Origin of the sequence: Bradyrhizobium sp. CCBAU 51745 (genome assembly GCF_028128715.1) — a bacterium.
In the GTDB taxonomy this organism is placed as follows: domain Bacteria; phylum Pseudomonadota; class Alphaproteobacteria; order Rhizobiales; family Xanthobacteraceae; genus Bradyrhizobium; species Bradyrhizobium manausense.
Window position 1 is genome coordinate 684068 of the sequence record NZ_LBJP01000007.1, and the last position, 57276, is coordinate 741343.

52 protein-coding genes (2 of these 52 only partly in view) are annotated in these 57276 nt (G+C 64.6%); 31 read left to right on the plus strand and 21 right to left on the minus strand.

The annotated features are described in order from the left end of the window. On the minus strand, positions 1-400 hold the 5' portion of the coding sequence (locus XH98_RS10385; protein ID WP_271618527.1) for a DNA-3-methyladenine glycosylase I. The gene continues 290 nt to the left of window position 1, outside the view; 400 of the gene's 690 nt are visible here — the first part of the coding sequence; its start codon is at positions 398-400; the stop codon falls past the left edge of the window. 202 nt (positions 401-602) lie between these two features. Here XH98_RS10385 and XH98_RS10390 point away from each other — a divergent pair, with 202 nt between their 5' ends. Then, positions 603-1430, plus strand: a complete 828-nt coding sequence (locus tag XH98_RS10390) for a metallophosphoesterase family protein (RefSeq protein ID WP_271598347.1) — start codon at positions 603-605, stop codon at positions 1428-1430. On the opposite strand, the gene XH98_RS10395 is transcribed toward XH98_RS10390, so the two are convergent. The 4 genes from XH98_RS10395 to XH98_RS10410 all read right to left on the minus strand — a co-directional run bounded on the left by XH98_RS10395 (position 1369) and on the right by XH98_RS10410 (position 3710). Then, a complete protein-coding gene (locus tag XH98_RS10395; RefSeq protein ID WP_271598348.1) occupies positions 1369-1854 on the minus strand; it encodes a Crp/Fnr family transcriptional regulator in 486 nt (161 codons plus the stop codon). The two genes, XH98_RS10390 and XH98_RS10395, sit on opposite strands and share 62 nt — an antisense overlap. A 106-nt stretch (positions 1855-1960) precedes the next feature. Then, entirely contained in the window at positions 1961-2701 is a 741-nt protein-coding gene (locus tag XH98_RS10400; RefSeq protein WP_271598349.1) for a di-trans,poly-cis-decaprenylcistransferase, read from the minus strand. Positions 2702-2731: 30 nt separating this feature from the next. Next, complete coding sequence (locus XH98_RS10405; protein WP_057754138.1) at positions 2732-3106, minus strand: transcriptional regulator; 375 nt, start codon at positions 3104-3106, stop codon at positions 2732-2734. After that, the gene (locus tag XH98_RS10410; protein ID WP_057753989.1) at positions 3093-3710 is read right to left on the minus strand and encodes a hypothetical protein; all 618 of its coding nucleotides are present in this window, start codon (positions 3708-3710) and stop codon (positions 3093-3095) included. The genes XH98_RS10405 and XH98_RS10410 overlap by 14 nt, the downstream gene beginning before the upstream one ends. A gap of 201 nt (positions 3711-3911) precedes the next feature. On the opposite strand from XH98_RS10410, the gene XH98_RS10415 reads away from it, so the two are divergent. Further along, a complete protein-coding gene (locus XH98_RS10415) occupies positions 3912-5162 on the plus strand; it encodes a S1C family serine protease (protein ID WP_271598350.1) in 1251 nt (416 codons plus the stop codon). Between the two features lie 188 nt (positions 5163-5350). On the opposite strand, the gene XH98_RS10420 is transcribed toward XH98_RS10415, so the two are convergent. The 4 genes from XH98_RS10420 to XH98_RS10435 all read right to left on the minus strand — a co-directional run bounded on the left by XH98_RS10420 (position 5351) and on the right by XH98_RS10435 (position 7981). Further along, positions 5351-6085 carry a DUF899 domain-containing protein gene (locus tag XH98_RS10420; protein WP_271618528.1) on the minus strand — a complete coding sequence of 245 codons (735 nt, stop codon included), beginning with the start codon at positions 6083-6085 and terminating at the stop codon, positions 5351-5353. A gap of 21 nt (positions 6086-6106) precedes the next feature. After that, on the minus strand, positions 6107-6451 hold the full coding sequence (locus XH98_RS10425; RefSeq protein WP_245317233.1) for an SRPBCC family protein: 345 nt from the start codon (positions 6449-6451) through the stop codon (positions 6107-6109). Next, the gene (locus XH98_RS10430) at positions 6451-6903 is read right to left on the minus strand and encodes an ArsR/SmtB family transcription factor (RefSeq protein WP_271598352.1); all 453 of its coding nucleotides are present in this window, start codon (positions 6901-6903) and stop codon (positions 6451-6453) included. The genes XH98_RS10425 and XH98_RS10430 overlap by 1 nt, the downstream gene beginning before the upstream one ends. A gap of 103 nt (positions 6904-7006) precedes the next feature. After that, complete coding sequence (locus XH98_RS10435) at positions 7007-7981, minus strand: Bug family tripartite tricarboxylate transporter substrate binding protein (protein ID WP_271618529.1); 975 nt, start codon at positions 7979-7981, stop codon at positions 7007-7009. Positions 7982-8186: 205 nt separating this feature from the next. Between XH98_RS10435 and XH98_RS10440 the strand changes: the two genes are divergently transcribed. Continuing rightward, positions 8187-9767, plus strand: coding sequence for an ATP-dependent acyl-CoA ligase (locus XH98_RS10440; RefSeq protein ID WP_271618530.1), 1581 nt, complete (start codon positions 8187-8189; stop codon positions 9765-9767). Positions 9768-9907: 140 nt separating this feature from the next. On the opposite strand, the gene XH98_RS10445 is transcribed toward XH98_RS10440, so the two are convergent. The 3 genes from XH98_RS10445 to XH98_RS10455 form a co-directional block, all read right to left on the minus strand. Next, positions 9908-11002 carry an HD-GYP domain-containing protein gene (locus tag XH98_RS10445; RefSeq protein WP_271600374.1) on the minus strand — a complete coding sequence of 365 codons (1095 nt, stop codon included), beginning with the start codon at positions 11000-11002 and terminating at the stop codon, positions 9908-9910. Positions 11003-11393: 391 nt separating this feature from the next. After that, the gene (locus XH98_RS10450; RefSeq protein ID WP_271618531.1) at positions 11394-13679 is read right to left on the minus strand and encodes a xanthine dehydrogenase family protein molybdopterin-binding subunit; all 2286 of its coding nucleotides are present in this window, start codon (positions 13677-13679) and stop codon (positions 11394-11396) included. After that, entirely contained in the window at positions 13676-14167 is a 492-nt protein-coding gene (locus XH98_RS10455; RefSeq protein WP_057754010.1) for a (2Fe-2S)-binding protein, read from the minus strand. Before XH98_RS10455 ends, XH98_RS10450 begins: the two co-directional genes overlap by 4 nt. A gap of 422 nt (positions 14168-14589) precedes the next feature. Between XH98_RS10455 and XH98_RS10460 the strand changes: the two genes are divergently transcribed. The 3 genes from XH98_RS10460 to XH98_RS10470 all read left to right on the plus strand — a co-directional run bounded on the left by XH98_RS10460 (position 14590) and on the right by XH98_RS10470 (position 16699). After that, entirely contained in the window at positions 14590-15354 is a 765-nt protein-coding gene (locus tag XH98_RS10460; RefSeq protein ID WP_271618532.1) for an alpha/beta fold hydrolase, read from the plus strand. Positions 15355-15377: 23 nt separating this feature from the next. Beyond that, positions 15378-15719: a hypothetical protein gene (locus XH98_RS10465; protein WP_271600371.1), complete on the plus strand. Its 342-nt coding sequence runs from the start codon at positions 15378-15380 to the stop codon at positions 15717-15719. A gap of 305 nt (positions 15720-16024) precedes the next feature. Then, on the plus strand, positions 16025-16699 hold the full coding sequence (locus XH98_RS10470; protein WP_271600370.1) for a dienelactone hydrolase family protein: 675 nt from the start codon (positions 16025-16027) through the stop codon (positions 16697-16699). 130 nt (positions 16700-16829) lie between these two features. Here the strand turns inward: XH98_RS10470 and XH98_RS10475 are convergent, their stop codons facing one another. The 3 genes from XH98_RS10475 to XH98_RS10485 all read right to left on the minus strand — a co-directional run bounded on the left by XH98_RS10475 (position 16830) and on the right by XH98_RS10485 (position 18990). Further along, complete coding sequence (locus tag XH98_RS10475; RefSeq protein ID WP_271618533.1) at positions 16830-17582, minus strand: polysaccharide biosynthesis/export family protein; 753 nt, start codon at positions 17580-17582, stop codon at positions 16830-16832. Positions 17583-17815: 233 nt separating this feature from the next. Next, on the minus strand, positions 17816-18472 hold the full coding sequence (msrA, locus tag XH98_RS10480; RefSeq protein WP_271618534.1) for a peptide-methionine (S)-S-oxide reductase MsrA: 657 nt from the start codon (positions 18470-18472) through the stop codon (positions 17816-17818). Between the two features lie 200 nt (positions 18473-18672). Then, complete coding sequence (locus XH98_RS10485) at positions 18673-18990, minus strand: hypothetical protein (RefSeq protein WP_057754029.1); 318 nt, start codon at positions 18988-18990, stop codon at positions 18673-18675. 388 nt (positions 18991-19378) lie between these two features. On the opposite strand from XH98_RS10485, the gene rpsT reads away from it, so the two are divergent. The 11 genes from rpsT (at position 19379) to XH98_RS10540 (ending at position 35609) form a co-directional block, all read left to right on the plus strand. Further along, positions 19379-19645: a 30S ribosomal protein S20 gene (gene rpsT / locus XH98_RS10490; protein ID WP_057754033.1), complete on the plus strand. Its 267-nt coding sequence runs from the start codon at positions 19379-19381 to the stop codon at positions 19643-19645. 1322 nt (positions 19646-20967) lie between these two features. Beyond that, entirely contained in the window at positions 20968-22380 is a 1413-nt protein-coding gene (gene dnaA, locus XH98_RS10495) for a chromosomal replication initiator protein DnaA (RefSeq protein WP_271600381.1), read from the plus strand. A gap of 249 nt (positions 22381-22629) precedes the next feature. After that, positions 22630-23748, plus strand: coding sequence for a DNA polymerase III subunit beta (dnaN, locus tag XH98_RS10500; RefSeq protein ID WP_271618535.1), 1119 nt, complete (start codon positions 22630-22632; stop codon positions 23746-23748). A 222-nt stretch (positions 23749-23970) separates the two neighbouring features. After that, on the plus strand, positions 23971-25107 hold the full coding sequence (gene recF / locus XH98_RS10505) for a DNA replication/repair protein RecF (RefSeq protein WP_271600366.1): 1137 nt from the start codon (positions 23971-23973) through the stop codon (positions 25105-25107). 313 nt (positions 25108-25420) lie between these two features. Next, positions 25421-27586, plus strand: a complete 2166-nt coding sequence (locus tag XH98_RS10510; RefSeq protein WP_271618536.1) for a hypothetical protein — start codon at positions 25421-25423, stop codon at positions 27584-27586. Positions 27587-27712: 126 nt separating this feature from the next. After that, on the plus strand, positions 27713-28396 hold the full coding sequence (locus XH98_RS10515) for a hypothetical protein (protein ID WP_271618537.1): 684 nt from the start codon (positions 27713-27715) through the stop codon (positions 28394-28396). Positions 28397-28810: 414 nt separating this feature from the next. Next, positions 28811-31246, plus strand: a complete 2436-nt coding sequence (gyrB, locus tag XH98_RS10520; RefSeq protein ID WP_271618538.1) for a DNA topoisomerase (ATP-hydrolyzing) subunit B — start codon at positions 28811-28813, stop codon at positions 31244-31246. Positions 31247-31475: 229 nt separating this feature from the next. Further along, positions 31476-32093, plus strand: coding sequence for a phospholipid scramblase-related protein (locus XH98_RS10525; protein WP_271618539.1), 618 nt, complete (start codon positions 31476-31478; stop codon positions 32091-32093). A 156-nt stretch (positions 32094-32249) separates the two neighbouring features. Further along, a complete protein-coding gene (gene murA / locus XH98_RS10530) occupies positions 32250-33545 on the plus strand; it encodes a UDP-N-acetylglucosamine 1-carboxyvinyltransferase (RefSeq protein WP_057754129.1) in 1296 nt (431 codons plus the stop codon). Between the two features lie 187 nt (positions 33546-33732). Continuing rightward, positions 33733-35124 carry an MATE family efflux transporter gene (locus tag XH98_RS10535; RefSeq protein ID WP_271618540.1) on the plus strand — a complete coding sequence of 464 codons (1392 nt, stop codon included), beginning with the start codon at positions 33733-33735 and terminating at the stop codon, positions 35122-35124. Continuing rightward, entirely contained in the window at positions 35121-35609 is a 489-nt protein-coding gene (locus XH98_RS10540) for a DUF2867 domain-containing protein (RefSeq protein WP_271600360.1), read from the plus strand. The genes XH98_RS10535 and XH98_RS10540 overlap by 4 nt, the downstream gene beginning before the upstream one ends. A gap of 24 nt (positions 35610-35633) precedes the next feature. Here the strand turns inward: XH98_RS10540 and XH98_RS10545 are convergent, their stop codons facing one another. Beyond that, entirely contained in the window at positions 35634-36749 is a 1116-nt protein-coding gene (locus XH98_RS10545; RefSeq protein WP_271600359.1) for an FUSC family protein, read from the minus strand. A 123-nt stretch (positions 36750-36872) separates the two neighbouring features. Between XH98_RS10545 and XH98_RS10550 the strand changes: the two genes are divergently transcribed. After that, complete coding sequence (locus XH98_RS10550) at positions 36873-38243, plus strand: MmgE/PrpD family protein (protein WP_271618541.1); 1371 nt, start codon at positions 36873-36875, stop codon at positions 38241-38243. 4 nt (positions 38244-38247) lie between these two features. Here the strand turns inward: XH98_RS10550 and XH98_RS10555 are convergent, their stop codons facing one another. Both XH98_RS10555 and XH98_RS10560 read right to left on the minus strand, forming a co-directional pair. Then, complete coding sequence (locus XH98_RS10555; protein WP_271618542.1) at positions 38248-39675, minus strand: serine hydrolase domain-containing protein; 1428 nt, start codon at positions 39673-39675, stop codon at positions 38248-38250. Between the two features lie 145 nt (positions 39676-39820). After that, entirely contained in the window at positions 39821-40882 is a 1062-nt protein-coding gene (locus XH98_RS10560) for an AraC family transcriptional regulator (protein WP_271618543.1), read from the minus strand. Positions 40883-41208: 326 nt separating this feature from the next. Between XH98_RS10560 and XH98_RS10565 the strand changes: the two genes are divergently transcribed. Together XH98_RS10565 and XH98_RS10570 are read left to right on the plus strand one after the other, a co-directional pair. Beyond that, positions 41209-42126, plus strand: coding sequence for a pirin family protein (locus XH98_RS10565; RefSeq protein ID WP_057746920.1), 918 nt, complete (start codon positions 41209-41211; stop codon positions 42124-42126). A 63-nt stretch (positions 42127-42189) separates the two neighbouring features. Beyond that, positions 42190-43104 carry a phosphoribosylaminoimidazolesuccinocarboxamide synthase gene (locus XH98_RS10570; protein WP_271618544.1) on the plus strand — a complete coding sequence of 305 codons (915 nt, stop codon included), beginning with the start codon at positions 42190-42192 and terminating at the stop codon, positions 43102-43104. Between the two features lie 152 nt (positions 43105-43256). On the opposite strand, the gene XH98_RS10575 is transcribed toward XH98_RS10570, so the two are convergent. Both XH98_RS10575 and XH98_RS10580 read right to left on the minus strand, forming a co-directional pair. Continuing rightward, positions 43257-44750, minus strand: a complete 1494-nt coding sequence (locus XH98_RS10575; protein WP_271618545.1) for an NAD-dependent succinate-semialdehyde dehydrogenase — start codon at positions 44748-44750, stop codon at positions 43257-43259. Positions 44751-44910: 160 nt separating this feature from the next. After that, positions 44911-45231 (minus strand): hypothetical protein, encoded by a 321-nt coding sequence (locus XH98_RS10580; protein ID WP_057746926.1) that lies wholly within the window; start codon positions 45229-45231, stop codon positions 44911-44913. Positions 45232-45568: 337 nt separating this feature from the next. Here XH98_RS10580 and XH98_RS10585 point away from each other — a divergent pair, with 337 nt between their 5' ends. Continuing rightward, positions 45569-46762: a serine hydrolase domain-containing protein gene (locus XH98_RS10585; RefSeq protein WP_271600352.1), complete on the plus strand. Its 1194-nt coding sequence runs from the start codon at positions 45569-45571 to the stop codon at positions 46760-46762. A gap of 190 nt (positions 46763-46952) precedes the next feature. On the opposite strand, the gene XH98_RS10590 is transcribed toward XH98_RS10585, so the two are convergent. After that, positions 46953-47954 (minus strand): adenosine kinase, encoded by a 1002-nt coding sequence (locus tag XH98_RS10590; RefSeq protein WP_271618546.1) that lies wholly within the window; start codon positions 47952-47954, stop codon positions 46953-46955. 126 nt (positions 47955-48080) lie between these two features. Here XH98_RS10590 and murJ point away from each other — a divergent pair, with 126 nt between their 5' ends. From murJ to ybeY, 10 genes are all read left to right on the plus strand, one after another. Next, positions 48081-49613, plus strand: coding sequence for a murein biosynthesis integral membrane protein MurJ (murJ, locus tag XH98_RS10595; RefSeq protein ID WP_271618547.1), 1533 nt, complete (start codon positions 48081-48083; stop codon positions 49611-49613). A 67-nt stretch (positions 49614-49680) separates the two neighbouring features. After that, positions 49681-50733: a tryptophan--tRNA ligase gene (gene trpS / locus XH98_RS10600; RefSeq protein WP_271600349.1), complete on the plus strand. Its 1053-nt coding sequence runs from the start codon at positions 49681-49683 to the stop codon at positions 50731-50733. Positions 50734-50971: 238 nt separating this feature from the next. Continuing rightward, the gene (locus tag XH98_RS10605; protein WP_220004224.1) at positions 50972-51541 is read left to right on the plus strand and encodes a NifU family protein; all 570 of its coding nucleotides are present in this window, start codon (positions 50972-50974) and stop codon (positions 51539-51541) included. A gap of 201 nt (positions 51542-51742) precedes the next feature. Next, entirely contained in the window at positions 51743-52435 is a 693-nt protein-coding gene (gene tsaB / locus XH98_RS10610; RefSeq protein WP_271618548.1) for a tRNA (adenosine(37)-N6)-threonylcarbamoyltransferase complex dimerization subunit type 1 TsaB, read from the plus strand. Next, positions 52432-52917, plus strand: a complete 486-nt coding sequence (gene rimI, locus XH98_RS10615) for a ribosomal protein S18-alanine N-acetyltransferase (protein ID WP_271600347.1) — start codon at positions 52432-52434, stop codon at positions 52915-52917. The genes tsaB and rimI overlap by 4 nt, the downstream gene beginning before the upstream one ends. 38 nt (positions 52918-52955) lie before the next feature. Then, the gene (locus tag XH98_RS10620) at positions 52956-53411 is read left to right on the plus strand and encodes a Fur family transcriptional regulator (protein ID WP_057746941.1); all 456 of its coding nucleotides are present in this window, start codon (positions 52956-52958) and stop codon (positions 53409-53411) included. A gap of 5 nt (positions 53412-53416) precedes the next feature. Beyond that, the gene (locus tag XH98_RS10625) at positions 53417-54097 is read left to right on the plus strand and encodes an HAD family hydrolase (protein ID WP_271618549.1); all 681 of its coding nucleotides are present in this window, start codon (positions 53417-53419) and stop codon (positions 54095-54097) included. Positions 54098-54287: 190 nt separating this feature from the next. Then, a complete protein-coding gene (gene miaB, locus XH98_RS10630; RefSeq protein WP_271618550.1) occupies positions 54288-55685 on the plus strand; it encodes a tRNA (N6-isopentenyl adenosine(37)-C2)-methylthiotransferase MiaB in 1398 nt (465 codons plus the stop codon). A gap of 64 nt (positions 55686-55749) precedes the next feature. After that, positions 55750-56748, plus strand: a complete 999-nt coding sequence (locus tag XH98_RS10635; RefSeq protein ID WP_271600343.1) for a PhoH family protein — start codon at positions 55750-55752, stop codon at positions 56746-56748. A gap of 60 nt (positions 56749-56808) precedes the next feature. Further along, on the plus strand, positions 56809-57276 hold the 5' portion of the coding sequence (ybeY, locus tag XH98_RS10640) for an rRNA maturation RNase YbeY (protein ID WP_271618551.1). 42 nt of this gene lie beyond the right edge of the window; 468 of the gene's 510 nt are visible here — the first part of the coding sequence; its start codon is at positions 56809-56811; its stop codon lies beyond the right edge, outside the window.

Consider the following 57276-nt stretch of genomic DNA (forward strand, 5'->3'; position numbering starts at 1 on the left):
TGGACGGCGGCCATTTCGCCAGAAACTTGCCGAAGCTGCCGTGCTCCCTCGCGATCTCCTGCACGAACACGGCGTTGTCGCGTACCGACATGATCTTGGCGCCATTGCGCACGATCCGCGCGTCGCGCAGCAGGCCGTCCCAATAATCTTCCGGCTGGAAGCTGAGCTTGGCTGGCTTGAAGCGCAGGAAGGCGTCTTCGAAACCGTCCCACTTCGCCTCGATCACGCTCCAGGCAAACCCGGCGCAAAACACGCGCTTCGTCATCTCCGCGAGGATGCGGTCGTCGCCGAGCTTTGCCAGACGCTTCAAGTCCGGCTTGTCAGGCATCAGCTTGTCGAGCGCCTTGGGTCCCCCCTTGCGCTTCTCGGCGCGGGCACGAATGGTCTTGAAGGACGTCATGCGATCACCGGCATTGAAACCGCCACGTCAGCAGAATTCGGTGATACGGTCCAGCCCTGCGACACGATCGGCACTTGTGCGCCGCCGGCCGCCGCAGCATGCTGCGCTTTGCCGGATTGGCGGCAGCGATGCTGGTCTGCTTCTTGCTTTATAAGATTTTGGAATTCCCAGATATTTTCATTCTCTCGCGGACGGATTCTCTATGCGCTGCCTGGTCGTGGCCGATCTGCACTACTCGCTGCCGCAGCTCGACTGGCTGGTCAGCGCCGCGCCGCAATTCGACCTGGTGATCTTCGCCGGCGATGCGCTGGACATCGGCTCGATGGTGGATTTCCGCGCACAGATCGTGGTGGTGAAAAAGTACCTCGCGCTGATCGCGGCGCAGACCAAGGTCATTCTCTGCTCCGGCAATCACGACCTCGACGAGCGCAATGCGGAAGGCGAGAAGATCTCGCGCTGGATCTCGGAGGTGCGGGCAACAGGCATCGCCTGCGACGGGGACAATCTGATCATCGGCAACACTCTGTTCACGGTGTGCCCATGGTGGGACGGACCGCTGGTCAAGCAGCGCATCGCCAATCAGCTGCGTGATGCCTCGCTCGACCATCCGCAGCGATGGATCTGGGCGCATCATGCGCCGCCGGCTAATTCGCCGACGAGCTGGGGCGGCAAGCGCTTCTTTGGCGATGTCGAGCTGGTGCAGTGGATCATGCAGTATCAGCCGTCGATGGTCATCTCCGGCCATGTGCATCAATCGCCGTTCATCAAGGACGGCTCGTGGTACGACCGGCTTGGCCAGACCTGGGTGTTCAACGCCGGCCTGCAGCCGGGACGCCCGCCGACGCACATCGTGCTGGATCTCGATGCGAACAAGGCGTTCTGGCTGGCAGCGGGCGAAGCGCAGTGGATCGATCTCGGCGCACCACTGAAGCGGCCCGCGTCTTATATCGACGAACCGCCGGACTGGCTCACGTCCTTGGATCGGATTGCCGATCCGAGCCTGGCGAGACCTCGAGCGGCGGCAGGTTGATCATGCTCTGGAGCACCTCACCGACCATCGCGAGATGCGTGCCGTGGCCGGCATATTGCCGCTTGAGATCGGCGAGATAGGTGTTGGCGACATTGAGCCGCTGCGCCAGCATGCGCGCGAGCAGCAGCGCGATTTCCGGCTCCTGCTTGAGCAGCGAGGCGGCATCCTCGAACTCGTAAACCACCGTGTCGGCACAGGCCCGCACCGTCGCCGTATGCGGCACTCCCAGCAACACCGACATCTCGCCGAGCACCGCACCGGGCTCGGCAATGGAGGCGACCACCATCTCGCCCTTGAGCACCTCGAGCTTGCCCTGTATCAGCACGTAGAGATGTCCGGAGGCGCCGCCTTCCGTCAAAAGGTGCGTGCCGGCCGCAACCTGCCGCTCCGTTCCGCCGGTGCAATAGTCCAGAACCGCGCGCATCGCCGAAAGCTCCCGTCAGGAGAAATAGTAGAGCACGATCCGTGGCACCCCGCAAATCAACCACCTGTTCGTGCGGCTGAAAAAAACAGGCAGCTCCGTAGCCCTGTCACGCCCGCGAGAGTGAGGGCACCTCCTCCGGCATGATGGCCTGGAGACCGCCGAATCGGCGTTCGCGGCCGTGGAAGGAAGCCAGCGCCGCGGCGAGATCGCCTGCGTCGAATTCGGGCCACATCCGCTCGGTGAAATGCAGCTCGGCATAGGCGCCCTCCCAGAGCAGGAAGTCGGACAACCGCTTTTCGCCTGAGGTGCGGATGATGAGATCGACGTCGCGCAAGCCGGCCTCGCCGGTGACGAGTTGCGAGAAGGCTTCGCGGGTCAGGCTGGTCAGCGCGGCCGCCTTGGCCGCAGCATTGAGGATGGCGTCGCGTGCGGAATAGTCGACGGCAATGCGCAAGTGAAGCGTGCTGCCGTTTGCGGTGGCCTCCTCCGCGCGCGCGATGGCGGCTGCGATCCCGTCCGGCAGGCGATCGCGACGGCCGATGACGTTGAGCCGCACGCCATTTTTGACCAGGCTCTGCACTTCATTGGCCAGATAGAAGCGCAGCAAGGTCATCAACGCGGCAACCTCGGCCTTGGGCCTGCGCCAATTGTCGGTCGAGAACGCATAGAGCGTCAGCGTGCCGATGCCCTGCTTGGGCGCGGCCTCGACGATGCGGCGGATGGTCTCGACGCCGGCCTCGTGACCGCGGACACGCGACAGGCCGCGCCCGGTCGCCCATCGCCCGTTGCCGTCCATGATGATGCCGACATGGAGCTTTTCGTTGTGGGACGTGACGTCACTTTGCATTGCAAAGTCTCCGGTCAAAAAGGGGGGCGATCAGATCGGAAGGATCCCGAGACGGCCAAGCGGCGGCGCCTCGCGGCCGGCGGCCTTGGCGGCGTCGCGCACGAGACGTTCGAGCACGGCGAGATAGTCGAGGAAGCGCCGGCGGCCGCTCCTGGTCAGGCGGCAGGTCGTGTGCGGGCGATTGCCTTCGTAACCTTTGGTCACCTCGACAAGGCCGGCCTCTTGGAGGACGGCAAGGTGCCGGCTGAGATTGCCGTCGGTGAGGCCGCAGAGCTGCTTGAGATCAGCGAAAGCAAGTCCCTTCGGATGCGCCATCAGCGACGTCAGCAGTCCGAGCCTTGCCTTCTCGTGGATTACACGGTCGAGCCCTTCATAGGAAAAAGGTGCGCTGTCAGTCTTCGACATCATTGTCTCCGGACGCGAAATACAGAATGGCCGCCATCACCGACTGGCCGATCACGAAAGGCAGCCCCATCGTCCATGGCGACAGCATGTGGGTCCGGCTCGCCAGCACCACCACGGCGAAGCCGGAGATGAAGTACCAGGCCCCGGCGAACGCCACGCTGCGCGGCAGCGAGCGGACGGACGCGAAAATGCCGAGCGACACCAGAATCTGCCACAGTCCCGGCAGCAGCCACAGCGCCTCGGAAGCGAACCTCCACATCACCACTGCAAGCAGGACGCCGGCGACGCCCGCGGGCAGGAACTGCTCGATCGCCTGATGAATCATCGCGTCGGCGAGGCCGGAATGATGGCGACGCGAACGCGCACGCATCTCGATCCAGATGATCAGGCCCGACAGGGTCGCCGCGACGAACCAACCGAGAAAGAAGCCGAGCGGCTCGCCGGTGGGGTCGCCGAGCAGCCAGAATTGCAGGATGGCGGTGACAAGCGCGACCGCGCCGGTCGCGGCCATCGTTGCCGGGCCGTAACCGCGGAACGCCGTGCCGACCGCAATCTGGCTGCGGATCGCCACGATGTCGGCCAGCGCCCTGTCGAGATCGCGCATCGGCAATGCCAAAGCTCCGCTCCACCCACGCCCACGGACCGGCTTGTCCGGTCACTTTGTACTGCAAAGTATACCGCGCTACAAAGTAAACGCAAGCCGGGAAATCGCCTGCCAGGGACGAGCGCCGCGCGGACAACTACCGGTTGCACACCGGCCACCAGCCCGACTAAGATGCGGCCAAGGTTGCCCTTGGGGGAAGTCATGCGGTCAAGGTCGTTCGTCGCTGCAGCTCTGCTGCAGGTGTGTCTTGTTGGGACAGCGCATGCGAAAGGACCATTCGGCACCGTCAATGTCGGCGGCTGGGTCGGCGGCGCCTTCAGCAACGACGAGACGGGCGCCTTCTCCCATTGCGCGGCGACGGCGCCTTATGCGAACGGCGTCATCCTCGTCGTGAGCCAGAATGCCGCCGGCATATGGTCGCTCGCCTTTGCGAGTCCCAACTATCACTTCAACAAGAGCGAAAACGCCGCAATCGACGTGACCTTTGACGGGCAGGAGCAAGCCAGGCTGTACGCCACGGCGTACCGGCCCGACATGCTCACGGCCGTCATGCCGCTCAATGTCGTGCGTACGTTTCAGAAGGCAAGCCTGATGGTCGCGACGGCCGGCCCCGCTGTCCTGAACTTCGACCTGAGATCGACCGGACCAGTGATCGCCGCGTTGGCCAATTGCGTGACCAAAGTGAAGGCCGACGGGCTCGACAAGGCCGGCGATTTCACCAAGGGCGCGGCGAAGCCGGCCGCCACGGCAGACAAGCAAGGCGCGCCGCCGGCAAGCAAGCCCGGCAAAGGTGCCAAGAGTGGCTTCGGCACCGGTTTTGTGGTCAGCGCTGCCGGACACATCGTCACCAACAACCACGTGATCGAGGGCTGCAGCGAGCTCAAGGGCAATCTCACTGGCGAAGCCGCGATGGTGCTGCGTGTCGTGTCTGCTGATGCGAACAACGATCTGGCCCTTTTGCAGACACCGTCGACGGCGTCGTTCAAGGAGTTTGCCCGGATCCGTGACCGCCCGATCCGGTCAGGCGATTCCGTCGTCGCGATCGGCTTTCCATTTCACGGATTGCTGACCTCGGACTTCACCGTGACGACCGGCATTGTGAGTTCGCTCAGCGGCATGCGCAACGATTCGCGTTTCCTGCAAATCAGTGCGCCCGTGCAGCCCGGCAACAGCGGAGGTCCACTGTTCGACACGACCGGTCAGCTTGTCGGCGTCGTCACCGGGAAGCTCGATGGATTGCGAGTCGCCGCAGCCACCGGCAGCATTCCCGAAAACATCAACTTCGCGATCAAGACCGGCGCGCTGCGCGACTTCCTCGACAATTCGGTGGTGCCGTATCAGACCGCCGAACCGAAGGGCGAGCTCAAGACCCCCGAGATCGCCGGCAACGCGCGGGCCTACACGATGTTGATCTCGTGCAAGGGCACGGAGCAGGCCGACGCGAAGAAATAGCAAATCGACGCAGCTCGATCCCGTCATCCTGAGGTGCGAGCCGCGCGGCGCAACGCGCCATGCGGGGAGCCTCGAAGGATGAACGGCCGAGATGCAGCCGGGGCCGTCGCCCTTCGAGACTCGCCGAAGGCGAGCACCTCAGGGTGACGGGGATAACTCATGGCAAACGAGCGCGAAGCGCCGCCCCCTCACCCGTGGCAGCACGCGCCCTTCGCCTCCGGCTCGTACTGGTCGCGCAAACGGACCCAGTCCATCGGATAGGGCAGGCCCTCCTCGTGACGGCCAAGCGGGGTGATGTCGAGATATTGATAGGCCGCGTTCATCATGTCGAGGCCGCGGGCGAAACAGGAATAGGTATGAAAGATCTCGCCGGCCTCGTTGCGGAAGAACACGCTGATGCCAGGTAGCTCCGGGCCATAGAACGGCGTGGTGCCGAAATTGTACTTTGGCACGCCTCTGTCGATCTCTTCACGCGTGAACGAGACTTCGTAATCGTGGTTGAAGTCGCTATTGCCAGACGATACCCAGTCGAATGTCCAGCCCATGCGCTTCTTGAACGCTTCGAGCTTTGCGCTGGGTGCCAGTGAGATCGCGACCATCGTGGTGTCGCGCGCCGCCAGATGCGGCACCATGCGCTCGAAGCCGTCGGCCCAGAACGAACAACTCTTGCAGGCAGCCTCCCAATCCGGCGCGAACATCACGTGCTGGACCACGAGCTGCGGGCGCCCCTTGAACAGATCGCCAAGCGTTACCTTGCCGTTCGGCCCGTCGAATATGTAGGTCTTGTCGACCTTCACCCAGGGCAAGGCCCGACGCTCCTCGGCCAGACGCTCGCGCGCCCTCGACAATTCCTTTTCATGCGCCAGATGCGCTTTACGGGCTGCGACCCATTGCTCGCGGGAGACGATCTGATGTTGCTGCATGGTATCCTCCTTTGACAGAGATCAGGCGACGAAGCTGTCGAGCTTGTCGAAGAACGAATTCCAGCCACGCTGATGGTTATCGCGCGCGGTCTCGTCGAAGAACTGGGCATGATGGAAGATCATCAGCGTGCCGGCGCTGTCAGGCTTCAACGTGATCGTCACCAGCGATTCGCGCTCCGGCGTCGAGTGCCAGGCCCAGGTGAAAACCAGCCGCTCGTTCGGCACCACCTCCCGGTAGATGCCGCCGGCCTCGAAATATTCGCCGTCGTCGCGGGTGAATGAGATGCGGTAGCGCCCACCGGTGCGCACGTCGAGTTCCGCATTCAAGGTCGCGGGCTTCATGTTCGGCGGCCCGAACCATTGCACTAGCTGCGGTGCTTGCGTCCAGGCGGCGAAGACCTTTTCCGGCCGCGCGCGGAGCCGGCGCGTGAGCGTGAGGCTTGGACCTTCGTTTGCGCGTTCGGCGGCGCCGGCGACTGCGTTGACCATGGTTTGTCCTCCACAAAGGCGGCAAGGCGGTCGAAGCTCTCGGACCAGAATTGTGCGTAGCGATTGAGCCAGTTCATCGCCTGCTCCATCGGCTGCGCGGTGAGCCGGCAGGACACCGTACGCCCGGTCTTCTCGCGCACGATCAGGCCCGCATCGTCAAGCACGTCGAGATGCTTCATGATTGCCGGCAGCGAGATCGGGAACGGTGCGGCGAGCTCGCTCACCGATAGGCCATCCTTTTCGCCGAGACGCGCCAGCAGCGCGCGCCGTGTCGGATCGGACAGTGCCGCAAAGGTGCGATCGAGCGTCTCGTCCAGATACTTAACCATAAGGTTTAGTATAGGCGCAAACGGCGGCTCGTCAAGCTGGAACCACGCAAGAAAAAAGCCCCGCGTTTCGGCGGGGCTTCATGCGCACGCAATTACGCGATCACTATTCGACCTTGAGGCCGGCGAACTCGACGACCTTCTTCCACTTGGCGGTCTCGGCCTCGATCTCCTTGCCGAACGCCTCCGGCGTCTCCACCAGCGGATCGCCGCCGAGTTCGACCAGGCGCTTGGTCATCTCGGGCTCCTTCATGATCGTGTTGATCTCGTTGTTGAGCCTGGCGATCAGGTCCTTGGGCATGTTCTTCGGCGCACCCATGCCGAACAGTGCGCTCGCCTCGTAATCCTTCACGGTCTCGCCGATCGCGGGCACTTCAGGCAGTTGCGGCGAGCGCTGCGCCGTGGTGACGCCGAGCGCACGCAAGCTTCCGGAACGGATGTGCTGGATGATCGAGGGCATGTTGTCGAAGATCACCTGCACCTGGCCGCCGAGCATGTCGGTGATCGCGGGCGCGGCGCCGCGATAGGGCACGTGCTGCATCTTGCAGCCGGTCATGGCCATGAACATCTCGCCGGACAGATGCACCGAGGTGCCGTTGCCGGAGGAAGCCATGTTCACCTTGCCGGGATTGGCCTTCACATAGTCGATGAACTCGGCGACAGTTTTGGCCGGCACGTCCTTGTTGACGGTCATCACGTTCGGCACGCGCTGGAACGCGGCGATCGGCGCGATGTCACGAATGAAGTTGAACTTGAGATTGGCGTAGAGCGTCGCGTTGATGTAGTTCGCCGGATTGACCAGCAGCACGGTGTAGCCGTCGGGCTCGGCATTCACGACGGATTCGGTCCCGATATTGTTGCCGGCGCCCGGCTTGTTCTCGACCACGAATTGCTGGCCGAGCCGTTCCGACAGCCGCTGGCCGATCAGCCGCGCCAGAATGTCGGTGGCGCCTCCGGGCGGATAACCCACCACGAACTTCACCGGCCGGGACGGATAATCCGCCGCAAGAGCCTTCGACAGCGGGCTGGCTGCAAGCGGAGTCGCGGCGAGCAGGCCCAGCGCGGTACGGCGAGTGATCATTTCGAGGGTTCTCCCAGTGTTGTTCTTGAAGGCCTGACGTCTTGAAGACGGCGGCGGCGGCGTTGTAACAAAGCTCATCTGCTGCGGAAAGTACGCAAGGTCCTCGGCGACGAAAGGATAAGGCATGCCGGTGCTGTCCGATGGCAGGAAGACGCAATCATAAAGAGGCAGCCGCCATCAAGATGCAGGCTGCACGGGAGGATTCATGGCTATCCAACAAACCGCGGCCGGTATCGTGACCCCATTCGACGGGCTGGATGTGCCCTGGCTTCTGAGGATGCGCGCCGAGGTGCGCCGGGATCATCCGTTCCTGATCTGGGCGCCGTTCGATGCGCCGGCACGGCATTGGAGCTATGGCGAGTTTCACGAGCGGGTCGGCGCGCTCGCGGCGGGGCTTGCCAAGCGCGGCGTGAAGCCGGGCGAGTATGTGCTCATTCACCTGGACAATTGCATCGAGGCGCTGCTGGCCTGGTTTGCCTGCGTCGAACTCGGGGCCATTGCGGTCACCACCAACACCCGCTCGGCGCCGGCGGAGATGGAATATTTCGCCGATCATTGCGGCGCGGTCGCTGCGATCACGCAACCGGCTTATGCGGAGATGGTCGCGCAGAATTGCCGCAACGTCAGCTGGATGGCGGTGACGTCGCACGATGCGGGCGCGGCGCCTGCACAGGCCGTTTCACGCAGCGACGGTTTTGAGGCGCTGTTTTCCGACAGCGCCGATCGGCCGAAGCGCGCGACCGATCCGCTGGCGCCGTGCAGTGTGCAGTACACCTCGGGCACGACATCGCGGCCGAAGGCCGTGCTGTGGACCCACGCCAATGCGCTGTGGGGTGCCAAGATCAATGCGGCGCATGAGGACCTTCACGCCAGCGACGTGCACCAGACCTATCTGCCGCTGTTCCACACCAATGCGCTGGCCTATTCCATGCTGGCGACGTTGTGGGTCGGGGCGACCTGCGTGATCCAACCGCGCTTCTCCGCGAGCCGGTTCTGGAACGTTGCGCGCGAGCATGGTTCGACCTGGACCTCGACCATTCCCTTCTGCATGAAGGCGCTGCTCGAGCAGGAGATTCCGCGCGACCATAGATTCCGCCTATGGGGCACGGCGGTGAACGAGCCACCGGCCTTTGCCGCGTTCGGCGTCAAGATCATCGGCTGGTGGGGCATGACCGAGACCATCACCCACGGCATCATCGGCGAGGTCGACCAGCCCAACATTCCGATGTCGATCGGCCGCGCCGCGCCCGAATATCAGATCCGCATCACCGACGACGACGGACGGCCGACCGAAGTCGGCGACACCGGTAACCTCGCAATCAAGGGCATCCCCGGCCTGTCGCTGTTCGCCGAATATCTGGACAACGAGAAGGCGACGCGCGAGAGCTTTGACAAGCACGGCTTCTTCCTCACCGGCGATCGCGTCACGCGGCTGGAGAACGGCTTCATCAGGTTCGGCGACCGCGCCAAGGACATGCTGAAGGTCGGCGGCGAGAACGTCGCGGCCTCCGAGATCGAGCAGGTCATCGCAATTGTATCAGGCGTGCGCGAGGCCGCGGTGGTGGCGAAGAAGCATCCGATGCTGGACGAGGTGCCAGTCGTCTTCATCATCCCGCATGGCGGCGTCGCGGCTGCGCCGCCGGATCTGCAGGACCGCGTGATGGCCGCCTGCCGCAACAGTCTTGCCGACTTCAAGGTGCCGCGCGAGATCAGGCTCGTCGACGACATGCCGCGCTCGACCCTGGAGAAGGTGGCGAAGGCGGAGCTGAGGAAGCTGGTGGAGTGAGGTCGTAGGGTGGGTTAGTCCAGCGGATTGCGCGAAGCGCAGACCGCTCGGCGTAACCCACCATGCTTCCGCGAATGCCGAACAAAGTTGGTGGATTACGCCTGCGGCTAATCCACCCTACGGCTGCTGAGAATGCAGCCTCAGAACGATCCCAGCGCCACCGGGCGGAACGCCTGCAAGAGCTGCTGATCCAGCTTGCCGCCCATGCCTTCCATCATCGTGAAGGCGCGTGCATGCGTGAACGGCATCCGGTAGGCGCGCTTCTCGACGAGCGCCGCGTAGATGTCGACGATCGTCGTCACGCGCACGATATCGCTGATCTGGTTCGACGACAGGCCGTTGGGATAGCCGCTGCCGTCGAGGAATTCGTGGTGATGCAGCACGACGTCAAGCATCTCCGGCGGGAAGCCGCCTTGGGCTGCGAGCGCGTCATAGCCGCGGCGGGGATGCTGGCGGACTTCGGCCATCTCCTCATCGGTGAGCTTGCCGGGCTTGTCGAGCAGGTGGGAGGGAACGAAGGCCTTGCCGACATCGTGCAGCAGCGCGGCGCGGGTCAGGCGACGCTGGTCGTCCTCGCGCATGCCCAGATGCTGGGCGAAGGACACCGCAAAGCCGGTGACGAACAGGCAGTGCCGGTAGCTGCCGACATGGTGGCAGCCGACAGTGGTGAGCCATTCGCGCAGCGAGGAGTGCTTGATCGCCTTCAGGATCTTGTTCTCGGCGGCGATGACGTCGTCGAAGGTCAGGGGCACGCCGAGCGGCAGCTTCTCGAACATCTTCTTCAGCACCGCATGCGCCGCCTCGACGCCGCGGTTGAGCGTCTTGCCGCGATCGGTCGCGTCATAGACGGCGGTGTCCGGGAAGGCGGCGCGGATGCGCTGCAGGATCGCCTCGGCCTGCAGCGGCCGCGAGATGGTGTCGGTGGCGCCCAGCGCCCAGGCCTGCATGGTGCCGTGATGCAGCGCATCGGCCAGCACAAACAGCCGCGGCATCGAACGATAGGCCTCGCCGCGCAGCTTGTTGCGCACGCGCTGCACGCTATCGGGCGAGCGGAGGTTGATATCGACGACGAGGCCGGAGAGGTCGCGGGAGGGCTTCTCGGGAATCTCCTGCGTGGTCACCGTCGAGACCTCGCCGACCGCCTTCAGGATGCTGGCGAGCTCGGTGCTCGCATCGCTGCGGTCGGAGGCGAGCAGAAGCCGGCGTTTGGCGGCGGGTTTGGCTGGCGCGTTCATGGCTTCCCCAAAAGCACGGGAGTGTCTTCAGCATCAGCCTAAGCCGGATCAGGTTCTCCGGCTCTTAAGAGGCGTGCTCAACGGGACCTGCCGGAATTGCACGCAATTTTATGGACCGGGCTTCCCCCAAACGCGAAAACAACCCCATGCACAGTAGGAGGGCCGTTGATGAATAAGAGGAATTTCGAACGCTCTCATCCACTAGCTGTCGTCGCCCGGCTTGTCCGGGCGACCCGGTACGCCGAGGCAGCGAGGCTGGAGCCGAGAAGCCGCGGCGTACTGGATGCCCCGCCTGCGCGGGGCACGACAGCGAGGGTGTGGAAACGGCTCCCAAAACAAATCCGCCGGAGGTGGGCCCTCCGGCGGATCATCTCGGCTCACGAGCAGCAGCTTACGCCTTCATCGCCCCCTTCACGGCTTCCGCCGTGATCGGCAGCGCACGGACGCGGGCACCGGAGGCGTTGAAGATGGCGTTGCCGATGGCGGGGGCCACCACCGTCACCGCGGGCTCGCCGACGCCGGTGGCGTTCTCGCCATTGGCGATCACGGCGACCGCGACTTCGGGCATCTGGCTCATGCGCAAGGGCGTGTAGCCATCGAAATTGGTCTGCTCGATGCCACCGTCCTTCAGCGTCGCCTTCTCGTACATCGCCAGCGACAGGCCCCACAGCGCCGCACCCTCGACCTGGGCGCGGATGTTGTCGGGATGCACCTGGGTGCCGACGTCGGTTGCGACCGTGAGCTTCTTCACGGTCACTTCGCCCGAGGGCACCACCGCAACATGCGCGACGCAGGCGGTCCAGCTTGCCGTCGCGCGCTCCTGCGACGACACGCAGGCGACGCCCATGCCTTCACCCTTCGGCAGCTTCTTGGTGCCGTAGCCGGCAAGGCCCATCGCGGCGAGCAGCGTGTTGCGCAGCCGCTGCGCGCCGCCGTCGTTCTTGCCGGCGCCGTCGAGCAGCGAGATGCGGAATTGCGCCGGATCCTTGCCGGTCGCAGCCGCGATCTCGTCGATCATGCTTTCGACCGCCCAGAAGGTCCAGCCCGGCGCCACGGAGCGGAGCTGGCCCGACGGGGTGGCGTTGTGTGCCATCTCGTTCTTGATTGCGCGCACATTGTGGTTCGGCACGGTGTAGAAGAAGTCCGAACCGTTCACCGTGAACGCGTCGAGCGGGCCCTTCTTGTCGACCGAGGGCGACAGGAAGTCGGGAATGCCCCAGCGCTGGGTCGGCCAGGCCGAGACCACGTCGTGGCTGAGCGCAATGAGCTTGCCGTCGCCGTCCACGCCGGCCTTTACTTTTTGATAGGTGAGCGGACGCGAGAAATCCATCGTCATGTCGTTCTCGCGCGTGTAGATCACCTTCACCGGCTTGCCCACGGCCTTCGCCGCCTGCACCGCCGGCACCATCATGTCGGCGTCCAGCCTGCGGCCGAAACCGCCGCCGAGCCACATCTGGTGCATCACCACGAACTTCGGATCGATCCCGGCAGCGCCCGCCGCGATCGCGCCGGAGCGCGTCGCGAACTGGTTGCCGGAATAGATGTGCAGGATGTCGCCCTTGAACTCCGCGGTGGCGTTCATCGGCTCCATCGGCGCGTGGATGTTGATGCTGGTGGTGTACTCCGCCTCCAGCACCTTGGCCGCCGAGCCGAGCGCGGCTGCGACGTCGCCGTCCTTGACGAAGAACTGGCCGGAATCGTCGAGCCCCTGAAGCCGCTTGGCTTCGTCAAGCAACGACTGGCTCGACAGCTTTGCATTCGGACCGCCGTCATAGCTGATCTTGAGCGCCGCCGCCGCTTTCTTGGCGTTGGCATAGGTGCTGGCGACCGCGACCACCCAGCCCGTCGTCGTCTGGGTCTTGTCGTCGAGGATGACGGCCTTGATGAAGCCCGGCACGGACTTCGCGGCGGAGTCGTCGACCGATTTCACCGTGGCGCCGTAGCGCACCGGCGGCGTGACGATCGCGCCATAGGCCATGCCCGGAATCATCACGTCGATGCCGTATTTGGCCGTGCCATTGGTCTTGGAGGGGATGTCGATCTGCGGCACCGACACGCCGATCATGGTGTATTGATCAGGTGTCTTCAGCTTGATCGCCTTCAGCTCGTCGGGCGTGAAGGTCTTCTTTGCCTTGCCGCTCTTGACGATGTCGGCGAAGCTCATCGACTTCTTGGACCTCGGATGCGTGACCATGGAGTCGCGCACCGTGAGCTCCGAAGCCGGCACGCCCATGGACGTGGCCGCGCCTTCCGTCAGCGCCATGCGCCCGGCGGCACCCGCCCGGCTCATCGCGTCGAAGTTCATCATGGTCGACCAGCTGCCGCCGGTGATCTGCGCACCGAGCACGGGATCGTTGAACTTCGGATCATTGGAGGCGAGGTTGACCCGCATGTCGCTCCACTTCGCACCTAACTCTTCGCAGACGATCTGCGCCATGGTGGAGGCGATGTGCTGACCCATGTCGGCCTTGCCGCAGGTCACGGTGACCAAGCCATCCGGCGAGATCGAATACCAGACGCTCGGCTCGAAATTGGCGGGCGCCGCGGCGAGTGCTTCACCGATACCGGGCACGCCGGCATAGCCGAGCACGAGACCGGTTGCGGCGGTGCCGACCAGGAAGGAGCGGCGGCTGAGATCCGATGTCTCTGGTGTGACGGTCTTCACGTGCTTATTCATGTGGGCCTCCGCTCGTTGCCGGCGGCGGATGCAGTGCGCATCTCGGTGGCGGCGCGCATGATGGCCTTCTGGATCCGCGAATAGGTCATGCAACGGCAGAGATTGCCGTCCATATGCGCCACGACCTCTTCCTTGGTCGGATTGGAATTCTTCGCCAGCAGCGAAGCCGCCTGCATGATCTGCCCCGACTGGCAGTAACCGCATTGCGGCACCTGCTCGGCGATCCATGCCTTCTGCAAGGGATGATCGCCCTTGGCGGACAGCCCCTCGATGGTGGTGATCTTCTTGCCGGCGACATCGCCGACCATGGTCTGGCACGACCGCACGGCTTCGCCGTTGACGTGCACGGTGCAGGCACCGCACAGGCCGGCACCGCAGCCGAATTTCGTGCCGGTCATCTGCAATTGTTCGCGGATGGCCCAAAGGAGCGGCGTGTCGTTTGCCGCATCCACGGACATACTCCGCCCGTTGATCGTGAGCGTTGGCATAGGCGTCTTCCCCTGCCGGTGCATGACGCCGCTTACGGCGGCAACTTGATTGACGGACGCCCACCGGGCTGGCCCCCGCCTTGCGCGCAAGAATGATCGCGTTCGTGGACGGAGGCAAATGCAATTTGGAATCGATCGAAACCAACCAGGCAGTCACGTGTTGTGCGTTGCGACAACGGCGCTGAAGTTAGCGGCTGGACGCAACAAGCGGCGCGCGAGGTGTACATGCATCGCGATCGCGACGGTTTCCGCGAAGTAACCTTGCGGGCTAGCGTGCAGAGAACGAGACAGTGTCGTAGGGTGGGCAAAGCGAAGCGTGCCCACCATCCGTTGCAATCGGAGACAGGTGGCGGGCACGGCGCAAGTGCGCCTTTGCCCTACGATTCCGGGCTCGCAGACAAGGACAACAAAGGGCGGAAACAATGCCAAGGATCGATCGGGACGGCGTCGGCATCTATTACGAAGTACATGGCGACGGGCCGCCGCTGCTGCTCACCCATGGCTATTCCTCGACCTCGGCGATGTGGCATGGCCAGATCGAGGCGCTGGCGAACTACCACAAGCTCGTGCTGTGGGACATGCGCGGTCACGGGCAGTCCGACTATCCTGACGATCCCAAAGCCTACAGCGAAGCGCTGACCGTCGGCGACATCGCGGCGATCCTCGACGTCGTCGGCGCCGAGCGCGCCATCATCGGCGGGTTGTCGCTCGGCGGCTACATGTCGCTTGCGTTCTATCGCGCCCATCCGACGCGCACGCGCGCGCTGTTGATCATCGACACCGGTCCGGGCTTTAAGAAGGACGACGCGCGCGAGGCCTGGAATGCGCGGGCGCTCGCCTCCGCCGACAAGCTCGACCAGGAAGGTCTCGCTGTGCTGAAAGCGGCAACCCGCGAACGCGCCACCGCCAGCCATCGCAATGCCAAGGGGCTGGCGCTGGCCGCGCGCGGCATGCTGACTCAGCGCGATGCCGCGGTGATGGAGCTGCTGCCCGACATCAAGGTGCCCTCACTGATCGTGGTCGGCGCCGATGACACGCCATTCCTGGCGGCGTCGGATTACATGGCGGCAAAAATCCCGGGCGCACAAAAGGTCGTGATCCCCGCGGCCGGACACGCCGTCAACATCGATCAGCCCAAGGCTTTTGTTGACGCCGTGCTGCCTTTCCTGAAGAACTTGCCGGCATAGACGGCGAGAGGAGAATACGGGCGATGAAGCGGGTCATCTTGGCGGCGGGCGCAGCGCTTCTCATCATGGCAGCATCCGTGCAGGCCGAGCCGCTCGGCACCGTGCCGCTGCGGCGTCCCTTCGTCGACACATTGTCGAACAACACGCCCCTGGCGTTCGGGATGGACGCAGATCAGACCGCGCATGCGCTCGGACAGCCCCTGCACTACGTCAAGGGACGGCCCGGCAACGAGATCTATCTGGCGCTTCGCGATCTCGGTGGCAGCGGACTGGTGCCGTCCCGTCATCGCCTGTTCCTGCAATTCCGTCATGGACGGCTGGCAGGATGGAAAGAGGATTATGGCGACAACTGGATGTGGGAGTGAGGCGTATCCCTCCCGTCTCGGAGGCGGTAGCGAAGTCGGCCAAGCAAACGGTGCTGTAGGGTGGGCAAAGCGAAGCGTGCCCACCGCAGTGCCAGCAAGCACAAGATCGTGGGCACGGCGCTGCGCGCCTTTGCCCACCCTACGGCACTGCCTCCCCTCATCCAGAGGGCATTCGCACCTGAGAATCCATTGTGCGGCTGTCTCTGAGGCCCGATGGATTGCGGGTTCGCGACTTCGTCGCGCGCCGGAATGACGAGAAACAGGAACGGAATTCAGATCAACACCAAACAAGAAGGACAACCCGCGTGGGACAAGACATCAAACTGACGGCGTCGGACAATTTTCAGCTTGGCGCCTATCGCGCCGATCCCGCTGGCAGCCCGAAGGGCGCGGTGGTGGTGATCCAGGAGATTTTTGGCGTCAATCATCACATCCGCTCGGTCTGCGACCGTCTCGCCGGCGAGGGCTATGTCGCGATCGCGCCGTCGATCTTCGACCGGACGTCGCCGGGCTTCCAGTCCGGCTATACGCCCGACGAGATCGCGGAAGCGCGAAAATTCGTCGCCAATCCGGATTGGGCGGCGATGCTGCGCGATACCCAAGCCGCGATCGACGCCGTGAAGGATGTCGGCCCGGTCGGCATCATCGGCTTTTGTCTTGGCGGCAGCATCGCCTTCGTGGCTGCGACGCGGCTCAACGGCCTGAAGGCCGCGATCGGCTATTACGGCGGCGCCGTCGTGCGCTTTGCCGATGAGACGCCGAAGGTGCCGACCCAGCTGCATTTCGGCGAGAAGGACGCCGGCATTCCGCTCACCGATGTCGAGACCGTCAAGGCCAAGCGGCCCGACGTCGAGGTCTTCATCTATCCCGGCGCCCAGCACGGCTTCCATTGCGACGAGCGGCCGAGCTACGACAAGGCCAGCTCCGAGATCGCCTGGCCGCGCAGCATGGCGTTCCTGGCGAAGCATTTGACGAAGTAGCGCGCGACTCTCTCCTCCGTCATTCCGGGATGCGCCGCGAAGCGGTGCAGACCCGGAATCCATCAGGCGACAGAGACGGTGGACGAATGGATTCCGGGTTCGCGCTACGCGCGCCCCGGAATGACAGGTGCTAGAACCAGCGCTCGCCGACGAACACGGTGTCGCCGGGGCTGACGGGGGTGCCGAGCGGCACGACGGCGCGCATGGCGCCGCCGGCTTCGGCGTGGGTCACGGTGACCATGTCGCGTTTGGCGCGCGGCGAGAAACCGCCGGCGATCGCGACGGCGCTCTCGACCGTCATGTTGGGCACGTAGGGATATTGGCCGGGCGCTGCGACTTCGCCGAGGATGAAGAACGGGCGGTAGGACTCGATCTCCACAGCAACCGAGGGCTCGCGAATATAGCCGTTGCGCAGGCGCGCGCCGATCTCGCCGGCAAGGCCTGCCGTGGTGCGGCCACGCGCCGGCACCGCACCGATCAGCGGCATGGTGATGGAGCCGCCGGCATCGATGGCGTAGCTGTTGGTGAGACCTTCCTGGCCGTAGACCACGACACGCAGCTTGTCGCCGGCATCGAGGTGATAGGAGGTGTCATAGCGGATGGGGGCAGCCATCACCGGTCCGCCATAAGCGACCGGCAGGGGTGCGGGCATCGAGGCAAAGGAATTCGTGAGCGCATCGATGGCGCCGCCGCCGCTGTTGGCAACGACGACCGGATGTGGCGCGCTGTAGGGCGAGCCATAGGCCATAGTGTCGAGATCGGGGCGAGGCTGCACATAAGCGACGGGACCTGTGGTCTGCATGCAGCCGCCCAGGGTCAGCGCGGCGGACGCTGCCAAGGACACTGTCATGATCGACCACCGAAACGCGCGCAGAACCCGCACCGGACCATCCCTGAAAACGAGACAGGGCCAGTGATGCACCCGGTATGGTTAACAAAGGGTTGAGGGGGTCGGCAGCGCGACCGTCGCAGGCATCGTGGGAAGCAACCAATCCCCGCAGACGTTGCCACGCCGTCATGCCCGGGCTTGTCCCGGGCATCCACGTTCTTGGTGCGGCTCGAAAGTGCGTGGATGGCCGGGACAAGCCCGGCCATGACGAGGGTTTGCGGCTAGCCCTACGCACTCACACCAACACCGATCGGACACGACACGCCGGTGCCGCCGAGGCCGCAATAGCCGGCGGGGTTCTTTGCCAGATATTGCTGATGATAATCCTCGGCAAAGTAGAACGGACCCGCAGGCGCGATCTCGGTGGTGATGGCTCCCAAGCCCTTTGCCTTGAGCGCCTTCTGATAGAGCGCCCTGGATTCGTCGGCGGCCTTCTTCTGCGCATCGGAATACGTATAGATCGCACTCCGATATTGTGTGCCGACATCGTTGCCCTGGCGCATGCCCTGCGTCGGGTTGTGGTTCTCCCAGAACGTCTTCAAGAGCTTCTCGTAAGAGATCTTCTTGGGATCGAACACGACCAGCACCACTTCGGTGTGGCCGGTGCGGCCCGAGCAGGTCTCTTCATAGGTCGGGTTCGGCGTGTGACCGCCGGCGTAGCCGACAGCGGTCGTATAGATGCCCTCGCCAAGCTCCCAGAATTTGCGTTCGGCGCCCCAGAAGCAGCCAAGCCCGAACACGGCCTGCTCGAGGCCATCAGGGGAGGGCGGCTTCAGTTTGCTGCCATTGACGAAATGGATGCTCGCCGTGGGAATGGGCTGCGCGCGGCCGGGCAGCGCCTCAGCTGCATCAGGCAATGCGGTGGACTTGCGCATGAACAGCATGATGGAATCTCCGAGAAACGAGCTGGCGCGCGCATCAGCCAGGTGCTCAGGCGGCGGGCTCGCGATTGCGTGGGAATATAGGTCTTTACGCAAGCAGCGGCAGTGTTGTTACGCCGCCCCTCGTTCCGAGCTCGATCCCGGCGGGAATTGAAAGATCAATCCCGGCGGGAATTGAAGATCAATCCGGCGGGAATTGAAGTTCAATCCCGGGAATAGCCGATCAGCGGCTTGCGCGGGCGGAACAGGATCATCAGGAGGATGCCGAGCAGGCCGAGCACGGCGAAAACCGGCTGGTCCAGTACCAGGCGGATCACCGAGGTCCAGAGCCAGGGCGCCTTGGCCTCGACCCAGGTCCGGAAGGCGGACTGGCTGGCCTGGTTGATGTCGTTCCAGAACTGGCCGAACCGGGTGAAGCGGAGGGTCTGGTCGGCCACCCAGCGGGCGCCGTCATAGACCATGAAGAAGAACCCGCCGGCCAGCAGCAGCAAGCCAATCAGTCGGAAAAAGCCGCGGATCATACCCCACCCAAATTGGTCGCCCGGTCGGACGACGGCGATAAACGCCGTCAGCCAATAGCCAAGAGACGGCAGAAATTCAACCTCATCAGGGCGTTACAGCCCCTTTGGCACGCCCGGAAGCCTGCTTTTCCAGCCCCTAAAGCGTTGACGGTGCCAAAGACCCCCTCTATAAGGGCGCCAACTGGCGGTGGGCGCAATCCTGCCGCCGCTGTTCTTTGAGCAGTTGCAGGCTCTTTTGGGGCCGCAGAGATGACCGCAAGGCTCATCGCTCATGTTCCGGGAACGGCCCAGCAACCGAACACCCTAAATCCGAGCGTCGATTCCGCGGTCAAGCTGCCGGCGCTACCCGACCAAGACGCGACCGGTACCCGCAAAGGACATTGAGACCATGGCCAACACTACCTCCGCCAAGAAAGCGACGCGCAAGATCGCCCGCCGCACCGCCGTCAACAAGTCGCGCCGCACCCAGATGCGCGGCGCCGTGCGTACCGTCGAAGAAGCCATCAAGAGCGGCGACCGCGCCGCCGCCGCGAAGGCGCTTGCCGCTGCCGAGCCCGCGCTGATGCGCGCCGCCCAGCGCAACATCATTCACAAGAACAACGCCAGCCGCAAAGTCTCGCGCCTCACCGCGCAGATCGCCAAGCTCGCCAAGTAAGCTCGCGAAGTAAGGTCGCGAAATAATCCTCGCGAAGTAGATTTGTTCGCGCCAGGCCAATCGCGTCATTTGATTGGTTGAAGCAGATATCGCAAGTCTCGATCAGCCCGGCTTTCACGCCGGGCTTTTTGCTGCCTGTTACAATTCACCCTTGCAGTCTTTGCGCGACCGATCTTGCGTTGGAAGAGTATCATCGGCTTCGCCATGCCGCGCCCGTAGTTTTACCTGCCATTGGTTTTACCTGCCATTGTTTTGCAACAGCTGAAACCTTTGATTGCGCTACGCTGCGGTGCGAAAAACCACTGCGGCGCGGGCCTAAATTGAATTCGCGCGAAGCAAAGTTCTGCACACCGTAGTTTCACCGGAACCTGTTTTCTGCTCGGGTTACCCTGTGAAACGAGACTCAAAAAACGGTGTCTCGCTAATCACTTATCGACATAGCGGCGACAAGCATTTGGAAAATTCGCTTGCACGTCGCGCGCGTGACGATTTTGTAAATTTTTTTTGGCGGCGGCGAAGTCGCTGTCACATGACACGCGCGATTTTCGAATCTGTGCACGAATCCAAAAACTTGGTCTCAAGGCTGTGAACAACTCGTGCGCGGCGTTAACGCTGGTCAAGTTTTTTGATGCCTCGAGTGTGAATCAATTTCGTTGCGAGTCTTTCCGCTTAGTGTATTCCTTAAGTCGTTCGCGGCGCCCACGATCTTCAGACCAGCGCGGTTTAAGAACGAGGCGAGCGTGCAAATCGGCGGCGGTGTGCACGTAGGCGACGCTCCAACAAGCGATAGTCGGATAAACCCGTAGCAATATGGGAACGGTAGCTCTTTGTCTTGACCTCTCCAAGCGGGATCTTTGCGATCCCGCGCATGTGCAAGATCATATGCGAGAGGCATCTTGAGACTACCCCGACGCGCATGATGGCGTGGCCGAACGGACGACACGAGCAGACGGGCTGGACATCCGCGAGTTGAGTACAGCGCGGAGGTTCTTTTACGCAGGACCTTGCCGTGAGCGATCACGGCAGGACGGGGAGGTATCATGGCCTACGGATTCAACGCGGTATTGACTTTCGCTTCATCGTCCAACGATGCCGTTTCCAATCCGTCCTGCGACCAGCCTCCCATTTGCGACGACGCGTCGAGTACGCGCTGACCTCGCGAACCCTCCATCTCCGACATCGCTGGCCTGACCCGCGGCGCTTCCGCCGAAGGGTCGAGCTATGCCCGAATGATGGACTCGCTCGAGGTCGCGCCCTGCATGGCAGGAACTCTGCATGGCGCTCACCACGCAACCTTATCTCTCAAGAAAAGTTTTCAAATGATGACGAACTCGGAACAGGATCGCTGGTCGCGCGTGAAGAATCGCCTGCGCTCGAACGTCGGCGAAGACGTCTATACGAGCTGGTTCGCGCGCATGGATCTGGAAGGCGTGCAGGACGAGAGCGTGCGACTGTCGGTGCCGACGCGGTTCCTGAAAAGCTGGATCCAGGCCCATTATGCCGAGCGCGTGCTGTCGTGCTGGCAGGCCGAGATGCCGGAAGTGCATCGCATCGATCTCACCGTCCGTTCCGCGGTGCGTCCCGTGATGCAGCCGAAGGAAGCGCCCGCGCCGGTCGAGGCGCGCCGCGCCCCCGCGCCGGAGCTGCGCTCGACCGCGACCGCGCCCGTTTCCGCCAATCATGACGCGCTCGGCGGCTCGCCGCTCGATCCGCGCCTGACCTTTGCAAGCTTCGTCGTCGGCCGCTCCAACACGCTGGCCCATGCGGCCGCGCGTCAGGTCGCCGAAGGCCGCCGCGGCGACGCCGTGATGTTCAACCCGCTCTACATCCATGCCGGCGTTGGGCTCGGCAAGACGCATCTGCTCCAGGCGGTGACCTGGGCCGGCAATTCCGGCAATGAGCGCAAGGTGCTTTATCTCACCGCGGAAAAATTCATGTACGGCTTCGTCGCCGCGCTGAAAACCCAGACGGCGCTCGCCTTCAAGGAAGCGCTGCGCGGCATCGACGTGCTCGTCATCGACGATCTCCAGTTCCTGCAGGGCAAGTCGACGCAGGCCGAATTCTGTCACACGCTGAATGCGCTGATCGATGCCGGCCGTCAGGTCGTGATCGCGGCCGACCGTCCGCCGTCGGATCTCGAGAGCCTCGACGATCGCGTCCGCTCGCGCCTCGCCGGCGGCCTCGTGGTCGAGATGGGCTCGCTCGGCGAGGAGTTGCGCCATGGCATCCTCAAGTCGCGCGTCGCAGCCGCCCGCACCCATCACGCGACCTTCGACGTGCCGGAGGAGGTGCTGCTTTATCTGGCCCGCGCCATCACCCATAACGGCCGCGACCTTGAAGGCGCGATCAACCGGCTTCTTGCTCACTCGAAACTCAACAACCAGCCGGTGACGCTGGAGATGGCGGAGCGCGAGGTGCGCGATCTGATCCGCCCCTCGGAGCCGAAGCGGATCAAGATCGAGGACATCCAGCGCGTGGTGGCGCGGCAGTACAATGTCAGCCGCTCCGACCTGTTGTCCTCGCGCCGCACCGCCAATGTGGTGCGTCCGCGCCAGGTGGCGATGTACCTCGCCAAGACGCTGACCCTGCGCTCCCTCCCCGAAATCGGCCGCAGATTCGGCGGCCGCGACCACACCACGGTGCTGCACGCCGTGCGCAAGATCGAGGCGCTGGTCTCCAAGGACAATGCGCTGTCCGAGGAGGTCGAGTCGCTGAAGCGCCAGCTGCAGGAATAAACGCCTAAGCCTCCTGACATGCTCCCGCCGCCCCGCCATACCTGGGCGGCGGTCGTTGTTTTGGCGGGTAAATCGTGGGGAACTGGCTCCCGATCCCTTGAATCCCGGGGCCATCCGCGCCACCTTGCGCGACCCTGACGGCTTTGGTCATATCGGCTCGATGACCCGGCCTTCCCAGGGTCTTCGGTGCCGCGGCGCGCTGTCCTTCGCCCGGCTTTTTCCATCTTTGGGGATCGGGCGAGTAGTGCAATGAAGGTTACGGTCGAACGCGCGCAACTCCTGAAATCACTGGGCCATGTCCATCGCGTGGTCGAGCGCCGCAACACGATTCCGATCCTGGGCAACGTGCTGGTGCGCGCCGAGAACGCGAAATTGTCGCTGAAGGCAACCGACCTCGACCTCGAGGTGACCGAGACGCTGCCGGCGGAAACCGCAACCGCCGGCTCGACCACCGTGCCGGCGCACATGTTCTACGACATCGTGCGCAAGCTGCCCGACGGTTCGCAGATCGTGCTGGAGGCCGACGGCGACCGCGCGGTGCTGGCGATCCGCGCCGGCCGCTCGCGCTTCACGCTGCAGACCCTGCCGGAGAACGATTTCCCGGACCTTGCCGCCGGCGACCTCTCGCATTCGTTCAATCTCGCCGCCAAGGACGTCAAGCGGCTGATCGACCGCACCCAGTTCGCGATCTCGACCGAAGAGACGCGCTATTACCTCAACGGCATCTATCTGCACGCCGCCGGCAGCGCGACCGCCGCGACCTTGCGCGGCGTCGCCACCGACGGCCACCGCCTCGCCCAGCTCGATCTCGTCCAGCCCAAGGGCGCCGAGGGCATGCCCGGCGTCATCGTGCCGCGCAAGACCGTCGGCGAGGTGCAGCGCCTGATCGAGGACACCGAAGCCGAGATGACGATCGAGCTGTCGCAGGCCAAGATCCGCTTCACCATCGGCAATGTCGTGCTGACCTCAAAGCTGATCGACGGCACCTTCCCCGACTACGGCCGCGTCATTCCGCAAGGCAATGACAAGGAGCTCGTGGTCGACAAGAAGGATTTTGAGAACGCGGTCGACCGCGTTTCGACGATTTCGAGCGAACGGGGCCGCGCGGTCAAACTGTCGCTGTCGGCGGGCAAGCTGGTGCTGTCGGTGACCAACCCGGACTCGGGCAGCGCAACCGAAGAGCTCGAGGTCGAATACGCCTCCGACGCGCTCGATATCGGCTTCAACTCCCGCTACCTCCTGGACATCGCCGCCCAGATCGAAGGCGACGTCGCGGTGCTGAGATTGGCCGACCCGGGCTCGCCGACCCTGGTGCAGGACAAGGACGACAAGAGCGCGCTGTACGTGCTGATGCCGATGCGGGTGTGAGGGTCTCCCCTCGTCATGGCCGGGCTTGACCCGGCCATCCATCAAACAAGGAACCGTAGGGTGGGCAAAGCTTGCGCCGTAGCTCGAAGAGCGAAGGTGAAAGCGTGCCCACCATCGAGCAGCACGAATCGCCGCGAGACGTGGGCACGGCGCGCAGAGCGCGCCTTTGCCCACCCTACGGCATGCTCTCAAAGGGAGCGCGCGCGCCCATAGCGAATGACCATGACCACCTCCCGCATCCATCGCCTGACGCTGACGCATTTTCGGAACTATCGGGCGGCGGGGCTCGAGACGGCGGCTGACATGGTGGCGCTGGTCGGGCCGAACGGGGCGGGCAAGACCAATTGCATCGAGGCGATCTCGTTCCTGTCGCCGGGCCGCGGCCTGCGCCGCGCCACGCTGGAGGATGTCGCCGATAACCAGGGCGACGGCTCCTGGGCCGTCTCCGCGCAGGTCGAGGGCGCGCTGGGCCTCGCCACGCTCGGCACCGGCATCGAGCCGCCGCGCGCAGATAGCCCGGTGATCAGGCGCTGCCGCATCGACCGCGAGCCGGTGAATTCGGCGGCCAGCTTCGGCGATCACATCCGCATGGTGTGGCTGACGCCGGCGATGGATGGGCTGTTCATGGGCGCCGCGTCCGAGCGCCGCCGCTTCTTCGACCGCCTGGTGCTGGCGATCGACAGCGAGCATTCCAGCCGCATCAACGCGCTGGAACGCTCGCTGCGTTCGCGCAACCGCCTGCTCGAGACGCGCAATTACGACGACCATTGGTGTGACGCGATCGAGCGCGAGACGGCCGAGCTTGCCGTCGCGGTCGCCGCAACACGCGGCCAGACCGCGGCGCGCCTGACCGGCATGCTCAACGCGCGCGCGCAAGCCTCGGCTTTTCCTTCCGCGCAAATCGCGCTCGACGGCTGGATGGAGAACGCGCTGCTGACGGAAACGGCGACCTCGGTCGAGGACCGCTATCGCCAGATCCTGCGCGACAACCGCCCGCGCGATGCCATCGCCGGCCGCACCACTGAAGGTCCGCATCTGACCGATCTGCAGGTTATCTACGCGCCGAAAAGCATGCCGGCGCGCGATGCGTCCACCGGCGAGCAGAAGGCGCTCTTGATCGGCCTCGTGCTGGCGCACGCGACGCTGGTCGCCGAGATGACGGGCATCGTGCCGCTTTTGCTGCTCGACGAGGTCGTCGCCCATCTCGATCCCAACAGGCGCGCCGCGCTGTTCGACGAGCTGCGCAAGCTCGGCGCGCAGGTGTGGCTGACCGGTGCGGACCCGGCCGCCTTTGCCGAGATCGGCGCGGGCGGCGAAGTCTTTGACGTCGAGAGCGGACGCGTTTCCGCCCGGCGATAGCCTGATGTGTTGAACCCGGCCTATTCGGATCGCGACTAGGACTGTGAGGCCGCAGCTAGCGGTGTCGCAGCCGTTGCAATCGCGCGATCGACAGGCGCGAGATCCCTGGAGAGAAAGACCATGACGACGGTAAGGCGCGGGATGAAAGTCCCGGCACGATGGCGGCTGTTCGTGTGCGGCCTCGCTCTGCTCGCAAGGCCGGGATACCGCTTTTGAACCTGCCCGGTTCCATCCACGACTAGCTGTCTGGGCCGCGCGATGACGTCGCAGCCCGCACATGACGCAAAGAGCGGGAAATCCTGGAGTGCTGCCGATGTCGATGATCAAGCGCGGGATGCAGGTCCCGGCACGTGGGCTGCTGCTCGCCTTTAGCCTGATGCTGATGGCGAGCACCGCACGCGCGGCGCAATTCGACGCCGGCTATGTTGATCCCCACACGCTGCCGAGGCTGCCAGGCGCGGTCGAGGACACCTCCGATCCCTCCCGGGTGCAATATGGCGTGCCGACCGTGGTCGCGGTGACATCGGCGGCCGTCAAGAAGATGCTCATCGCCGAGGGCTGGGTGCCCTATGTCCGCCCGCTCGACGAGGCCAACACCAGTCTCGCCTTCAAGAAGGGACGGCAGGGCCTGTCCGTCTCCTTCACGCAGGGCCTCGGCCGACCGGACCAATCCGCGGTCACCTACTCCCCGAACCGGATCTATTCGAACGTGCCGTTCCCCGAGGGCGCTGTTGACCTCGTGTTCGACGAGACCCGGCCCTATCTCGGCTGCATCGCGCCGGCCACCCTCGAGGCGGTACAGGATTTCTATGCGAAGGAAATGGCCGCGATCGGCTGGCGCAAGCTTACGCCCGAGACGGCCGCAAGCTGGCCGAACGCGGACCTCTCTGCGGTCATCCCGAGCGGCGTGCGCGCCTATTACGACCATCCCGAGGGCGATACGACGCAGTTCTACAAGCAGAAGCCGGTGATGCTGACACTGACCCGCCGCGACGACGGCCGCACCAATGTCGACATCAGGATCGCGCCGTTCGCGCTGCCCACCGATCTCGAGGCCGGCGATACGGCCGGCCTGCCGGAGCCGAAGCCATACAAATCGTCCTCGGGCCGAGGCAACGCCCGAACATCAACGCGCGAGCTGATCGTTGCGGCCCTCGCCGATCTGCCCACTGTGGAGGCCTTCTACCACCGCGAATTTGCAAGGCGGGGCTGGACGGAAGAGGGAAATGCACCCCTCGCGCAAGGCGACGAGGTCGCGCTGAAATTCTCCTCGCCGGAGGAGAACGGCGTGCTGCATCTCGGCCGCAAATACGATTTCACGATGGTCCATCTGACCGCGCAGGTGAAGGAGAGCGTGCTCGCCGCCCGCGCCAAGGCGAAGAAAGACGCCGACGACCAATTCATGAAGGACGCGGAGGCGATGACGAAGCGGGTCCTGGCCGACGACGCGGCACGTCGCAAGGCGCAGGCCGCAACGCTGTCCGATGCGCCGTTGCAGGCGCTCGCAGGCAGCAACGCGCCGCTGGCCGTCCCTGAGAACGCGCAGGAGGTGGAGTCCGGCGACGGCCGGCTCGAGTTCAACTCGACCTCGAGCGTGAAGGCGCTGGCCACCTTCTACCGCGCCTCGCTGAAGCCCGCCGGCTGGAAGGAGCAGCCCTCCGTCATCAACCAGCCCAACATGGCGGTGCTGGAATTTTCCAAGGCCGGCAAGTCGATCTCGATGACCTTGATGCAGATGGGCCCGAAGGTGAACGTCAGCGCCAACGGATCCGGCCTGAGGACGGCTGCCGCCAAGCCTGCCGTCACCAGCCAAGCGGCGAGCAACGATCCTGCTGCCACGCAGCCCGGAGCATCCGCCCCGCTGGAAGCAGATCCGGACTCTGCGCTGCCGGTGCCGAAGCAGCACAGTTCGACCTCGCTGGGCACGGCAAAGCTGCCGGGCATCGAGGTGCCGTTCCGCCGCGAGCTCGAAGCCAGCGTGCCGGCCGAGCTCAGCGACGTGCTCGCCTTCTACCGCAGCGAGCTGAAAAGGCTCGGCTGGCAGGAGAAGCCTGAAGGCGCGATCACGACCGCCGATCGCGTCCAGCTCGCCTTCGCCTCGCCGCAGGGACCAGCAAAGTTGAAGCTCGGCCGCGCCAATGGCGAGACGTCGATCGACCTCGTGCAGAAGAATCCTGAAGCCGCGGCCAAGGCGGACATCATGCCGAAACCAGGTCAGGCCAAGCTATTGCTCGGCAACATGGGCGGTCAGGACGTGCAGCTCACCATCAACAAGCAGACCATCAAGGTCGCGGCTGGCGCCGGTGGCCCGCAATCGCCGAAAGGGCCGATGCTCGACCTGCCTCCGGGCAAATATCAATACGCGCTGAAGGTCGCAGGGCAACCCGGCCGGAACGCCACGATCGAGCTTGCCGCGGGCGATGCCTGGGGCTTGATGGTGGGCCCGACCGGCGAGGTGCTGCCGCTGCAAATGTATTGATCCGCAGCCTTTGCCAGTCACTTGAACCTGAGCGGTTCGCGCGGCGACTAGTGGTCCTGAGGCTGCGCATCGCCGCAGCCTTCGCATCGCACGAAGATCACGACGCGGCGTCCCTGGAGAATGAGCATGACGATGGTCAAACGCGGGCCGAACGTCCCGGCACGATGGCGGCTGCTGCTATGCGCCCTCATTCTTCTGGCGGGGTGCTCGAAGGAACAGCTGACGGCAGATCCCAACGTCGAGATGCCGGCACCGAAGCAAAGCAGCTTCAGTCAATTCCGCACCACGCGGGCGCATGGCGCCGAGGCCCCGCTCCGGACCGAGGTCGAAGCACGGGTGCCGGGGGAGCTCAACGAGGTGCTCGCCTTCTACCGCAGAGAGCTCGGGCAGCGCGGCTGGCGGGAGCTGCCGGATGACGCAATCATCACCGCCGATCGCGTGCAGCTGGCCTTCATCTCCCCGAAAGGCCCAGCCGTGCTGAAGCTCGGCCGCGCCAAGGGCGAAACCACGATCAGCCTGGCGCAGAGGAATCCGGAGGCCGCAGCCAAGGCCGATATCCTGCCGACATCAGGACAAGCGCGGCTTATATTCGGCTATCTCAGGCCCGACGTGGCTTCGCTTGTGATCAACGCTCAGACCATTGAGATCGCAGGCGGCGAAAATCATCCACAAAGGCTGGATCTGCCGCCGGGCACGTATCCCTACGAGCTGCTCGTGTCAGGCCTTCGGGTGCGCGCCGATACGATCACGCTGGCCAAAGGCGAGGCCTGGAGCCTCAGCGACGACAAGATGCCGTCGCAGATCTACTGAACCCCTGGCCCCAGGCCAATCGCATGTAGATTTCACGACGATTGTCTGCGGGCTTGGCTCCGCCTCTCCCGCTTGCCAAGCGGGAGGGAGCGCAGTCGCCCCAAGCCGCCCGCATCGTGCACGCCATATGTGTTGCTCCGCCTGTTCCAGGGCCGCCGCAGCGGCTCCGAAAAGGCCCCGGACCCCCGCAAGATCCACGTCTTTGAGGAGCCAAAACAGAGCCTCGAATCGGGCTTTTCGAGCCCCCGGGAATCGGCCTTCGAACGGCTTGAAATCCGGCCAAAAAATCCTATCTGATCAAAGGGTTGCCGGGAGATACTTTGCGCTAGGCGCAAACTCTCTTTCGTGGCACAAAGAGCATCCTGATCAGCGCCTTTTGCGCGGCTGATTCGGGCGACATTTCGAAGGCCTCTCATGACAGAACCTGCTCGGCAGCAAGCTGCCGAAAACGAGCCCTCCACCGCGAGCGAATACGGCGCGGAATCGATCCGCGTGCTCAAGGGGCTCGACGCCGTCCGCAAGCGCCCCGGCATGTATATCGGCGACACCGATGACGGCTCGGGCCTGCATCACATGGTGTACGAAGTCGTCGACAACGCCATCGACGAGGCGCTGGCGGGCCACGCCACGCGCGTCGATGTGATCCTCAATGCCGACAATTCCGTCACCGTCCGGGACGACGGCCGCGGCATTCCCGTCGACATCCACAAGGGCGAAGGCATCTCGGCGGCCGAGGTCATCATGACCCAGCTGCACGCCGGCGGAAAATTCGACCAGAACTCCTACAAGGTCTCCGGCGGCCTGCACGGCGTCGGCGTCTCCGTCGTCAACGCACTGTCGAGCAAGCTCGGCCTGCGCATCTGGCGCGATGACAAGGAACATTACATCGAGTTCGCCCATGGCGATGCGGTGGCACCGCTCAAGGTCGTCGGCGATGCGCCGGGCAAGCGCGGCACCGAGGTGACGTTCCTGGCCTCGACCGAGACCTTCAAGAACATCGAATATGATTTCGCTACGCTCGAGCATCGCCTGCGCGAGCTCGCCTTCCTCAATTCCGGCGTCAACATCGCGCTGTCAGACATGCGTCACGCGGTCGAGAAGCGCGAGGAGATGCACTATTCCGGCGGCGTCGAGGAATTCGTCAAATATCTCGACCGCAACAAGAAGGCCCTGGTGCCCTCGCCGATCATGGTACGTGCGGAAGCCAACGGCATCGGCGTCGAGGCCGCTTTGTGGTGGAACGACAGCTACCATGAGAACGTGCTGTGCTTCACCAACAACATCCCGCAGCGTGACGGCGGCACTCATCTCGCCGGTTTCCGCGGCGCGCTGACGCGCCAGGTCAACGGTTATGCCGAGGCCAATGCCAAGAAGGAAAAGATCGCGCTGACCGGCGACGATTGCCGCGAAGGCCTGACCGCGGTTCTGTCGGTGAAGGTGCCGGACCCCAAGTTTTCGTCGCAGACCAAGGACAAGCTGGTGTCCTCGGAAGTGCGTCCCGTGGTCGAGAACGTCCTCAACGAGGCGCTCCAGGCCTGGTTCGAGGAGCACCCGTCCGAGGCCAAGATGATCGTCGGCAAGGTGATCCAGGCCGCGGCCGCCCGCGAAGCCGCGCGAAAAGCGCGCGAGCTGACCCGCAAGAGCCCGCTCTCGGTGTCCTCGCTGCCCGGCAAGCTCGCCGACTGCCAGGAAAAGGACCCGGCCAAATCGGAGCTGTTCATCGTCGAGGGTGACTCGGCCGGCGGCAGCGCCAAGCAGGGCCGCAACCGCGAATTCCAGGCCGTCTTGCCGCTGCGCGGCAAGATCCTCAACGTGGAACGCGTGCGTCCTGACAAGATGCTGTCATCCGAGCAGATCGGCACGCTGATCACCGCGCTCGGCACCGGCATCAGCGACGAGTTCTCGATCGAGAAGCTGCGCTACCACAAGATCATCGTGATGACGGACGCCGACGTCGACGGCGCCCACATCCGCACGCTGCTGCTGACCTTCTTCTACCGGCAGATGCGCGACATCATCGACGGTGGCTATCTCTACATCGCCCAGCCGCCGCTCTATAAGGTTTCGCGCGGCAAGTCCGAGCAGTATCTGAAGGACGAGCGGGCGCTGGAAGATTATCTGATCGACGCCGGCCTCGACGACTGCGTCTACATCCCGGGGACCGGCGGTGACCGCTCAGGCCGCGACCTGCGCCAGCTGGTCGACGACGCCCGCGTGGTCCGCAGCATCCTGCGCAACCTGCACAGCCGCTATAACCGCAAGGTGGTCGAGCAGGCCGCCATCACCGGCGTGCTGAACAAGTCCGTCTACGGCAATCCCGAGAACGCCGCGGCTGCGGCGCAGTACATCGCGACCCGGCTGGACAGCCAGGCCGAGGAGGTCGAGCGCGGCTGGACCGGGCAATTCGTCGAGGGCCAGGGTTTCCTGTTCGAGCGCACCGTGCGCGGCGTCAAGGAAGCGGCCGTGATCGACGACGCGCTGCTCGGCTCGGCCGAGGCGCGCAAGCTCGACGAGTACACGCCCAAGCTCCAGGACGTCTACGCCCGCGCCGGCAAGCTGCGGCGCAAGGACTCGGAGCACGTGGTGCACGGTCCGTCCGACCTGTTCGAAGCGGTGACCGAAGCCGGCCGCAAGGGCATCGCGCTGCAGCGCTACAAAGGTCTCGGCGAGATGAATCCCGAGCAGCTCTGGGAGACAACGCTCGACACCGAGGCGCGCTCGCTGCTGCAGGTGAAGGTCAAGGAGGTCGACGAGGCCGACGACATCTTCACCAAGCTGATGGGCGACGTCGTCGAACCGCGCCGCGACTTCATCCAGGAACATTCGCTGAGCGCGACGATCGATATTTGAGACTCTTTTGCCTCTCCCGCTTGCGGGAGAGGCCGACACGCTCGCAGAGCGTGGCGGGTGAGGGTTCTTTCCTCTTGGGATTGTCCCGTTGCGGAGACACCCTCTCCCCAACCCTCCCCCGCAAGCGGGGGAGGGAGCGGACCACCTTCGTGGCAACACCGCCTCCTGAACCTCACCCCAGCCAATCGCGACGAAATGGCGTAGGCGGCTCTGGAAGAGGTTCGAACGAATGTTGCCGACGCTAGCTGGACAGAGCCGGATGTACGTGCAGCAGGTCTTCGAAATGGCCGAACTGTTCGGTTTCGAAACCCGCAACAAGTACCGCATTCGCGATGAAAATGGCCGCGATCTGCTCTATGCGGCCGAGCAGCAAAAGGGACTTCTCGGCTTCCTCGGACGCCAGGTATTTGGCCATTGGCGCTCCTTTGAGGTGCATTTTTTCGACAATTCGCGACAGCCCGTCATGCGCGGGATTCATCCCTTCCGCTGGTTCTTTCAGTGTCTGGAGCTGCGTTCGCGCGACGGCCGCCTCATCGGGACCATCGAGCGTCAGTTTTCGATTCTCACCAAGCGTTTCCACGTGCACGATGCGCAGGGAAGAGTGGTGCTCGAAGTCACATCGCCTTTCTGGCGCGTCTGGACCTTTCCATTCATGCGCGGAGGGCAAGAGCGCGCGCGCGTTGCGAAAAAATGGTCTGGCCTCGGCTCCGAACTGTTCACCGACCGCGACAATTTCCTGGTGGAATACCTGGAACGCAGCCTGACAGAAGACGAGCGAGCCCTGGTTCTCGCAGCTGCGTCTACATCGATCTCATGTATTTCGAAGCCAAAGGCGAAGGCGGCGTGATCAATTTGCTCCGCAATTGAAAGCCCGGTGCTGCGGGCCTCTCCTGCTTGCGGCCGCCCCCTGAACCTTGCCAGCGCAATTGCTACCGCGCTCAATTCCCTATAGTTTCCGCCCCCAAAGCAGCCCGCCCCACCACAACAGGACGGAGAGATCCCAGTGGCGCCCATTCAGTACATCGTCGAGGGCGGTCACCGGCTCTCGGGCTCGATCGAGCCGGCCGGCAACAAGAATTCGGCGCTGCCGATCATCGCCGCCGCGCTGCTGACCGAGCATCCGGTGACGCTTCAGAACGTGCCGCGGATCCGCGACACCGAGACGCTGGTCGAGCTGGTCCGCTCGGTCGGCGCATCGGCGGAATGGACTGAGCGCAACACGCTCCATATCCACGCCAAGAGCATCCGCGCCGCCGATCTCGACCCCGAGCTCTGCGTCCGCATTCGCGCCTCGATCCTGCTGGCAGGTCCCCTGCTCGCGCGCTGCGGCGAGGTGATGCTGCCGCCGCCCGGCGGCGACGTGATCGGCCGGCGCCGGCTCGATACCCACGTGCTGGCGCTGGAACAATTGGGGGCCAAAGTCACCGCGACGGACCGGCTGGAATTCCGCTGCCCCAAGCTCACCGGCGCCGACGTGTTCCTGGACGAGCCGAGCGTCACGGCGACCGAGAATGCGCTGGTCGCCGCCGTCGCGGCCGATGGCGTCACCTATTTGCGCAACGCGGCCTCCGAGCCGCATGTGCAGGACCTCGCCAACTTCCTGGTCGCGCTCGGCGCCAGAATCGAGGGCGTCGGCACCAACACCATGGTGATCCATGGCCCGGCGACGCTGGGTTCTGCGACCTATCGGATCCAGCCCGACCATATCGAGGTCGGCTCGCTGATCGGGCTCGCCGCCGTGACGCGCTCGCCCTTGCGCATCGTGCGATCAGGCGTCGAGCATCTGCGCTCGATCCGCATGGGCTTTGAGCGGCTCGGCATCGTGTGCCGCGTCGAGGGCGACGATCTGATCGTGCCGTCGAACCAGACGCTGAAGATCCAGGACGATTTCGGCGGCCATGTGCCGAAGCTGGAGGACCAGCCCTGGCCGGCCTTCCCGGCCGATCTGATGTCGATCGCGATCGTCACCGCCACGCAATGCGAGGGCGTGATCCTGATGTTCGAGAAGATGTTCGAGTCCAGGATGTTCTTCGTCGACAAGCTGATCGGGATGGGCGCGCGCATCGTGCTGTGCGACCCGCATCGCGCGATCATCGCCGGCCCCAGCCGGCTGCACGGTGCGACGCTGAGTTCGCCCGACATCCGCGCCGGCATGGCGATGCTGCTCGCCGCCGTCTGCGCCGAGGGCACCTCCACCATCAACAACGCCGACCAGATCGAGCGCGGCTACGAGCGCATCGACGAGCGGCTGAATGCGCTGGGCGCGAAGATCCGGCGCGTGCCGGAACGGAAGGGGTGAGGCTCTCTCCCCCGACGACAATGTCGTAGGGTGGGCAAAGCGGAGCGTGCCCACCATCTCTCAATCATTGATAGGTCGTGGGCACGGCGCAAGCGCGCCTTTGCCCACCCTACGATACCGAGCTAGCGGATAGAGTCCCCTCGCCCGGGCCATGTTTTCGACGTGGGGCCGTGCTATTGCAGCCGCCATGCTCGACAGCGTCCAACCACAACAGCCGCCGCAAACAGGCGTGCAAAGCCATCTCGCGCTGGAATTCGCCGAGACGTTGCGGCTGGCCGTGCCGATGATGCTGACGCAGCTCGGGCAGATTGCGATGATCACCAGCGACCTCGCCTTGATCGGGCGGCTCGGTGAGGACGCGGTCGCGGCTGCGGCACTTGCGCACACCGTCTATTTCGTCAGCTTCACCTTCGGGCTCGGCCTGATGGCCGCGGTATCGCCGCTGGCAGCCCAAGCGTTCGGCGCCGGCGACATCAGGCGAATCCGCCTCTCCTTGCGCGTCGGCCTGTGGGTCGCACTGTTGATCTCGCTGCCGATGATGGCCTCGCCGCTGTATGGCGAGCACATCCTGATCGCGCTCGGACAGGCGCCGCACTCGGCCGCGCTGGCGCAGCGCTATCTGAATGGCCTTGCCTGGGGCATCGCGCCCGCGCTCGGCTTCATCGCGATCCGCAGCATGATGAGCGCGGTGAACCGGCCGCAGGCGCCGCTGTGGATCACGCTCGCGGCGATCCCCGCGAATTTCGCTCTGGTCTATTGCCTGATCCATGGCCTGTTCGGGTTGCCGGAGCTCGGTCTGTTCGGGGCGGGGCTTGCGACCACGCTGATCAATCTCGGCACCTTCATCGCCGCGCTTGCCATTGCCGGATGGCGCAAGCCGTTCGCCGACTATCATCCGCTCACGCGGCTCTGGCGAATCGACTGGCCCCTGACGCGCCAGCTGATCGCGATCGGCGCGCCGATCTCGTTCTCGCTGCTGCTGGAATACGGCCTGTTCTCTTCGGCCGCGCTGTTGATGGGCCTGATCTCGACCACGGCGCTTGCCGCGCACCAGATCGCGCTGCAGGTCACCGCGGTGCTGTTCATGGTTCCGCTCGGCATCGGCATGGCCGCGACCGTGCGGGTCGGTCACGCCTTTGGCCGTGACGATCCGGCCGGCGTTCGGCGCGCGGGGCTCGTCGCGGCGGTGCTCGGCATTGCATTCGTGGCGGCCCTGACTGTCGGCATCGTCCTTGGCCGCTACGAGCTGGGGCGGCTGTTCTTCGGCAGCGACGCGGCCAGCGCGCCGACGATCGAGCTGACCGCGACACTGCTGCTGGTCGGCGCCACCTTCTTCATCGCCGATGCGCTCCAGACCATCTTGGGCGGCGCCCTGCGCGGCATCAATGACACCAGGATGACGCTGGTGTTCGCAGCGATTGGCTATTGGTGCGTCGGCTTTCCCATCGCCTGGATGCTCGCCTTCCACGCTGATCTCGGCGCGGTCGGGGTCTGGACCGGGCTGTCGATCGGATCATTCGTTTATGCCGGACTCCTGGTCTTGCGATTCCGGATGCTGACGCGCAAACTGGCGGGATGACCGGATCCGTTCGCGAAATCACCCCCGATGTCGATGCCGGCACGGTGCTGGCAGGCGCGCAGTTCATCGATGCGTTTCGCGCGGAGGTCGGCACGACGCAATTGAGCGCCCGCGAGGCCTGCACAAGAATGGTGCTGCACGGGCCGCGCTGGATCGATATGCTGACGCGCTTGCGCAACATTCTGGTGACGCCCTTCGGCCTGAAAAAATCGGGTGAAGGCGCCTACGCGCCCGGCGGCCTGATCGGCCTGTTTCCCGTGGTGAGCGAGACGCCGGAGCGGCTGGTCGCCGGCTTCAACGACTATCATCTCGATTTCCGTATCGTGGTCGATGTCGCCGGCGAAGCGACGCTTCGCCACGTTACCGTGACCACGCTGGTGAAAACCAACAATTTGCTCGGACGGACTTATCTCACGCTCATCACGCCCTTCCACAAGCTCGTCGCCCGCAGCATGATGGGGAGCATCGTGGAGCCGGCGCGATGACGCTGCGCCTTTGCTGTCGCTAACTCACTGCGCCACCTTCACCGGCCCATCCGCCGCCGCCTCCGACCATTCGCCGACGACACGGTCGAGGTCGCAGAGATTCTGGTGCATCTGCTCCAGCGAGAAGCCGAGCGCGAAGAAGCGCTCGGCGGTGTCGCTGGTGTGGCCGCGGATCAATCCATCCTGGCGCACGGCCGCCACCGCCTCGGAATAATGCTGAAGCGCGACGTGCACGGGATGGATCGGCGGCGCGCCGCTGCCTTCGCGCAGGGCTTCGGCCGCCGATTTGAGGAAGCGCAGGATCGCCGCGCTCACCTCTGCCAGGGGACCTGCGAGCCTGACCTGCACCTCGGCCGGTAGCGGCACCACGGTGGCGCGGCCGATCATCACGACGTCGTGGCGCAGCCGCAGGATCGTGCGCAGCAGGGGGCCGGTATCGGGGCCGCTCGACAGCCGCGCCGAACGCTCGCGCTCGGCCTCAGCGCCGATGGTGTTCATGCCCACCATGGCGGTGCCGATGCCGTCCTGGATCCGATGCAGCGCATCATTGTCGCGCCCGCGGGTCAGGCCGGCGAGCAATTCGCCGAAGGCCTCCGCGATCAGATCGAGCAGTTTCGCTGCACTGGGGCGGAGCTGGCGCACCGCGCGCGAGGGCAGCACCAGGAAGGAGACCAGGAGACCCGTCACCGCCCCGACCGCAACCTCGCAGACGCGGTCGATCGCCGAGGCCATGGGATCGGCATGATGCATCGACGGCAGCACCAGCACGATCACCGCCGTCACGGTCGCGGAGCTGAGATTCGGATAGATCGCGGCGAGAAAGGAAAGCGGCGCCACGGCCAGCACCAGCAAGCCCAGCAGGCCGAGCTCACTGGAATAGGGAATCAGGATGGCGATCGCGCCGCCATAGATGGCGCCGCCGATCGTGCCGAGCATGTAGTCGCGCGTCGCCTTCAGCGAGCGGCCGACGCTCATCTGGGTCACGATGATCGACGTCAGCACGGCCCAGAGCGGCAGCATGAGATGCAGCGCGGTGGCGAGCGCATAGGCGCCGGCGGCCGCAACGGTGACCCGAACCGCCAGCCCCAATTGCGTCCTACGCGACCAGACCCGGTCGAACAGCTGTCTTGCTGAAATCATCGTCAAACGCCCCTGCGCCATCCGCTCGCGCCAACCAAAAGCATAGCTGATGCCCGCAGCCCTCTGGCTGCTTGAAAGGCCCAATCAGCCCGCCTAACTTGCCGGCCAAAACGAGGAAACACGATGGCCCACGAAACCGCAACGCTCGCCGCCTATGTCGCCAGGCTGAAATTCGCCGATATCCCGGCGGAGGTGCTGGATCGCGCCAAGGTGCTGACGCTGGACTTTCTGGGCAGCGCGATCCGGGCGCGGCGCGAGGCCGAATCCACCCCGTCGCTGCTGAAGACGCTGGAAGCGCTGTCGCTCGACGCCAGGGGCGAGGCCACCGTGTTCGGCGATTCCAAGACCTGGACCCCGGCCGTGGCGGCGCTGCTCAACGGGGCGCTTGGCCATTCCCTCGATTTCGACGATACGCATGCGGATTCCTCGCTGCATCCGAGCGCACCGGTGGTTCCGGCCGCTTTCGCCGTCGGCGAGATGGTCGGCGCTTCAGGGCGCGATGTGCTGACGGCGATCGTCGCGGGATATGAGGTGTGCTGCCGGCTCGGCAACGCGCTCGACCCGACCTCGCATTATGCGCGCGGCTTCCACCCGACCGCGACGGCGGGCACCTACGGCGCGGCAGCTGCGGCGGCGAAACTGTTCGGGCTGTCCGAGCAACAAATCATCGCCGCGTTCGGCGTCGCCGGCAGCCAGGCTGCGGGCTCGCTGCAATTCCTTGTCAACGGCGCCTGGAACAAGCGCTACCAGGTCGGCGCCGCCGCGATGAACGGCGTGATCGCAGCGACCTTGGCGCGCAATGATTTCGTCGGCGCGACGGAGTCGGTCGAAGGCAAGCACGGCCTGCTCGCCGGCTACACCGACGACGCGCATCCCGACAAGGCGGTCGCCGGGCTCGGCAAGACCTACGAGACCATGAAGATCGGCGTGAAGCCTTATCCGAGCTGCCGCTACACCCATGCCGCGATCGACGCGCTGATCGCGATGCGGCGCGAGCACAATCTGACGCCCGACCAAGTCAAGCGCGTCGAGATCGGCCTGCATCGCAACGGCATCACGCTGACCGGTGACGCCGCCACCAAGCGGCATCCGACCTCGATCGTCGGCGGCCAGTTCTCGATGTTCTTCACCGGCGCGCTCGCGCTCGACCAGGGCTCGTTCGGCTGGGACGATTACGCCAGGCTGGGCGATGCCGCCATCGACGCGCTCGCCGACAAGTTCGACGTGGTGCAGGACGACCGGTTAGAGGTTGGTCGCACCCATCCTTTTGGCGCACGCGTCAGCATCACCACTGAAGACGGCGTGCACGAGCGGCTCTATGCCGATCCCTCCGGCGAGCCGAATTCATTCCCTGATGCGCAGGCGATGCAGCAGAAGTTTCTGACGCTGGCACGGCCCGTGCTGAAGGCACGGGCCGACAAATTCGCCGACGCGATCATGACGCTGGAGCGGTTCGATCGCGTCGCGACGGCGACGGAGCTGGGACGGCAATAGCCGCCTAGTTCACGCCCGCCAGCTTCCCATTCTCGCGCGTGACAGCCACGACATCGCGGACGAGATCGAATACGCCGTCGGCTTGCGGCGGAAAGTTCGGCGAGCGGCCGAGGCGCACGATCACGAGCTTCTCCGAGGGGATCACGATCGTATACTGCCCGATCGTGCCCTTGGCGAAGAAGGCATCGCGCGGCCAGCCGTGGTCGACGCGAAATCTTGCGCCAAAACTGTTGCCCTGGTTGGTCCAGAACCCCGCACCGATGCCGACCCAGGCGTTCGGCGTCGCGGACGCCGAATAGTTCACCCAGCCCCCCGGCAGGATGCGCTTGCCGCCGACGACACCGTCGTCGAGATAAAGCTGGCCAAATCGCGCCCAGTCGCGCGCGGACGCCATCATCTCGCCGGAGCCCTCGATCGTGCCTGAAGCGTCGAGCTGCAGCGTGACGTCGTGCATGCCGAGCGGCGCGAACAATTCGCGGCGCGCCAAGGCGAGCGCGTCAGTGGGCTTGCCGCCGGCGGCGTTGCGCATCAGCTGCGCGAGGATGAGGAAGTTGCCGTCGTGATAATTCCACGCCGTGCCCGGCACGGTGGCGAGCGGCGCGCGCTCGGCAAAGCCCGCCATATCGTCCTCGGCATATTTCATCGTGTTGACCGGTTCGAGCACCGAGCCAAGCTTGGCCTCCAACGAGCTTCCGAGTGCGATGCCGGCGGTGTGACGCAGCAATTGATCGACGGTGATGGCATGGCGCGGATCCCGGGGATCCTGCCAGGCGGCGACGGGCGCTGATACGTCGAGCTTCAGCTTGCCCAGGCGCACCAGGATGCCCGTCAGCGCCGAGGTCACCGACTTCGTCATGGAGAAACCGAGCAGCTGCGTCTCTGGCCCGATCCCGTCGGCGTAGCGCTCGGCAATGACGCGGCCGGCCTTCATGACGACGATCGCGCGGGTGCGGCGATAAGGCGGCTGCGCGGGCTCGGCAAAGGCGCGGTCGAGCGCGGCTGCCAGTCCCGCGCTTTGCGGGGCCACAAGTCCCGGGCCGGCGATCTCGGGCAGCAACGCGGGCTGCTTGTCGTCGGACGGCAGGGCGACATCGGCGATTCCCTGCCCGTGCTCGAGCGTGCAGCCGAGCCCCTCGCGATAGACGGCGTGGCTGCGGCCGATGCCGAACAGGGACACCGTGACATCCTTGCGCGCACGATCGACCTGAAGATCCATCGCCCAGGTCAGCAGACCCGCACCGGGCATCGCATCGGTGGTGTCAGCGAGGTCGCGCCTGACATCGAGGCCGGAGACGAAAATGTCCGAGCAGAGCGTGTGGGCAATGAAGCCGGCGGCAACCTTCGGCACGTCGCGGGCCCGCGCCGCGCCGAGCGCGAGGACGCCACAGGCAATCGTGGTGGTGAGGAGGAGGATCTTGCGGCGACGGGTCACGGGCTTTCTCCGGCTTGGGGGCGACTGCAGGAGAGCAAGCCGGAGGTGGGCGATAGGCGCTCGCCGGATTTGGAAATCGACCTCGTCGAAACTGATCGGGGCTGATTGATTTCGGAATTCCTACGTGATTTCAAGGGCCTGAAATCTAGGCCGCGTCGGCCTTGAGGCGGCGGTACTCGGTCGGCGTCACGCCGGTCAGCGCCTTGAAGGCGCGGTTGAACGGGCCGAGGGACTGGAAGCCGGCGTCCATCGCGATGGTGATGACGGGAACCTCGGCCTGGGTGGGATCGGCCAGCGCGGCCTTGGCCTCCTCGATGCGATGGTTGTTCAGGAACACATTGAAGTTGCGATAACCGAGCCGCTGGTTGATCAGCCGGCGCAACCGGTATTCCGGAATCTTCAGCCGGCCCGCCAGCACGCCGATGGTGATGTTCTCCTGACGATAGATCCGCTCGTCCGCCATCAGCCGCATCAGGGCGTCGATGAACTTTTGATCGGCGGCGCCATCGGCCGCAGGCTGACTGGAAGCAACAGGGATTGCGGGCTCCGCGGCGGCCGGAAACAGATCCGCCCCGTCAACGCGCATCATGGCATAGACGATCGCCGCGACGGTCAAGGTGAGCGCGCCAGCGCTGATGGTTTCGGCGACGGCGCCGACATGGTAGCCGGCAGCGGCGATCTGGAGCACCGCGTTCAGCCCGCCATAGAGCGCGATGGCGCAGACGATAAAGACGCGAGCGCTGCGGCGGCGCTCGACCAGGTCGGCCGGCCAGGAGGCGATCATCTGCCCGACCGCAAGCGCGATGAAGCCGAGCACGATCAGATTGACCACCGTGACCGAGAACCGCACATGGCCGCTCGGTGCAATCCAGACGCAGCCCGCGAAGCTGTAGGCCGCGACCGCTGCCCAGATCAAACCATGCCACCAGCGCAGGCGGAACTCGTCCTCGAACAGGGCGCGCGTGAACAACCAGAACACCACGATGGTGGCGGTCGATATTGCGATCAGCGGCGCATGCCAGAGCGGGACCCGCGACGTGACGTCCAGCGAATAGCTCACCGCATGTGCGACCGAGCCCAGCACGAAGGCCGCACCGAGGCGTGCAGCCAGCACATTGCGATAATCATGTAACAGCGACGCCGCCAGCATCAGCAGCAGCGCGACGCTGGCGGCGCGAAAGGCGAGGTCGAGAGTGGCAAGGGTCATCGGATCATGCGATCGATCGCGGTTGCGGTCGGTCGAACATCGTTCGTTGCGGCGCTTTTTTCAAGGACGATCCGCAAGCTCAACTGTCATCGCCCAGTTTCACAAATCGTAGGGTGGGCAAAGCGAAGCGTGCCCACGGCTTCTTCTCGATTAGAGGAAGACCGTGGGCACGGCGCTGACGCGCCTTTGCCCACCCTACGGCAGCTCGTCGTCGCGCACGACAGCGGAGTACGGCGCTATTGTATCTGTGACGTCTGGTTCCGGCTTTGTCGCGACGGCGATGTGAAATCCTGCTACAATCCTGCCGCCAAGAAAAGGAGCCCGTCATGAGCTGGATGCCTGATAACGATCCCGTGCTCGGCGATCCCAAAACATGCGACGCGCTCGATCTCGTCATCGTGCCGCGCACCCGCGATCTCGGCGACGGATTCGAGGTGCGGCGGGCGCTGCCGCATGGCAAGCGGCAAATGGTCGGGCCCTTCATCTTCTTCGATCATTTCGGCCCGGTGCAGTTCGTCTCCGGCAAGGGCATGGACGTGCGGCCGCATCCGCATATCGGGCTTGCCACCGTCACCTATCTGTTCGACGGGTCCATCATGCATCGCGACAGCGAAGGCAACGTGCAGGAGATCGCACCGGGTGCGATGAACCTGATGACCGCGGGGCGCGGCATCGCCCATTCCGAGCGCACGCCGGATGCGCAACGCGCCTCGGGCCAGAAGATGCTCGGCCTGCAAAGCTGGATCGCGCTGCCTGAAGGCTCCGAGGAGATCGATCCTTCGTTCCAGCATTATGCGGCGGGTGACCTGCCGATGATCTCCGAGCGCGATTTTACCGCGCGCGTGATCGCAGGCTCCGCCTTCGGCATCACCTCGCCGGTGAAAATGGTCTCGCCCTGGTTCTACACCGAGGTCACGGCCGCCGCGGGTGCGAGCGTGCCGCTCGACCCCGATCATGAGGAGCGCGCGATCTACGTCGTCGACGGCGAGGTCGAGATCGCCAATGAGCGCTACGAGGGGCCGCGGCTGCTGATCTTCCGCCCCGGCGACCGCATCACCGTGAAGGCGCTCAAGGCCACGCGGATGATGTTTCTCGGCGGCGATGCACTGGAAGGCCCGCGCCACATCTGGTGGAATTTCGTCTCCTCCAGCAAGGAGCGGATCGAGCAGGCCAAGCAGGACTGGAAAACCGGCCGCTTCGCCACAGTTCCGCAGGAACATGAGTTCATTCCACTGCCGGAATAGGCTAATCCCGTCTCCGGGCGCGCCATCGGGCGCGACCGGATATCCCTTCCGAAGGCTGTGCCGATGACCACCATGCTCTCCAGCGACCTGCCCCTGACCAAGATCGGCCGCGGCAAGGTGCGCGATATCTACGCCGTCGATGACGACCGCCTGCTGCTGCTGACCACCGACCGCATCAGCGCCTTCGACGTCGTGATGGCCGAGACCATTCCGATGAAGGGCGCGGTCCTCACGCAGATCAGCGCGTACTGGTTCAGAAAGCTCGAAGGCATCGTGCCGCATCACATGATCAGCGCCGATGCCGACGAGATCGTCGCAGCCGTACCGGCGTTGAAGCCGCATCGCGCCGAGATCCTCGGCCGCGCCATGCTGTGCCGCCGCACCACCGTGTTTCCGATCGAATGCGTGATCCGCGGCTATCTCTCCGGCTCGGCCTGGAAGGAGTATGCGGCGAGCGGCACGCTGGCGGGGGAGAAGCTCAAGGCCGGCCTCGTCGAGAGCGAGAAGCTGGAGCCTGCGATCTTCAGTCCGGCGACCAAGGCCGAGACCGGCCATGACGAGAACATCACCATCGCCAAGATGCGCGAAGTTGTCGGCGACGAGGTCGCTTACACGCTCGAGAGCATGACGCGCGCGATCTATACGCTCGGCGAGGAGCTGGCGCGCGAGCAGGGCATCATCATCGCCGATACCAAGTTCGAGTTCGGCCGCGACAAGAACGGCCGCATTATCCTGATCGACGAAGTCATGACGCCGGACTCGTCGCGCTTCTGGGCGGTCGATGCCTACAAGCCCGGCCAGCCGCAAGCGAGCTTCGACAAGCAGCCCTTGCGCGACTATCTCGACGCCGAGCGCCGCGCCGGCCGATGGAACGGCGACGCCCCGCCGCCGCCACTGCCCGCGAGCGTGGTGGATGCAACCAGCAAGCGATACCTGGAAGCGTATCGGCGAGTGACGGGGAAAGAGCTGAAGATATAGGCCGCGCTATTTCGTCTCGTTCCGTCATTGCGAGGAGCGCGCGACAAAATTGCGAAGCAATTTTGCGCTGATGCGACGAAGCAATCCAGACTGAATCCGCAAAGGGATTCCGGATTGCTTCGCTTCGCTCGCAATGACGTGGGAGTCGGGGGCTACACCCCCGCCATCATCACGTATTTGATCTCGACATATTCTTCCATGCCGTGATGCGAGCCTTCGCGGCCGAGGCCGCTTTCCTTGACGCCGCCGAACGGCGCGACCTCCGTCGTGATCAGGCCGGTGTTGACGCCGACCATGCCCGACTCCAGCGCCTCGGCGACGCGCCAGACGCGGCCGATGTCGCGGGAGTAGAAATAGGAGGCAAGACCGAACGGCGAGGCGTTGCACATCGCGATCACATCGGCCTCGTCCTTGAAGCGGATGACAGGCGCGAGCGGGCCGAAGGTTTCCTCCTGGGAGACCAACGAATCCGGCTTCACGTCGGCGAGCACGGTCGGCTCGAAGAAGGAACGCCCGAGCTCGCTGCGCTTGCCGCCGGTCACCACCTTGGCGCCGCGCTTGACGGCGTCCGCGATGTGCCGCTCGACCTTGTCGACCGCCTTCATGTTGATGAGGGGGCCCTGCGTCACGCCGGCTTCCGTGCCGTCGCCGAGCTTCATCGCCGCGACCTTCGCCGACAGCTTCTTGACGAACTCGTCGTAGACCTTGTCCTGGGCGTAGAGGCGGTTGGCGCAGACGCAGGTCTGGCCCATGTTGCGGTATTTCGAGACGATCGCACCTTCGACCGCCGCGTCGATATCGGCATCGTCGAACACCACGAATGGCGCATTGCCGCCGAGCTCGAGGCCGAGCCGCTTCACGCCGACCGAGGCCTGCTGGTAGAGAATCTTGCCGACCGCGGTCGAGCCGGTGAAGCCGACGAAGCGCACCGCCGGATGCTCGCACAGCACCTTGCCGATCGGCGGCGCATCACCGGTGATGATGTTGAGCACGCCCTTGGGAATGCCGGCCTTTTCGGCGAGCACCGCCAGCGCCAGCGCCGACAGCGGCGTCTCGTTGGCTGGCTTCAGCACCACGGTGCAGCCCGCGGCCAGCGCCGGCGAGACCTTGCGCGTGATCATGGAGTTCGGGAAATTCCACGGCGTGATGGCGCCGCAGACGCCGATCGGCTGCTTGATCGCGAGCAGCCGCGCATCGGGCCGCTGGCTCGGGATGGTCTCGCCATAGACGCGGCGGGCTTCTTCCGCGAAGAACTCGATATAGGCGGCGCCGATGTCGACCTCGCCGAGCGCTTCCGACAACGGCTTGCCCTGCTCGGAGGTCAGGATCAGCGCGAGATCCTCGCGATTGGCGGTGATCAGCTCGAACCATTTGCGCAAAATGTTGGAGCGCTGCTTGGCGGTGTGCTTGGCCCAGGCCGGAAATGCGCGCTGGGCGGCTTCGACCGCCTTGGTGGTGTCGTCGGCCCCAAGCTGCGGGACTTTTGCGATTTCGACCCCAGTCGCGGGATTGCTCACGGCGAACACCGGCGTGCCGACCCAGGCGCCGTCGATGTAGCAGGCCTCCTTCAGCAACGAGGGGTCCTTCAACCGGTCACGCAGGTTGGCGGTGGCGTGCTGGGCGCGTGCAGCGGCGGTCGGGGTCATGGCGTTACTCCTGGGGTCATCGATTGGCCCGGAATATAAGGAGAGACAGCGCGCAATGCACCGCCCCGCAACGCACATCTGCCGACAGCTAAAGTTAGAGCGCTCAGTTCTTCACCTCTCCCCGAGGGGGAGAGGTATAGCACTCATAGTGCTGAGATGATCAGGCTGCGCCGCTCATATAGGTCTCGCGGCGGCCGATCATGCGTTCGGCCGCGGCCTTGGCGCTGGCCTTCGAGGAGGTCGCACACGTCCGGTATTCGAGATCGGGCGCGTCGGAGGTATCGCGGCGGCCGAACCAGGACTTTGAGCCGACCGGCAGCAGCGCCAGTGCCTGGGCCAGATTGTCGACTGCGCCGAACGAATAGAGCGCGCCTGATCCGGCGATGCGCACCTCGTAAATGCCAGGCGAGATCGGCGCTTCCAGATTTTCGCCCCGTCCGGGACGGGGATAGCGCTTCCATTCGCTCCAGGTCGAAATCATCTGATGTCCCCTCGCGGCCGGTAGGCCGCCAAATTTGCTTCAAGTCTTAACGTCAGCCGCTGATCGGGCCGCGAGCTGAACGCCGCAACGCACAAAATGTTTCAGGTGTTTCAAACACCGGAAAACATACGCCCGGGCCTATCCAAGGTCACGGCCCGTTGCGGCCATCCACCGCAGATTGTGAAGACGTGTTGCAGATCAGTCCTCCCGCGCGGAGCGCAGAGCGTCAAATCACGACATCGCGACCACAGGATGCATATCGCCACGCTTGCCGCACGCGACCCGCGGGAGGACAATCCGACCACTTCCAACAATCATCAAATCGGAGGAAACGCTGATGCAAAGCAAAGCCCAGATCGACGAGATTCTGCGCAAGACAAGCGATGCCAAGGAGATTCCCGGCGTTGTTGCGATCGCCGCCAGCGGCAGCGACATTCTGTATCAGGGCGCGTTCGGCAAGCGCGACCTGTCCAAGCCCGATGCGATGAGTGGTGATAGCGTCTTCTGGATCGCCTCGATGACGAAGGCGGTGACAGCAGCGGGCGCGATGCAGCTGGTCGAGCAGGGCAAGCTGTCGCTCGATGCGCCGATCGGATCGGTGCTGCCCGACCTCGCCAATCCGCAAGTGCTGGAAGGCTTTGATGCCAAGGGCGAGCCAAGACTGCGGCCGGCGAAAAGCGCGATCACGCTGCGCCAGCTCATGACCCACACGGCGGGCTTCTGCTACGACATGTGGAATGGCGAATTCGCGCGCTACATGGAGAAAACAGGCACGCCCGGAATCATCACCTGCCAGAACGCGGCACTGAAGACGCCTGTGGTGTCCGACCCCGGCACGCGCTGGGAATACGGCACCAATATCGATTTCGTCGGCAAGGCCGTGGAAGCCGTCAGCGGCAAGCGGCTCGATGCCTACTTGCGCGACAATCTGTTCGCGCCGCTCGGCATGAGCGACACCGGCTTCAAGATCAGCGACGATATGCGCAAGCGACTCGTCGGCATGCATGCCCGCGGCGAGGATGGCGCGCTTGCCGCGATCCCGTTCGAGCTCGAGCAGAATCCGGAATTCCACATGGGTGGCGGCGGCCTCTATTCGACCGCGGGCGACTACATCAAATTTACGCAGATGATCCTGAACAAGGGCCGCGGCAACGGCAACCAGGTGCTGAAGCCAGAGACGATCGCCATGATGGGACAAAACCAGATGGGCGATCTCAACATGACCAAGATGACGACGGCAGCGCCTGTTTACACCAACGACGTCGATCTCTATCCGGATCAGGTGAAGAAGTGGGGCCTCAGCTTCATGATCAACACCGCCAGGACGGCTGAGGGGCGCAGCGCCGGCAGCCTCGCCTGGGCGGGCCTCGCCAACACCTATTTCTGGATCGACCCGGCGCGCGATGTCACCGGCGTGATCCTGATGCAGCTGCTGCCATTTGCCGATGCGAAATGCCTGCAGGCCTTCGCGGGCTTCGAGCGTGGCGTCTATGCCGGGCTCGACGCGGGCAGTGGGCAAAAGGCGGCGTGAAGAGCACGGCTCTCACAACACGAAGACTGTCATCCCCCGCGAAGGCGGGGGATCCAGTACGCCGCAGCCCATCGATTCAATCACGACGGCCTCGGATTACTGGATCGCCCGGTCCTAGTGCGCAATTGCGCACTGGCCGGGCGATGACGGCGGAGAACGACGCTCGCAATGACGGGGAGAAAGACGGGCCTTAAACCGTCAGCCCGCGCTGCTGGGCCAGCTCCCTCAGCGACACCTGCGGGCGTGCGCCGATGTGCTGGATCACTTCGGCGGCGGCAAGCGCGCCGAGCTCGCCGCATTGCTTGTGCGAGAGGTCGCGCGAGAGGCCGTAGAGGAAGCCCGCCGCGAACAGATCGCCGGCGCCGGTGGTGTCGACCAGCTGCGCGATCGGCGAGGCAGGCGCGGCGACGGCGTCGGTCGGCGTCACCACGACGCAGCCCTTCTCGCTGCGGGTGACCACGCCGAGCTTGACGTCGCTGCGCAGCTGCTTGAGCGCGGTGTCGAAATCGGAGGTCTCGTAGAGCGAGTGCAGCTCCGACTCGTTGGCGAACACGATGTCGGCGGTGCCACCCCGCATCAGCTCGAGAAACTCGTCGCGATAGCGGCCGACGCAGAAGGAGTCCGACAGGGTCAGTGCCACCTTGCGGCCGGCCTCGTGGGCGATCCTGGAGGCCTTCAGGAAGGCTTCCTTGGCGCCCGGCGGATCCCAGAGATAACCTTCGAGATAGACAATCTTGGCAGCCGCGATCTCGGCCGGATCGATATCGGCCGGCGACAGATCCTGCGCCGCGCCGAGATAGGTGTTCATGGTGCGCTCGCCATCACCCGTCACCAGGATGTAAGAGCAGCCGGTGGCGGGCCCGTCCTTCGCGGGCGGTGTATTGAACGCGACCCCGGCGGCGCGGATGTCGTGGACATAGAGCTTGCCGATCTGGTCGTCCTTGACCTTGCCGACATAGGCAGCGCGCGCGCCCAGGCTGCCAATGCCGACAATGGTGTTGGCGGCAGATCCCCCCGAGACTTCCGTCGCCGGACCCATGTCATTGTAGATGGCCGCGGCCCGCGCCTCGTCGATCAGCGACATGCTGCCCTTGGTCATCCCGTGCTTGACCAAAAAGGCCTCATCGGTCCGGACCAGCACGTCGAACAGCGCATTGCCGATGCCGAGAACGTCATATTTCACGTCAGCCATTCACTTTGATCCTGTTTGCCGGATTGCGAACCCCGAGGAAATCCGCTTCCTGTCGAGCTGAAATCTGGCTCGCGGCCTATCACGACCGGCCCTTCGCGGGCAAGCAACGGTATTATAACGGCTCCGATGATCCGCTCCTTCCTGACTGTCTCCACAGGAACACTGGCCTCCCGGCTGCTGGGCTTTGCCCGCGATTCCCTGATCGCGGCGTTGCTCGGCACCGGCACTGTCGCGGATGCGTTTCTGGCCGCCTTCCAGCTCGTCAACGTGGTGCGGCGGCTGCTCAGCGAGGGGGCGCTGAATGCAGCCCTGATCCCGGCTTGGCTGCGCGTCCGTGAGCGCGATGGCGAACAGGCCGCCTCGGCCTTCGCGGGGCGCGTGCTTGGCACGGTCAGCGCATTCCTGATCGTGATCTCGATCGGCATTGCGCTTCTGATGCCGCTGATCATCATGATCATCGCGCCGGGCTTCGTCGGCAGCGCCACGCTCGATCTCGCCGTCCAGAACGCGCGGCTGATGCTGCCTTATCTCGCCTTTGCCGGTCCGGTGACGGTGCTGATGGGCCTATTGAACGCGCAGGGGCGATTTGCGCTCACGGCGTTCTCGCCGCTGCTGTTCAACATCGCGCTGATTGCCGCCATCGCCGCGCTGCTGCTGTGGCATGCCGATGCCGCTCGCTCTGCGTGGATGCTGGCGGCGACCGTGGGCATCGCCGGCCTGCTGCAACTGGTGATGCTGGGCTCGCAGCGAAGCGCGCGCCTGGCGACGCCGTTGCGCGCAAGCTTCGACAAGGAGATGCGCGGATTTTTCGCCAAGGCCATTCCCGGCATGATCGCAAGCTCGGGCCCGCAATGGCTGATGGTGGCGGGCGCGATCATCGCCTCCGCGACCCCATCGGCCGTGTCCTGGCTCTATTTCGCCAACCGCCTGATCGAGCTGCCGCTCGGCATTGTCGGCGTCGCCATGGGCACGGTGCTGGTGCCGGAATTGACTCGCGCCGTCGGCAGCAGCGACCGCGACGCCGTGGCGCATGCCGAATCGCGCGCGCTGGAACTGGCGAGCGGGCTCGCGCTGCCGGCCACGCTGGGCCTTGCCGTGCTGGCGGAGCCGATCGTGCGGCTGCTGTTCGAACATGGCGCCTTCGGCATTGAGGACAGCGCGGCGACCGCGCATGCGCTGATATGGCTGGCGCTGGGCCTGCCCGCGCATGTGCTGATCAAGGCGCTGTCGCCGGCCTTTTTTGCCCGCGGCGACACGATGACGCCGCTGCTCGCAACGGCCAAAGGCCTTGTGGTCGCGATCGCCCTCGCCGTGTTGCTCGGGCATTTCTTCGGCGCAAGTGGCATTGCCGCAAGTATCGCCGCTGGAGCCTGGAGCAGCGCAGCCTCCTTGCTGCGAAAAGGCACTAGCGAATTCGGCTTCTCGCTTGACGTCGCCGCCCGCAAGCGGCTGCCGCGGATCGTGCTTGCCGCAGCTGCCATGGGTGCCCTGCTCTGGCTGACCAGGGATCTGATGCCATCAGAGGCCCATGGCCTGGTTCGCGTCCTGGTGCTGGGCCTTCAGATCGCGGCCGGGATCGCCGTCTACGGCCTGCTTCTGCAAATCCTCGGCGCGGCCTCCTGGCGCGAGGCGGCTGCCGCACTGAGGCGGCCCGCTTAGCGAATTGCCCTTGACGGGGCAGCCTCGCTGTTGGAAACGACGGCCAAATACCTATGGGAAGCTGACCATGCCATTCGTTGAACGGGTCTTTTCAGGCGTCCAGCCGACGGGCAATCTGCACCTCGGCAACTACCTCGGCGCGATCGTCAACTTCGTGAAGATGCAGGAAACCCACAACTGCATCTATTGCGTGGTCGACATGCACGCGATCACGCAAGGCCTGGACGTCTGGGGCGGACCGGTCGAGCTCGCGCGCAACACCCGCGAGGTGACCGCGGCGTTCATCGCCGCCGGCATCGATCCGAACAAGCACATCGTGTTCAACCAGAGCCAGGTCTCCGGCCACGCCGAGCTCGCCTGGATCTTCAACTGTGTCGCGCGCATGGGCTGGCTCGGCCGCATGACCCAGTTCAAGGAGAAGGCCGGCAAGGACCGCGAGAACGCCTCGGTCGGGCTGTTCGACTATCCCGTGCTGATGGCCGCCGACATCCTGCTCTACCGCGCCACCCATGTTCCCGTCGGCGAGGACCAGAAGCAGCATCTCGAGCTCTCGCGCGACATCGCGCAGAAGTTCAACAACGATTTCGGCGACTCGATCCGCGCGCAAGGCACGAATGACGGCCTGTTCTTTCCGCTGCCGGAACCCTTGATCACGGGGCCGGCGACGCGGGTGATGAGCTTGCGCGACGGCACCAAGAAGATGTCGAAGTCGGATGCGTCGGACAATTCGCGCATCAACCTGACCGACGACGCCGACACCATCGCGCAGAAGATCCGCAAGGCGAAGACCGACCCGGAGCCACTGCCGAGCGAAGAGAAAGGCCTGGAAGCGCGCCCCGAGGCCGACAATCTGGTCGGCATTTTCGCCGCCCTCTCCGACCGCTCCAAGGCCGACGTGCTCCGCGAATTCGGCGGCGGCCAGTTCTCCAGCTTCAAGAACGCGCTGGCCGAGCTGTGCGTCAGCAAGCTCGCACCGATCGCCGGCGAGATGAAGCGCCTGGTTGCGGACCCCGGCCACATCGACACCATCCTGAACGAGGGTTCCGACCGGGCCCGCGCCATCGCCGAGGAGACCATGAAGCTCTCCAAGGACATCGTCGGCTTCATCCGCCGGCGGTGATTGCTTATCGTCACAATCATTCCGGGGCGCCCGCAGAGCGAACCCGGAATCTCGAGATTCCGGGTTCGATGCTACGCATCGCCCCGGAATGACGGAACGAGAAGCACGCGAGGGACGACAAAAGGGACCTAACTCCCTGATTTATCTGCAAAACGGTCTTGATCGTGCGTTCTCCGTCGCCATCTGCTAGGGAAGAGGCCACGCGCCGGCCTTGAACCGGCGACGTCTGGAGAAACCCATGTTCATTCAAACCGAAGCCACCCCCAATCCCGCCACGCTGAAGTTCATTCCCGGCCGCGTCGTGTCCGACGGCAGCCCGATGGAATTTTCGAGCCGCGAAGCCGCAACCCGTTCGCCGCTCGCGGAAAAGCTGTTCGACGTGCCCGGCGTCACCGGCGTGTTCTACGGATCGGACTTCATCACCGTCACCAAGGCGGACGGTGAATGGCAGCAGCTCAAGCCCGCGATCCTCGGCGCCATCATGGAGCACTACATGTCCGGCGCGCCGCTGCTCGCCGGCGGCGAAGCGCAGGGCGACATCGATCTCGACGACGAGGACGAATTCTTCGACGAAGCCGATGCCGAGACGGTCGACATGATCAAGGACCTGATCGAGACGCGGGTGCGGCCGGCGGTCGCCAATGACGGCGGCGACATCACCTTCCGCGGCTTCAAGGACGGGATCGTCTATCTCAACATGAAGGGCGCCTGCTCGGGCTGCCCCTCCTCGACCGCGACGCTGCAGCACGGCATTCAGAATTTGCTCAAGCATTTCGTGCCCGACGTGGTCGAAGTCCGGCCGATGTGAGCACGGATGCCGTAGGGTGGGCAAAGCGAAACGTGCCCACCTCCCTGCCGTAGGATAGAGATGGTGGGCACGGCGCAAGAACGCCTTTGCCCACCCTACGAAGTGCGGCGCCATGGGGCTACGTATAGTGAATGACACATGGCGGATAATCGTCTGGTTCGCTAGACTGCCTACTATTCGCCATCAGCCATTCGCTTTTTCATGCTGATCCTTGCCATCGATACCGCGCTGGAGGCGTGCGCGGCCGCAGTGCTCGATACCGACGCCGGCGAGCTCCTTGCGCAGGAGCAGATGCTGATGAAGCGCGGTCACGCCGAGGCGCTGATGCCGATGATCGCGCGCGTGATGCAATCGGCGGACCTTGCTTTCACTGCACTCGACCGCATCGCTGTGACCGTCGGTCCCGGCAGCTTCACCGGCTTGCGCGTCGGCATTTCGGCGGCACGCGGTCTTGCGCTCGCAGCCAAGCGGCCGGCGGTTGGGCTGACGACCTTGTCGGCCTATGCGGCCCCCATCATCGGCCGGAGCGGTTCGGTGCCGGTGATCTCGGCGATCGATGCGCGGCATGACCACGTCTATTTCCAGATCGTCGGCGGCGACGGCAGCCAGCTGGTGCAGCCAGGCATCGCCTCCATCGATGAGGCGATCGCAGCGGCGCGATTCGGCGCGCCACACCTGGTCGGCAACGCCGCGAACATTCTCGCCGAGCGCTGGCCCAAGGATGCGCCACAACCTGTGTCCGTCGACGCGCAGCCCGCACCCGACATCGGCTGGGTCGCGTGGCTCGGTGCCGCGGCCAATCCCGACACGACGCCGGCGCGGCCGTTTTATCTGAAGGCGCCCGACGCAAAGCCGGCCGCATTGCCGCCGCTCGCTCCAGCCGCAAGCTCATGATGAGATGGTTTTCGGACTGGTGGCGCGGCGGCACGGCCGCCGTTGAGCCGGCAGCAGCACGCGACGCGGCACGGCTGGCGCAATTGCACGGCGCGTCCTTTGCGCATGGCTGGGGCGAGAGCGAATTCGAGGCCATGCTCAGCGAGCGCAACACGCTGGTGCACCGCTTGCGCGTGGGGCGCAAAATCATCGGCTTTGCGGTATCGCGGATCGGCGCGGACGAAGCCGAAATCCTCTCGGTCGCGATCGACCAGGCCCACCGCGGCCGCGGCCTCTCCCGCACGCTGCTGATGACCCATCTCGGTCACCTTGCGGGACGCGGCGTGCGAACGATCTTTCTGGAGGTCGAGGAGAACAACCAGCCCGCACGACGCCTCTATGAGAGGGCCGGATTCGTGGTGGTCGGGCGCCGCGAACGCTACTATAAGCAGCCGAACGGGGAACAATTGAACGCACTTCTGATGCGGCGTGACTTGTCGTAACATTGATGGCAGAAAGCGCCCCCGCAGGCGGACACACCATGACCGGACTTAAACCTTCTTCGGCATCCAAGGCGACCGGCATCGAGGCGCGCTGTGCCGCCACCGGCATGCGCATGACCGAGCAGCGCCGCGTGATCGCGCGCGTGCTTGCGGAAGCGGTCGATCACCCCGACGTCGAGGAATTGTACCGACGCTGTGTCGCGGTCGACGACAAGATCTCGATCTCGACGGTCTATCGCACCGTCAAGCTGTTCGAGGACGCAGGCATCATCGAACGCCACGATTTTCGCGAGGGCCGCGCGCGCTACGAAACGATGCGCGACAGCCATCACGACCACCTCATCAACCTGCGCGACGGCAAGGTGATCGAGTTCACCTCGGAAGAGATCGAGAAGCTGCAGGCGGAGATCGCCCGCAAGCTCGGCTACAAGCTGGTCGATCACAGGCTCGAGCTCTATTGCGTCCCGCTCGACGACGACAAGCCGACGTCTTAAGTCTCGTGCCCATCGACCTCATCATCTTCGATTGCGACGGCGTGCTCGTGGACAGCGAGGTGATTTCCTGTCGCGCTCATGCCGATGTGCTCACGCGCCACGGCTATCCGATCACCTCGGCACAGGTGTCCGAGCGCTTCCTCGGCCGTTCGACGAAGCAGGCCAATCTCGAAATCGAAAGCGAGCTCGGCCGCAAGCTGCCCGAGGCCTATCACGGCGATCTCCAGGACGAGCTGTTCCGCGCGTTCGAAGCCGACCTCGAGGCGATCCGCGGCATCCACGACGTGCTCGATGTCGTGACGCAACGCGTCTGTGTTGCTTCGAGCGGCTCGCATCCGCGCATGCAGGTGAGCCTCGGAAGCACGGGGCTCTATGAACGCCTCGCGCCGAATATCTTCTCGTCCTCCCAAGTGGCGAACGGCAAGCCGGCGCCGGACCTGTTCCTGTTCGCAGCCAGCCAGATGGGCGTGCCGCCCGAGCGCTGCGTCGTGATCGAGGACAGCCTGGCTGGCATTGCCGGCGCGCGGGCGGCCGGGATGAAGGTGTTCGGCTTTTACGGGGGCAGCCATTGCGACGACGGCCATGCCGAGACCCTGCGCCAGGCCGGCGCCGACCTGACCTTCGGCGATATGCATGAATTGCCGGACCTGGTTCGGCGCGTCGCCGCGGACGCCCTGACAGGCTGATTTCGGCCTATTGCCGTCATTCCGGGGCACGCGCAACGCGCGTGAACCCGGAATCCAGAGGTTTTCGCGCGAGATTCCGGGTTCGCGCTGGCGCGCGCCCCGGAATGACGACCCAAATCGGCTCATTCGCTGGATTTTCGGTCCCTCAGCCTATATTTGAGGGCCGTCCTCCACCTCACCTCTGGGTTCCATGACGCCGCCGCGCAAGCTGCACATCAAATCATATGGCTGCCAGATGAACGTCTACGATGCCCAGCGCATGGTGGACACCCTGGCTCCGGAAGGATTCGTGGAAACGGCGAGTGCCGAGGATGCCGATCTCGTCATCCTCAACACCTGCCATATCCGAGAGAAGGCCTCCGAAAAGGTCTATTCCGAGCTCGGCCGCCTGCGCGTCGCCAAGGACGAAGCGGCGCGCGAGGGCCGCGCCATGCAGATCGCGGTGGCCGGCTGCGTCGCGCAGGCCGAAGGCGAAGAGATCGTGCGCCGCGCGCCCGTGGTCGACGTCGTGGTCGGACCGCAGAGCTATCATCATCTGCCCGACCTCCTGAAGCGCGCCGGCCATGAAGGCCGCGCGATCGAGACCGAGTTTCCCGCCGCCGACAAGTTCGGCTTCCTGACCCCGCCAAAACCCGATGCGATCCGCGCGCGCGGCATTTCCGCTTTCGTCACGGTGCAGGAAGGCTGCGACAAGTTTTGCACGTTCTGCGTGGTGCCCTACACGCGGGGCTCGGAGGTCTCGCGCCCGGTGGCGAAGATCGTCGACGATGTGAAGCGACTTGCCGACAATGGCGTGCGCGAGCTCACGCTGATCGGGCAGAATGTCAACGCCTATCACGGCGAGGGGCCTGACGGAAAAACCTGGGGGCTCGGCCGGCTACTCGAACATCTGGCGACGATTCCCGGCATCGCGCGGCTGCGCTATTCGACCAGCCATCCCCGCGACGTCGATGACGGTCTGATTGAAGCCCATCGCGATCTCGACGCCCTGATGCCGTTCGTGCATCTTCCGGTGCAGTCGGGCTCGGACCGGATTCTTGCCGCCATGAACCGGAAACATACCGCCGATGATTATCGGCGCGTCGTCGATCGTTTCCGCACCGCGCGCCAAGACATTGCTTTTTCATCAGATTTCATCGTCGGCTTTCCCGGCGAGACTGAGCAAGATTTTCTCGCGACCCTCGCGCTTGTCACGCAAATCGGCTACGCTGCGGCGTATTCGTTCAAATACTCCGCCCGGCCGGGAACGCCGGCCGCGGATATCCAGGAGACGGTGTCCCCCTCCGAGATGGACCAGCGATTGGAGCGGCTCCAGAACTTGATCGACAGCCAGCAATCGGCCTTCAACAAGGCTGCGATTGGCTCAACGGTCGACGTGCTGTTCGAACGCCCGGCGCGCAAGGACGGCCAGATCGTCGGCCGCACCGCCTTCCTCCAGCCCGCGCATGTGATGGCCTCGCCCGACATCATCGGAAAAATCCTTCCGGTCAGGATCGACAGCCTCGAGCGCTACAGTTTCCTCGGCGAGCTCGCCGCGCCACGCCATGCGCGCGAGCCCGCTTTATCATCCATCGCCACTGGAGCCTGAACCCTTGCCAAAAAGCGCATCGGATTCGTCTGCTATCGCTCCCAGCCGCAAATTTGACCGCGACATGCAAGTTCCGCCCGAGACCCAGGTCGTCATCGACTTCGACGACAACCGCGCCGCATCCGCGCTGGTCGGCCCCTACGGCCAGAATCTGGCGCAGATCGAGCGCCGGCTCGGCGTCGTCGTGGACTCCAAGGGCAACCACATCACCATCGGCGGCACCCGCGACGGCTGCGACGCGGCGCGCCGCGTGCTGGAGACTCTTTATGCCCACGCGGTGAAAGGCCAGGACGTCGACCAGGGCGAAGTCGAAGGCGCAATCCGCGCCGTGATCGCGCAAGGGTCCCTGTTCGAGTTTGACGCGAAGTCAGCCAAGTCGACCTTCGACAGCATCAATTTGCGCAAGCGCCCGGTGCGCGCGCGCACGGCGGCGCAAGACTCCTACATCCGCGCGCTGAAGCGTCATGAACTCGTGTTCGGCATCGGCCCCGCCGGTACCGGCAAGACCTGGCTCGCGGTCGCCCATGCCGCGCAATTGTTCGAGCGCAAGGAGGTCGACAAGATCATCCTGTCGCGCCCGGCGGTGGAAGCCGGCGAGCGGCTCGGCTTTTTGCCCGGCGATCTCCGCGAGAAGGTCGATCCGTATCTGCGCCCGATCTACGACGCCCTCTACGACCTGATGGACGCGCGCATCGTCGAGCGCGCGCTGCAGACCGGCGAGATCGAGATCGCACCGCTCGCCTTCATGCGCGGTCGCACGCTGACCAATGCCGCGATCATCCTCGACGAAGCCCAGAACACCACGTCGATGCAGATGAAGATGTTCCTCACGCGTCTTGGCGAGAACAGCCGCATGATCGTCACCGGCGATCCCTCGCAGATCGATCTGCCGAACGGCCAGACCTCGGGACTCGCCGAGGCGACGCGCCTGCTCGATGGCGTCGAAGGCATCGCGCAAGTTCATTTCAAGGCCGAGGACGTGATCCGCCACGAGCTCGTGGCACGAATCGTCGCCGCCTATGAAGGCTCGGCGCAGCGGCCGCCCGCCGGCAACAAATCCTGACGAGACAACAGCGGGACCAGGCGGGCGTTGACACAGCGCCTTATCGTTCCGAACAGAGCCATGTCACATCCCAACCTTCCCATCACCGAGGTCCTCGTCGTCGCCGATTGCTGGCAAGGCGAGCCTGACGCCGAAGCCGTGATCCAGCGCGCCGTTGCGGCGGCCGCCGGATCCGTCGACGAGGACGTCGCGGACGCGGAAGTGGCGGTGATGCTGACCGATGATGCCGGCATCCGCACGCTCAACAGCAACTGGCGCGGCATCGACAAGCCGACCAACGTGCTGTCGTTTCCCGCGCTGCAGCCCGAGGGCGAATGGAAGCCGGGCGATGCGCCGCGCATGCTCGGCGACATCGCGATCGCCTTTGAGACCATGCGGCGCGAGGCGGACGAGGAACACAAGCCGTTCGACCATCATTTGAGTCATCTCGCGGTGCATGGTTTCCTGCATCTGATCGGCTACGATCACGAGAACGACAACGACGCGGAAGAAATGGAAGCACTCGAGACCGAGATCCTGGCTCATCTC

Bases quoted from the DNA above. Each gene is read 5' to 3' on its own strand.
- XH98_RS10525 (WP_271618539.1), top strand. From the start codon at position 31,476: ATGTTGCCGACGCTAGCTGGACAGAGCCGGATGTACGTGCAGCAGGTC.
- XH98_RS10565 (WP_057746920.1), top strand. From the start codon at position 41,209: ATGAGCTGGATGCCTGATAACGATCCCGTGCTCGGCGATCCCAAAACA.
- miaB (WP_271618550.1), top strand. From the start codon at position 54,288: ATGACGCCGCCGCGCAAGCTGCACATCAAATCATATGGCTGCCAGATG.
- XH98_RS10510 (WP_271618536.1), top strand. From the start codon at position 25,421: ATGTCGATGATCAAGCGCGGGATGCAGGTCCCGGCACGTGGGCTGCTG.
- dnaA (WP_271600381.1), top strand. From the start codon at position 20,968: ATGACGAACTCGGAACAGGATCGCTGGTCGCGCGTGAAGAATCGCCTG.
- trpS (WP_271600349.1), top strand. From the start codon at position 49,681: ATGCCATTCGTTGAACGGGTCTTTTCAGGCGTCCAGCCGACGGGCAAT.
- XH98_RS10570 (WP_271618544.1), top strand. From the start codon at position 42,190: ATGACCACCATGCTCTCCAGCGACCTGCCCCTGACCAAGATCGGCCGC.
- rimI (WP_271600347.1), top strand. From the start codon at position 52,432: ATGATGAGATGGTTTTCGGACTGGTGGCGCGGCGGCACGGCCGCCGTT.
- XH98_RS10515 (WP_271618537.1), top strand. From the start codon at position 27,713: ATGACGATGGTCAAACGCGGGCCGAACGTCCCGGCACGATGGCGGCTG.
- gyrB (WP_271618538.1), top strand. From the start codon at position 28,811: ATGACAGAACCTGCTCGGCAGCAAGCTGCCGAAAACGAGCCCTCCACC.
- XH98_RS10605 (WP_220004224.1), top strand. From the start codon at position 50,972: ATGTTCATTCAAACCGAAGCCACCCCCAATCCCGCCACGCTGAAGTTC.
- XH98_RS10550 (WP_271618541.1), top strand. From the start codon at position 36,873: ATGGCCCACGAAACCGCAACGCTCGCCGCCTATGTCGCCAGGCTGAAA.
- XH98_RS10620 (WP_057746941.1), top strand. From the start codon at position 52,956: ATGACCGGACTTAAACCTTCTTCGGCATCCAAGGCGACCGGCATCGAG.
- XH98_RS10430 (WP_271598352.1), bottom strand. From the start codon at position 6,903: ATGGTTAAGTATCTGGACGAGACGCTCGATCGCACCTTTGCGGCACTG.
- dnaN (WP_271618535.1), top strand. From the start codon at position 22,630: ATGAAGGTTACGGTCGAACGCGCGCAACTCCTGAAATCACTGGGCCAT.
- XH98_RS10585 (WP_271600352.1), top strand. From the start codon at position 45,569: ATGCAAAGCAAAGCCCAGATCGACGAGATTCTGCGCAAGACAAGCGAT.
- XH98_RS10590 (WP_271618546.1), bottom strand. From the start codon at position 47,954: ATGGCTGACGTGAAATATGACGTTCTCGGCATCGGCAATGCGCTGTTC.
- XH98_RS10460 (WP_271618532.1), top strand. From the start codon at position 14,590: ATGCCAAGGATCGATCGGGACGGCGTCGGCATCTATTACGAAGTACAT.
- XH98_RS10465 (WP_271600371.1), top strand. From the start codon at position 15,378: ATGAAGCGGGTCATCTTGGCGGCGGGCGCAGCGCTTCTCATCATGGCA.
- XH98_RS10485 (WP_057754029.1), bottom strand. From the start codon at position 18,990: ATGATCCGCGGCTTTTTCCGACTGATTGGCTTGCTGCTGCTGGCCGGC.
- XH98_RS10580 (WP_057746926.1), bottom strand. From the start codon at position 45,231: ATGATTTCGACCTGGAGCGAATGGAAGCGCTATCCCCGTCCCGGACGG.
- rpsT (WP_057754033.1), top strand. From the start codon at position 19,379: ATGGCCAACACTACCTCCGCCAAGAAAGCGACGCGCAAGATCGCCCGC.
- XH98_RS10405 (WP_057754138.1), bottom strand. From the start codon at position 3,106: ATGTCGAAGACTGACAGCGCACCTTTTTCCTATGAAGGGCTCGACCGT.
- recF (WP_271600366.1), top strand. From the start codon at position 23,971: ATGACCACCTCCCGCATCCATCGCCTGACGCTGACGCATTTTCGGAAC.
- XH98_RS10455 (WP_057754010.1), bottom strand. From the start codon at position 14,167: ATGCCAACGCTCACGATCAACGGGCGGAGTATGTCCGTGGATGCGGCA.
- tsaB (WP_271618548.1), top strand. From the start codon at position 51,743: ATGCTGATCCTTGCCATCGATACCGCGCTGGAGGCGTGCGCGGCCGCA.
- XH98_RS10445 (WP_271600374.1), bottom strand. From the start codon at position 11,002: ATGAACGCGCCAGCCAAACCCGCCGCCAAACGCCGGCTTCTGCTCGCC.
- XH98_RS10535 (WP_271618540.1), top strand. From the start codon at position 33,733: ATGCTCGACAGCGTCCAACCACAACAGCCGCCGCAAACAGGCGTGCAA.
- msrA (WP_271618534.1), bottom strand. From the start codon at position 18,472: ATGCTGTTCATGCGCAAGTCCACCGCATTGCCTGATGCAGCTGAGGCG.
- XH98_RS10440 (WP_271618530.1), top strand. From the start codon at position 8,187: ATGGCTATCCAACAAACCGCGGCCGGTATCGTGACCCCATTCGACGGG.
- XH98_RS10415 (WP_271598350.1), top strand. From the start codon at position 3,912: ATGCGGTCAAGGTCGTTCGTCGCTGCAGCTCTGCTGCAGGTGTGTCTT.
- XH98_RS10450 (WP_271618531.1), bottom strand. From the start codon at position 13,679: ATGAATAAGCACGTGAAGACCGTCACACCAGAGACATCGGATCTCAGC.
- XH98_RS10635 (WP_271600343.1), top strand. From the start codon at position 55,750: ATGCAAGTTCCGCCCGAGACCCAGGTCGTCATCGACTTCGACGACAAC.
- XH98_RS10410 (WP_057753989.1), bottom strand. From the start codon at position 3,710: ATGCGCGATCTCGACAGGGCGCTGGCCGACATCGTGGCGATCCGCAGC.
- XH98_RS10560 (WP_271618543.1), bottom strand. From the start codon at position 40,882: ATGACCCTTGCCACTCTCGACCTCGCCTTTCGCGCCGCCAGCGTCGCG.
- XH98_RS10395 (WP_271598348.1), bottom strand. From the start codon at position 1,854: ATGCGCGCGGTTCTGGACTATTGCACCGGCGGAACGGAGCGGCAGGTT.
- XH98_RS10540 (WP_271600360.1), top strand. From the start codon at position 35,121: ATGACCGGATCCGTTCGCGAAATCACCCCCGATGTCGATGCCGGCACG.
- murJ (WP_271618547.1), top strand. From the start codon at position 48,081: ATGATCCGCTCCTTCCTGACTGTCTCCACAGGAACACTGGCCTCCCGG.
- XH98_RS10575 (WP_271618545.1), bottom strand. From the start codon at position 44,750: ATGACCCCGACCGCCGCTGCACGCGCCCAGCACGCCACCGCCAACCTG.
- XH98_RS10390 (WP_271598347.1), top strand. From the start codon at position 603: ATGCGCTGCCTGGTCGTGGCCGATCTGCACTACTCGCTGCCGCAGCTC.
- XH98_RS10420 (WP_271618528.1), bottom strand. From the start codon at position 6,085: ATGCAGCAACATCAGATCGTCTCCCGCGAGCAATGGGTCGCAGCCCGT.
- XH98_RS10545 (WP_271600359.1), bottom strand. From the start codon at position 36,749: ATGATTTCAGCAAGACAGCTGTTCGACCGGGTCTGGTCGCGTAGGACG.
- XH98_RS10400 (WP_271598349.1), bottom strand. From the start codon at position 2,701: ATGCAAAGTGACGTCACGTCCCACAACGAAAAGCTCCATGTCGGCATC.
- XH98_RS10435 (WP_271618529.1), bottom strand. From the start codon at position 7,981: ATGATCACTCGCCGTACCGCGCTGGGCCTGCTCGCCGCGACTCCGCTT.